The organism is Maribacter aquimaris, assembly GCF_014596745.1.
GTDB lineage: Bacteria > Bacteroidota > Bacteroidia > Flavobacteriales > Flavobacteriaceae > Maribacter_A > Maribacter_A aquimaris.
This window is the reverse complement of record NZ_JABTCF010000007.1, coordinates 57,672-115,342: the sequence shown is the minus strand read 5'-3', so window position 1 is coordinate 115,342 and position 57,671 is coordinate 57,672. Positions and strand designations below refer to the sequence as shown.

Annotated in this window: 54 protein-coding genes and 1 riboswitch (2 of these 55 cut by a window edge); of the genes, 47 read left to right on the top strand and 7 right to left on the bottom strand. The window is 40.6% G+C overall.

The genetic code is table 11. From position 1 onward, the window contains the following. From HPE56_RS12260 to HPE56_RS12180, 17 genes are all read left to right on the top strand, one after another. On the top strand, window positions 1–157 hold the 3' portion of the coding sequence (locus tag HPE56_RS12260) for a phosphoadenosine phosphosulfate reductase domain-containing protein (RefSeq protein WP_188244050.1). Its footprint begins 467 nt before the window's first position; the window shows 157 of its 624 coding nt (coding positions 468–624); the start codon falls outside the window, past its left edge; its stop codon occupies window positions 155–157. Window positions 158–181: 24 nt separating this feature from the next. After that, window positions 182–1,090: a sulfate adenylyltransferase subunit CysD gene (gene cysD, locus HPE56_RS12255; RefSeq protein WP_188244049.1), complete on the top strand. Its 909-nt coding sequence runs from the start codon at window positions 182–184 to the stop codon at window positions 1,088–1,090. 115 nt (window positions 1,091–1,205) lie between these two features. Beyond that, the gene (locus HPE56_RS12250) at window positions 1,206–2,453 is read left to right on the top strand and encodes a sulfate adenylyltransferase subunit 1 (protein ID WP_188244048.1); all 1,248 of its coding nucleotides are present in this window, start codon (window positions 1,206–1,208) and stop codon (window positions 2,451–2,453) included. Window positions 2,454–2,584: 131 nt separating this feature from the next. Continuing rightward, window positions 2,585–4,678 carry a HEPN domain-containing protein gene (locus HPE56_RS12245; RefSeq protein WP_188244047.1) on the top strand — a complete coding sequence of 698 codons (2,094 nt, stop codon included), beginning with the start codon at window positions 2,585–2,587 and terminating at the stop codon, window positions 4,676–4,678. Next, the gene (gene cobA / locus HPE56_RS12240; RefSeq protein ID WP_188244046.1) at window positions 4,671–5,486 is read left to right on the top strand and encodes a uroporphyrinogen-III C-methyltransferase; all 816 of its coding nucleotides are present in this window, start codon (window positions 4,671–4,673) and stop codon (window positions 5,484–5,486) included. The genes HPE56_RS12245 and cobA overlap by 8 nt, the downstream gene beginning before the upstream one ends. Before the next feature lie 30 nt (window positions 5,487–5,516). Further along, entirely contained in the window at window positions 5,517–6,113 is a 597-nt protein-coding gene (locus HPE56_RS12235; RefSeq protein ID WP_188244132.1) for a precorrin-2 dehydrogenase/sirohydrochlorin ferrochelatase family protein, read from the top strand. A 76-nt stretch (window positions 6,114–6,189) separates the two neighbouring features. Next, a riboswitch (SAM riboswitch) is annotated at window positions 6,190–6,308 on the top strand. A 241-nt stretch (window positions 6,309–6,549) separates the two neighbouring features. Beyond that, the gene (locus HPE56_RS12230; protein ID WP_188244045.1) at window positions 6,550–7,548 is read left to right on the top strand and encodes a homocysteine S-methyltransferase family protein; all 999 of its coding nucleotides are present in this window, start codon (window positions 6,550–6,552) and stop codon (window positions 7,546–7,548) included. 164 nt (window positions 7,549–7,712) lie between these two features. After that, window positions 7,713–10,439, top strand: a complete 2,727-nt coding sequence (metH, locus tag HPE56_RS12225; protein ID WP_188244044.1) for a methionine synthase — start codon at window positions 7,713–7,715, stop codon at window positions 10,437–10,439. A gap of 437 nt (window positions 10,440–10,876) precedes the next feature. Continuing rightward, entirely contained in the window at window positions 10,877–11,830 is a 954-nt protein-coding gene (gene metF / locus HPE56_RS12220) for a methylenetetrahydrofolate reductase [NAD(P)H] (protein ID WP_188244043.1), read from the top strand. Between the two features lie 102 nt (window positions 11,831–11,932). Further along, window positions 11,933–13,033, top strand: coding sequence for an acyloxyacyl hydrolase (locus HPE56_RS12215; protein WP_188244042.1), 1,101 nt, complete (start codon window positions 11,933–11,935; stop codon window positions 13,031–13,033). A 17-nt stretch (window positions 13,034–13,050) separates the two neighbouring features. Continuing rightward, complete coding sequence (locus HPE56_RS12210; protein WP_188244041.1) at window positions 13,051–13,845, top strand: head GIN domain-containing protein; 795 nt, start codon at window positions 13,051–13,053, stop codon at window positions 13,843–13,845. A 119-nt stretch (window positions 13,846–13,964) separates the two neighbouring features. Continuing rightward, window positions 13,965–15,062 carry a serine hydrolase domain-containing protein gene (locus tag HPE56_RS12205; protein WP_188244040.1) on the top strand — a complete coding sequence of 366 codons (1,098 nt, stop codon included), beginning with the start codon at window positions 13,965–13,967 and terminating at the stop codon, window positions 15,060–15,062. Window positions 15,063–15,347: 285 nt separating this feature from the next. Continuing rightward, window positions 15,348–16,175, top strand: a complete 828-nt coding sequence (locus HPE56_RS12200; RefSeq protein ID WP_188244039.1) for a prephenate dehydratase — start codon at window positions 15,348–15,350, stop codon at window positions 16,173–16,175. Continuing rightward, window positions 16,172–17,317, top strand: a complete 1,146-nt coding sequence (locus HPE56_RS12195) for a pyridoxal phosphate-dependent aminotransferase (protein ID WP_188244038.1) — start codon at window positions 16,172–16,174, stop codon at window positions 17,315–17,317. Before HPE56_RS12200 ends, HPE56_RS12195 begins: the two co-directional genes overlap by 4 nt. A gap of 1 nt (window position 17,318) precedes the next feature. Further along, on the top strand, window positions 17,319–18,176 hold the full coding sequence (locus HPE56_RS12190; protein ID WP_188244037.1) for a prephenate dehydrogenase: 858 nt from the start codon (window positions 17,319–17,321) through the stop codon (window positions 18,174–18,176). A 13-nt stretch (window positions 18,177–18,189) separates the two neighbouring features. Beyond that, the gene (locus tag HPE56_RS12185) at window positions 18,190–19,272 is read left to right on the top strand and encodes a bifunctional 3-deoxy-7-phosphoheptulonate synthase/chorismate mutase type II (RefSeq protein ID WP_109652652.1); all 1,083 of its coding nucleotides are present in this window, start codon (window positions 18,190–18,192) and stop codon (window positions 19,270–19,272) included. A 91-nt stretch (window positions 19,273–19,363) separates the two neighbouring features. Beyond that, window positions 19,364–20,038: a head GIN domain-containing protein gene (locus HPE56_RS12180; protein WP_188244036.1), complete on the top strand. Its 675-nt coding sequence runs from the start codon at window positions 19,364–19,366 to the stop codon at window positions 20,036–20,038. Window positions 20,039–20,073: 35 nt separating this feature from the next. Here HPE56_RS12180 and HPE56_RS12175 read toward each other — a convergent pair whose 3' ends face one another. Both HPE56_RS12175 and HPE56_RS12170 read right to left on the bottom strand, forming a co-directional pair. Next, entirely contained in the window at window positions 20,074–20,514 is a 441-nt protein-coding gene (locus HPE56_RS12175) for a hypothetical protein (protein ID WP_188244035.1), read from the bottom strand. A 124-nt stretch (window positions 20,515–20,638) separates the two neighbouring features. Further along, window positions 20,639–21,451 carry a hypothetical protein gene (locus HPE56_RS12170; RefSeq protein ID WP_188244034.1) on the bottom strand — a complete coding sequence of 271 codons (813 nt, stop codon included), beginning with the start codon at window positions 21,449–21,451 and terminating at the stop codon, window positions 20,639–20,641. Window positions 21,452–21,556: 105 nt separating this feature from the next. Between HPE56_RS12170 and rsgA the strand changes: the two genes are divergently transcribed. The 12 genes from rsgA to HPE56_RS12110 all read left to right on the top strand — a co-directional run bounded on the left by rsgA (window position 21,557) and on the right by HPE56_RS12110 (window position 34,688). Then, entirely contained in the window at window positions 21,557–22,507 is a 951-nt protein-coding gene (gene rsgA / locus HPE56_RS12165) for a ribosome small subunit-dependent GTPase A (RefSeq protein ID WP_188244033.1), read from the top strand. A gap of 33 nt (window positions 22,508–22,540) precedes the next feature. Then, entirely contained in the window at window positions 22,541–22,993 is a 453-nt protein-coding gene (dtd, locus tag HPE56_RS12160; RefSeq protein WP_188244032.1) for a D-aminoacyl-tRNA deacylase, read from the top strand. Between the two features lie 79 nt (window positions 22,994–23,072). Next, window positions 23,073–24,989 carry a DUF3857 domain-containing protein gene (locus tag HPE56_RS12155; protein ID WP_188244031.1) on the top strand — a complete coding sequence of 639 codons (1,917 nt, stop codon included), beginning with the start codon at window positions 23,073–23,075 and terminating at the stop codon, window positions 24,987–24,989. 19 nt (window positions 24,990–25,008) lie between these two features. Next, on the top strand, window positions 25,009–27,066 hold the full coding sequence (locus tag HPE56_RS12150) for a DUF3857 domain-containing protein (RefSeq protein WP_188244030.1): 2,058 nt from the start codon (window positions 25,009–25,011) through the stop codon (window positions 27,064–27,066). Further along, on the top strand, window positions 27,032–27,358 hold the full coding sequence (locus HPE56_RS12145; protein ID WP_109652633.1) for a nucleotide pyrophosphohydrolase: 327 nt from the start codon (window positions 27,032–27,034) through the stop codon (window positions 27,356–27,358). Before HPE56_RS12150 ends, HPE56_RS12145 begins: the two co-directional genes overlap by 35 nt. A 37-nt stretch (window positions 27,359–27,395) precedes the next feature. Continuing rightward, window positions 27,396–28,625 carry a 3-phosphoshikimate 1-carboxyvinyltransferase gene (locus HPE56_RS12140; protein WP_188244029.1) on the top strand — a complete coding sequence of 410 codons (1,230 nt, stop codon included), beginning with the start codon at window positions 27,396–27,398 and terminating at the stop codon, window positions 28,623–28,625. A gap of 98 nt (window positions 28,626–28,723) precedes the next feature. Beyond that, window positions 28,724–29,773 (top strand): tRNA preQ1(34) S-adenosylmethionine ribosyltransferase-isomerase QueA, encoded by a 1,050-nt coding sequence (queA, locus tag HPE56_RS12135; protein WP_188244028.1) that lies wholly within the window; start codon window positions 28,724–28,726, stop codon window positions 29,771–29,773. A gap of 109 nt (window positions 29,774–29,882) precedes the next feature. Next, window positions 29,883–30,929: a 23S rRNA (adenine(2503)-C(2))-methyltransferase RlmN gene (gene rlmN, locus HPE56_RS12130; protein WP_188244027.1), complete on the top strand. Its 1,047-nt coding sequence runs from the start codon at window positions 29,883–29,885 to the stop codon at window positions 30,927–30,929. Window positions 30,930–31,118: 189 nt separating this feature from the next. After that, a complete protein-coding gene (locus HPE56_RS12125; protein ID WP_188244026.1) occupies window positions 31,119–32,096 on the top strand; it encodes a polyprenyl synthetase family protein in 978 nt (325 codons plus the stop codon). A 114-nt stretch (window positions 32,097–32,210) separates the two neighbouring features. Further along, window positions 32,211–32,774 carry an RNA polymerase sigma factor gene (locus HPE56_RS12120; protein ID WP_188244025.1) on the top strand — a complete coding sequence of 188 codons (564 nt, stop codon included), beginning with the start codon at window positions 32,211–32,213 and terminating at the stop codon, window positions 32,772–32,774. Further along, window positions 32,761–33,498 carry a hypothetical protein gene (locus HPE56_RS12115; protein WP_188244024.1) on the top strand — a complete coding sequence of 246 codons (738 nt, stop codon included), beginning with the start codon at window positions 32,761–32,763 and terminating at the stop codon, window positions 33,496–33,498. The genes HPE56_RS12120 and HPE56_RS12115 overlap by 14 nt, the downstream gene beginning before the upstream one ends. A gap of 83 nt (window positions 33,499–33,581) precedes the next feature. Then, window positions 33,582–34,688, top strand: a complete 1,107-nt coding sequence (locus HPE56_RS12110) for a hypothetical protein (RefSeq protein ID WP_188244023.1) — start codon at window positions 33,582–33,584, stop codon at window positions 34,686–34,688. A 63-nt stretch (window positions 34,689–34,751) separates the two neighbouring features. Here the strand turns inward: HPE56_RS12110 and HPE56_RS12105 are convergent, their stop codons facing one another. After that, entirely contained in the window at window positions 34,752–35,009 is a 258-nt protein-coding gene (locus tag HPE56_RS12105) for a zinc-ribbon domain-containing protein (protein ID WP_188244022.1), read from the bottom strand. A 67-nt stretch (window positions 35,010–35,076) separates the two neighbouring features. On the opposite strand from HPE56_RS12105, the gene dnaG reads away from it, so the two are divergent. After that, a complete protein-coding gene (gene dnaG, locus HPE56_RS12100; RefSeq protein WP_188244021.1) occupies window positions 35,077–37,056 on the top strand; it encodes a DNA primase in 1,980 nt (659 codons plus the stop codon). 91 nt (window positions 37,057–37,147) lie between these two features. On the opposite strand, the gene HPE56_RS12095 is transcribed toward dnaG, so the two are convergent. Beyond that, window positions 37,148–37,777: a response regulator gene (locus tag HPE56_RS12095; protein ID WP_188244020.1), complete on the bottom strand. Its 630-nt coding sequence runs from the start codon at window positions 37,775–37,777 to the stop codon at window positions 37,148–37,150. Between the two features lie 158 nt (window positions 37,778–37,935). Continuing rightward, complete coding sequence (gene nadE, locus HPE56_RS12090) at window positions 37,936–38,724, bottom strand: NAD(+) synthase (protein WP_188244019.1); 789 nt, start codon at window positions 38,722–38,724, stop codon at window positions 37,936–37,938. 145 nt (window positions 38,725–38,869) lie between these two features. Between nadE and gldB the strand changes: the two genes are divergently transcribed. The 4 genes from gldB to HPE56_RS12070 all read left to right on the top strand — a co-directional run bounded on the left by gldB (window position 38,870) and on the right by HPE56_RS12070 (window position 42,198). Beyond that, entirely contained in the window at window positions 38,870–39,826 is a 957-nt protein-coding gene (gene gldB / locus HPE56_RS12085) for a gliding motility lipoprotein GldB (RefSeq protein WP_188244018.1), read from the top strand. Beyond that, window positions 39,827–40,162, top strand: a complete 336-nt coding sequence (gene gldC / locus HPE56_RS12080; RefSeq protein ID WP_109652596.1) for a gliding motility protein GldC — start codon at window positions 39,827–39,829, stop codon at window positions 40,160–40,162. It abuts the gene before it with no gap. 202 nt (window positions 40,163–40,364) lie between these two features. Continuing rightward, window positions 40,365–41,693 carry an ATP-dependent 6-phosphofructokinase gene (locus HPE56_RS12075; RefSeq protein WP_188244017.1) on the top strand — a complete coding sequence of 443 codons (1,329 nt, stop codon included), beginning with the start codon at window positions 40,365–40,367 and terminating at the stop codon, window positions 41,691–41,693. Between the two features lie 136 nt (window positions 41,694–41,829). Then, window positions 41,830–42,198: a GTPase gene (locus tag HPE56_RS12070; protein ID WP_317173201.1), complete on the top strand. Its 369-nt coding sequence runs from the start codon at window positions 41,830–41,832 to the stop codon at window positions 42,196–42,198. 5 nt (window positions 42,199–42,203) lie between these two features. On the opposite strand, the gene yihA is transcribed toward HPE56_RS12070, so the two are convergent. Beyond that, complete coding sequence (gene yihA, locus HPE56_RS12065) at window positions 42,204–42,818, bottom strand: ribosome biogenesis GTP-binding protein YihA/YsxC (protein ID WP_188244015.1); 615 nt, start codon at window positions 42,816–42,818, stop codon at window positions 42,204–42,206. A gap of 11 nt (window positions 42,819–42,829) precedes the next feature. After that, window positions 42,830–43,594, bottom strand: coding sequence for an alpha/beta fold hydrolase (locus HPE56_RS12060; protein ID WP_188244014.1), 765 nt, complete (start codon window positions 43,592–43,594; stop codon window positions 42,830–42,832). Window positions 43,595–43,852: 258 nt separating this feature from the next. On the opposite strand from HPE56_RS12060, the gene HPE56_RS12055 reads away from it, so the two are divergent. The 13 genes in view from HPE56_RS12055 to ftsZ are tightly spaced (at most 49 nt apart) and all read left to right on the top strand, a layout consistent with a single transcriptional unit that may run on beyond the window. After that, the gene (locus tag HPE56_RS12055) at window positions 43,853–44,326 is read left to right on the top strand and encodes a division/cell wall cluster transcriptional repressor MraZ (protein ID WP_188244013.1); all 474 of its coding nucleotides are present in this window, start codon (window positions 43,853–43,855) and stop codon (window positions 44,324–44,326) included. Beyond that, window positions 44,316–45,209, top strand: a complete 894-nt coding sequence (rsmH, locus tag HPE56_RS12050) for a 16S rRNA (cytosine(1402)-N(4))-methyltransferase RsmH (protein WP_188244012.1) — start codon at window positions 44,316–44,318, stop codon at window positions 45,207–45,209. The genes HPE56_RS12055 and rsmH overlap by 11 nt, the downstream gene beginning before the upstream one ends. 8 nt (window positions 45,210–45,217) lie before the next feature. Further along, a complete protein-coding gene (locus HPE56_RS12045) occupies window positions 45,218–45,538 on the top strand; it encodes an FtsL-like putative cell division protein (protein WP_109652578.1) in 321 nt (106 codons plus the stop codon). Further along, window positions 45,538–47,544 carry a penicillin-binding protein gene (locus tag HPE56_RS12040; RefSeq protein ID WP_188244011.1) on the top strand — a complete coding sequence of 669 codons (2,007 nt, stop codon included), beginning with the start codon at window positions 45,538–45,540 and terminating at the stop codon, window positions 47,542–47,544. Before HPE56_RS12045 ends, HPE56_RS12040 begins: the two co-directional genes overlap by 1 nt. Next, window positions 47,541–49,004: a UDP-N-acetylmuramoyl-L-alanyl-D-glutamate--2,6-diaminopimelate ligase gene (locus tag HPE56_RS12035; RefSeq protein ID WP_188244010.1), complete on the top strand. Its 1,464-nt coding sequence runs from the start codon at window positions 47,541–47,543 to the stop codon at window positions 49,002–49,004. The genes HPE56_RS12040 and HPE56_RS12035 overlap by 4 nt, the downstream gene beginning before the upstream one ends. A 20-nt stretch (window positions 49,005–49,024) precedes the next feature. Then, window positions 49,025–50,245: a phospho-N-acetylmuramoyl-pentapeptide-transferase gene (mraY, locus tag HPE56_RS12030; RefSeq protein WP_188244009.1), complete on the top strand. Its 1,221-nt coding sequence runs from the start codon at window positions 49,025–49,027 to the stop codon at window positions 50,243–50,245. After that, window positions 50,246–51,580 (top strand): UDP-N-acetylmuramoyl-L-alanine--D-glutamate ligase, encoded by a 1,335-nt coding sequence (gene murD / locus HPE56_RS12025; protein WP_188244008.1) that lies wholly within the window; start codon window positions 50,246–50,248, stop codon window positions 51,578–51,580. A 2-nt stretch (window positions 51,581–51,582) separates the two neighbouring features. Next, window positions 51,583–52,776 carry an FtsW/RodA/SpoVE family cell cycle protein gene (locus HPE56_RS12020; protein WP_188244007.1) on the top strand — a complete coding sequence of 398 codons (1,194 nt, stop codon included), beginning with the start codon at window positions 51,583–51,585 and terminating at the stop codon, window positions 52,774–52,776. Window positions 52,777–52,786: 10 nt separating this feature from the next. Continuing rightward, complete coding sequence (gene murG / locus HPE56_RS12015; RefSeq protein ID WP_188244006.1) at window positions 52,787–53,920, top strand: undecaprenyldiphospho-muramoylpentapeptide beta-N-acetylglucosaminyltransferase; 1,134 nt, start codon at window positions 52,787–52,789, stop codon at window positions 53,918–53,920. Beyond that, window positions 53,921–55,273, top strand: coding sequence for a UDP-N-acetylmuramate--L-alanine ligase (gene murC / locus HPE56_RS12010; protein WP_188244005.1), 1,353 nt, complete (start codon window positions 53,921–53,923; stop codon window positions 55,271–55,273). After that, complete coding sequence (locus tag HPE56_RS12005) at window positions 55,263–55,982, top strand: cell division protein FtsQ/DivIB (RefSeq protein WP_188244004.1); 720 nt, start codon at window positions 55,263–55,265, stop codon at window positions 55,980–55,982. The genes murC and HPE56_RS12005 overlap by 11 nt, the downstream gene beginning before the upstream one ends. Window positions 55,983–55,989: 7 nt before the next feature. Further along, window positions 55,990–57,312 (top strand): cell division protein FtsA, encoded by a 1,323-nt coding sequence (gene ftsA, locus HPE56_RS12000; RefSeq protein ID WP_188244003.1) that lies wholly within the window; start codon window positions 55,990–55,992, stop codon window positions 57,310–57,312. A gap of 49 nt (window positions 57,313–57,361) precedes the next feature. Continuing rightward, window positions 57,362–57,671: the 5' end (the start) of a cell division protein FtsZ gene (ftsZ, locus tag HPE56_RS11995; RefSeq protein WP_188244002.1), read on the top strand. Its footprint extends 1,598 nt past the window's final position; the window shows 310 of its 1,908 coding nt (coding positions 1–310); it begins with the start codon at window positions 57,362–57,364; the stop codon falls past the right edge of the window.

The following is a 57,671-nucleotide window of genomic DNA, read 5'->3' as shown; positions in this document are numbered from 1 at the left end:
TCTTAGTAGGGATGGGGTTTTGAAAGTTAGTCCATTCTATTCCTGGACGGATGAACAATTGGATACGTATTTGGAGGAAAGAAACCTGCCGAATGAACATAAATATTTTGATCCCACCAAGGTGCTTGAGAACCGGGAGTGTGGATTGCACATTTAATGAAGCATATAAAAGCGTAATAGCATGGCATTGATTAAAGATACATCACATATTAACCCACTGGAGAACGAAGCTATTTACATTATTCGTGAAGTGGCGGCACAGTTTGAAAAACCTGTTCTATTGTTTTCTGGCGGTAAGGATTCCATAACCTTGGTACGATTGGCGCAAAAAGCATTCTACCCTGCAAAGATTCCATTTCCTTTAATGCATATTGATACAGGGCATAATTTTCCTGAAACCATCGAATTTCGCGATCGATTGGTGAAAGAGCTCGGTTTGGAGTTGATTGTACGTAATGTTCAGGATTCCATAGACCAAGGAAAGGTAAAGGAAGAGACCGGAAGATATTCCAGTAGGAACGCCTTGCAGACAACCACGCTTTTGGATGCCATAGAGGAATTCAAGTTCGATGCTTGTATCGGTGGGGCAAGACGTGATGAGGAAAAGGCTAGGGCCAAAGAACGTATTTTTTCTGTAAGGGACGATTTTGGCCAATGGGATGAGAAAAATCAAAGGCCCGAATTGTTCGATATGTTGAATGGGCAAATCGACCTAGGTCAAAATGTGCGTGTTTTTCCGATCAGTAACTGGACGGAATTGGATGTGTGGTCTTATATCGAAAAAGAGAACATCGAAATTCCATCGATTTATTTCGCCCATAAAAGGAAGGTTTTCTTAAGGGATGGGATGATTTGGTCGCATTCTGACTACGTATACCAAGAGGAAGATGAAGAGGTATTGGAAGAACTGGTGCGTTTTAGAACTGTGGGTGATATGAGTTGTACGGCAGCGGTTTTTTCTGAAGCTTCGGATATAGCGAGTGTTGTTCGGGAGATTCGGGAGTCTACCATCTCTGAAAGAGGTGCGCGAATAGATGATAAGCGGTCAGAGGCAGCTATGGAAAAAAGAAAACAACAAGGATATTTTTGAAGTTTTAAAACGAAAATTTTTCCTTTAGCTCATGGCTTACAGCCTTTAGCAAATCATAAAATGAATTAAAATTAGGCTCGTGGCCAAAAGCTAAGAGCCAACAGTATATAGAGAAATGGAAGTACTAAAAATTGCAACGGCAGGTAGTGTGGATGATGGTAAAAGCACCTTGATAGGAAGAATCTTGTATGATACCAAATCATTGACCACCGATAAGTTGGAAGCCATTGAAAAAACCAGTAAACAAAAAGGGTATGATTATTTGGATTTCTCCTTGGCCACAGACGGACTTGTAGCCGAAAGGGAACAGGGGATAACCATCGATGTGGCCCATATCTATTTTTCAACACCTAAAAAAAGTTATATCATAGCAGATACCCCAGGCCATGTGGAGTATACCAGGAATATGGTTACGGGAGCTTCAACATCCCAAGCTGCGATTATTTTAATCGACGCTAGAAAGGGGGTTATTGAACAGACGAACCGTCATTTTTTCATCAACAACCTATTGCGGATTAAGAATGTTATCGTGGCCATCAATAAAATGGATTTGGTCGACTATTCCGAGGAAATTTATAACGCGATCAAAAAGGATTTCGAATCCTTGATGGGTAAGCGTGATTATCAAGAGCAAAATATCACCTTTATACCTGTAAGTGCCCTTAAGGGAGACAATGTGGTTCATAAGACAGATAAATTGCCTTGGTATAAGGGGCAGACTTTGTTGGATCATTTAGAGCAATTGGATAGGAAGGATGTATTCAATGCGGGTACCCCAAGATTTCCTGTACAATTTGTTATTCGACCAAAAACCGATGAATTTCATGATTTCAGGGGGTTCGCAGGCAAAGTATATGGAGGTGAATTGAGTGTGGGGGATGAGGTTGTGGCATTGCCTTCCCAAACCAAATCCAGAATCAAGGAAATCTATTTTCACGATAAAAAATACCAAACCGCATCGAGACGATCATCGGTAACCATAACCCTAGAAGACGAAATTAATGTAAGTCGGGGAGATATGTTGGTCAAGGTGGGTGATATGCCAAAAATCGATAAGCAGTTTACGGCCACTATTTCTTGGATGGATTCCAAAAACATGAACGCCGGTGGTAAATACATCATACAACATGGTGTAAATAAGGTCTTGGCCAAAGTGGATAACATTCATCATAAAATCAATCCGGATTATTCTGGTATTGATGAAGGGGTCGATTCCCTTAAGATCAATGATATCGCCAAAGTGTCCTTTAAATTGAACAAACCCATTTTCTTCGATGCCTTTAAGGACCATAGAACAAATGGTTCCTTTATTTTAATAGATACACAATCGAATAATACCGTAGGCGCAGGGTTTATCAATTGATTTCCTGAATAGATTGATAAATGACCAGGGTTTTGCCTTGGTTTGCGGCAATAATTACCTATTAAAACGATAGGTATAATAGAATAATAATTTTAGTGATACATTAATCCAAGATTTTTCAAGAAAAGAATATGCGAAGTTTTAGAACAGAAATAGAAAATCCGATAGTAGAAAAGGATATCATCGAATTGGATGCCAAGATCCGCCAATTTAAAGGGGGAAAATTGGATGAGGAAAAATTCCGAAGTCTTCGTTTGGCACGTGGCATATACGGGCAACGCCAGTTTGGTGTACAGATGATTCGCATTAAACTACCCTACGGTAAGGTGACCTCAAACCAGTTAAGACGAATCTGTGATGTTTCTGATGAATACTCTACGGGGAGATTGCATATTACCACAAGACAGGATATCCAAATACATTATGTGGATTTGGATAAGACACCTGAACTTTGGGCCCAATTGGAAAAAGATGACATAACCTTGAGAGAGGCCTGTGGTAACACGGTACGTAATGTAACCGCTAGTGAAACCGCGGGAATCGATGTTGATGAGCCCTTTGATGTTTCACCTTATGCGCATGCTCTTTTTGAGTATTTCTTGCGAAACCCCATTAGTCAGGAGATGGGTAGGAAGTTCAAAGTATCCTTTTCAGCCAGTGATGCGGATACAGGATTGTCCTATATGCACGATTTAGGATTTATTGCCAAATCGCAAAATGGGGTACGTGGATTTAAGGTAATGCTAGCAGGTGGTTTGGGGTCACAACCCCGACATGCCGATTTGTTGTTTCCGTTTTTGCCTGCAGACAAAATCATTCCATTGATGGAAGGTGTTGTTCGTGTATTCGACCGTTATGGTGAACGTAAGAGCAGGTCTAGGGCAAGATTGAAATTCTTATTGAAGGATGTTGGCTTGGACGGGTTTAAGCAATTGGTCGAGGAAGAACAAAAAGCAATACCTATAAAAAGCTATCCTATCGATGCCGAGGCTTATCCAAAAGCGGATATTGCAAACGTTGTCGATATTCCAGACGTTGAAATTGCAGACAAAGAAGCCTTTGAGGCATGGAAATCAACCAGTTTGGTTCCCCAAAAACAGGAAGGATATGTTGCGATTGGTATTAAAGTACTATTGGGTGATTTCTATACGGATAAAGCTCGTTTGTTGGCAACATTGGTTGAGAAATATGCCGCTGGGGAACTGCGTTTGTCCCTGCGCCAGAATATTTTAATTCCCTATGTGAAGGAAGAATTGGTGCCTTTCTTTTATAACGAACTCTTAAAATTAGGTTTTGCCCATATGGGGTATAACAAAGCTGGTGATATTACTTCTTGTCCAGGAACGGATACCTGCAACCTGGGTATTGCAAGTAGTACGGGTATTGCCAGGGAATTGGAACGGGTCATCAAGGCTGAATATCCCCAATATATAAACAACCCCGATGTGCTCATCAAAATAAGTGGTTGTATGAATGCTTGTGGCCAGCATAATATGGCCAATATCGGTTTTCAGGGAATGTCTATAAAAACCAAGGACAAATTGGTTGCCCCGGCCTTACAGATTTTATTGGGTGGAGGTAACTTAGGGGACGGAAATGGTGCGTTTGCCGATAAGGTGCTCAAAGTGCCCAGTAAGCGGGGACCTGAGGCGCTACGGTTGATATTGAACGATTTTGAAGCCAATGGGAAAGGGGCTTCTTATGTTACGTATTATGCTGAAAAAGGAAAATCCTATTTCTATGACCTATTGAAGCCTTTAGGCGATTTAGATACGATAACACCAAGCGATTATATTGACTGGGGATCAGAAGAAAAATACCAAAAAGCCATTGGTGTCGGGGAGTGCGCTGGAGTGGTCATTGATCTTGTGGCTACCTTGTTATACGAAAGTGATGAAAAGATCGTCAATGCGATTTCAGCAATCCATGAAGGAAAATGGGCCGCTAGTATATATCATTCGTATACGGCAATGGTCAATGCGGCTAAGGCTTTGTTGACTTCGGAGAAAACGAAAACGAATACCCATATCAGTATCATCAAGGATTTTGATGAGATTTTTGTCCAATCCAATCGAATACAAGTCGAGGGTGGTTTCTCCGAAATGGTACTTCAGATAAAATCGAGCGAGCCTACCGAAGATTTCGCAAAAAGCTATTTAAAAGAAGCACAGGACTTTATGGAGAGTGTTGAAACGTATAGAAAACTGGATTTATCAAATGTTTAAGCAGCCCAAACTTACGGTAGTCGGTGCTGGTCCCGGTGACGTCGATTTAATAACCATAAAAGGGGTTAAGACCTTGGCAAGCGCCAATGTGATTCTGTACGATGCCTTGGTAGACGATACACTATTGGAATATGCACCCAATGCGGAACATATTTTTGTAGGCAAGCGAAGAGGTTGTTATGCCTATGAGCAAGATCAAATCAATGAACTTATTGTAAGCAGGGCATTCAGCCATGGTCATGTGGTCCGATTAAAAGGGGGGGATCCCTTTGTATTTGGACGAGGTGCCGAGGAAATGGAGTATGCCGCTGCCCAAGGCATTGAAGTGGCTATGGTTCCTGGGGTTTCATCCTCGGTGTCCGTACCTGCTTCCCAACATATCCCTGTAACCAAAAGAGGTTCTTCCGAGAGTTTTTGGGTAATTACAGGAACGACAAAAGAACATAAATTATCTACCGATGTCCATTTGGCAGCTAAGTCCAATGCCACCGTCGTCATCCTTATGGGTATGAGTAAATTAGGGGCTATTGTAGATCTTTTTAAACAAGAAGGCAAAGACGATACGCCCATTGCCATTATTCAAAACGGTACACGGGAGAATGAGAAAGTAGGGGTTGGTACCATAAGGACAATTCAAGAAGAAGTAGCTAAACAGGAATTGAAAAACCCGGCCATAATTATTATCGGTGATGTGGTAAAGCATCGGGAACGTATTTTGGAGTTGCAAAAGAACTATTCACAAAATGATCTTCCTGTATATCCGGGCAAAAAGGTTGAGCATGATAAAATAGACCTCAAAGGACTTTAGGCTTCAGAGGCCATTAGATATTAGGCAATGATGGAAAGAAATAATCTATACCCAGTTTTTCTCAAGACGTCAAATCTGTCCATACTTATTGTAGGTGGCGGTAATGTAGCCGAGGAAAAGCTCACTTTCCTGACCAAATCAAGTCCGGATGCCAATGTTACGATGGTTTCCCCGGAATACGGCAAAGGCACTTTGGAGTTGGCCCAAAAGTACAATGTGCAGTTGATTACCGAGGTATACGATAAAAAGTATCTCAAAGGAAAACATATGGTCATTGCGACCACAGATAAACCTGAGGTCAATGTGCAGGTATATGAAGATTGCCGTGCACTTGATAAATTGGTCAATGTGGCCGATAATCCCCCTTATTGCGATTTTTATATGGGAGGAATCGTAACAAAAGGTAACGTCAAGATCGCTATTTCGACCAATGGTAAATCACCGACGACAGCCAAAAGGTTGCGTCAGTTTTTCGAGGAGGTCATCCCTGAGGATATAAATCAAATGGTCCTTAATTTAAATGCTTTTAGGAATACCCTCAAGGGGAACTTTGAACAGAAGGTTGAAAAAATGAACGAAGTAACCAAAAGCCTTTTGCCCACAAAAGAAAAAATTGACAAGCAATAGCCTAAAACTAAGGTTATTCCTTGTTTTTAAACAAACAGTACCGTTTATTTGCAACGAGTTCTTTACTATGTTGATATAGTTATCAAGAAAGGCGGAGGGACTAGACCCAATGAAACCTTGGCAACCCTTTCCCTACTGTATAACGGGGTAAGAAGGTGCTACATTCTATCACAGCTAAGGCGTGAAAGATAACCCTAATAAAGACATCTGTCTTACACCTTTCCTTGATCGATAAATAAAAGTAGTGCGTTGCCATTTTCATACCTGTAAATGGTCAGGCTTTGCAATGTGTGGTTTTTGTAGTACCAATAAGATTACTAAAATCTTGTAGGATTACAAAAAGATACCACTGCAAACAATAAGTCCAATCGCAGTCGAAAGACCTAACGCAATTAAAGATGAAAATAATACAGTATATTTTTTGCAAATAGAATGCATGAGAGACATAAAAAAAATATTAAAGGAGCGAATTTTGATTTTAGATGGTGCCATGGGTACCATGCTACAACGTTATAAATTCACTGAGGCTGATTTTCGCGGTGAACGATTCAAGGATTGGCCTAGTCCGTTACAGGGTAATAATGATCTTTTATCCCTGACACAACCAGAGGCCATTGCCGCCATTCATGCAAAGTACCTTGAGGCAGGTGCCGATATTATAGAGACCAACACCTTTTCCAGTACAACCATAGCCATGGCCGATTACCATATGGAGGATCTGGTACATGAACTTAACTATGAAGCAGCCCAAATTGCTAGGAAAGTGGCAGACGAATTTACGGATAACGAACCCGATAAACCTAGGTTTGTTGCGGGTAGTATAGGTCCTACCAATAAAACAGCAAGTATGTCCCCCGATGTTAACGACCCAGGGTACAGGGCTGTTTCCTTCAATGATTTGCGATTGGCCTATAAACAGCAAATAGAGGCTTTGGTAGACGGTGGTGTTGATTTGTTACTTGTTGAGACTATTTTCGATACCTTAAATGCCAAGGCTGCGCTTTTTGCCATTGAAGAGGTGAAAGAAGAACGGAATATTGATATTCCTGTGATGGTGAGTGGTACGATTACCGATGCCTCCGGGAGAACCTTGTCCGGACAAACAGCAGAGGCATTCTTGATTTCAATATCACATATTCCAATACTTTCGGTAGGTTTTAATTGTGCCTTGGGAGCAAGTCAATTGGTGCCACATTTAGAGGTCTTGGCGGCAAAAACGGATTTTGCCGTTTCTGCCCACCCAAATGCAGGTCTTCCAAATCCCTTTGGGGAATACGATGAGACTGCAGGGCAGATGGCAGCCCAAATTAAGGAATATATGGAAAAGGGTTTGGTGAATATTGTGGGTGGTTGTTGTGGAACAACCCCAGAACATATTTCAGCCATGGCAGCATTGGTGAAGGATTATAAACCTAGAAAGGTTGGTAGTATATAGTTCCGGTATGGGGTGTGTTTGGAAAGGGACGCTACAAGGGAGTCCCAATATCCATAGAGATAAGGATTCCTTGAAAAAGGAAGGTATTAAACCCTCGTAGGAAAAGTGGTAAAGAGTAATAAATCGCAAAATGAATTTATCAATTAGTGTAAAAACAATATTCGATGATAAATGAAGAGGCCAACATACTATCAAGGGTCGGCAATCATCAAGGGAACAGATGTCTCAAGCTTAGTGGTCTTGAACCCCTGATAGTTACACCTGAAAGCAATTTTATTAATGTAGGGGAACGGACCAATGTGGCCGGATCAAGGAAATTCCTTCGTCTTATCAAAGAAGAGAAATTTGAGGAAGCCCTTGACGTTGCCCGCCATCAGGTTGAGGGAGGTGCCCAGGTCATCGATATCAATATGGATGATGGCCTGATTGAAGGCAAAGAGGCTATGGTAAAGTACCTGAACCTTTTAATGGCAGAACCCGATATTGCACGGGTGCCCATTATGATCGATAGTTCCAAATGGGAGATTATCGAGGCAGGGTTACAGGTCGTTCAGGGAAAATCCGTTGTAAACTCCATAAGTCTTAAAGAAGGTAAGGAGCAATTTGTACAGCACGCCAAACTGATCAGGCGTTATGGTGCTGCCGTCGTGGTGATGGCTTTTGATGAGGTCGGCCAGGCCGATAATCTTGAGCGCAGGATCGAGATTACCAAACGGTCCTACGACATTTTGGTCAATGAAGTGAAATTCGCTCCCGAGGATATTATTTTCGACTTGAACGTATTCCCAGTGGCGACGGGTATGGATGAACATAGACGGAATGCGATCGACTTTATCGAGGCAACGAAATGGGTAAGGGAAAATTTGCCTTACAGTAGTGTCAGTGGGGGAATAAGTAATGTTTCCTTTAGTTTTCGGGGAAACAATCCTGTGAGGGAGGCCATGCATTCGGTTTTCCTGTACCATGCGATAAAAGCAGGGATGAATATGGGAATCGTGAACCCAACGATGTTGGAGGTTTATGATGATATCCCAAAGGATTTATTGGAACATGTCGAGGATGTAATCCTGGATCGTAGGGATGATGCCACAGAGCGATTGCTCGATTTTGCCGAATCGGTTGTCGGAAAAGCCAAGGAAAATAAGATAGATCTATCATGGAGGGAAGAACCATTACAAAATAGGATCACCCGTGCTTTGGTAAAAGGTATTGACCAATATATCGTAGAGGATGTTGAAACAGCCAGGAAAAGTGTCGACAAACCCATAGAGGTTATTGAGGGACATTTAATGACAGGTATGAATGTAGTTGGTGACCTGTTTGGAAGTGGGAAAATGTTCTTGCCACAAGTTGTGAAATCGGCCCGGGTCATGAAAAAAGCAGTGGCCTATCTTTTGCCGTATATAGAAGAGGAGAAAAGAAACAATCCAGATGCGGTTGCTGGGGGTGCGGCAGGAAAAATCCTTATGGCAACTGTTAAGGGCGATGTACATGACATCGGAAAAAATATAGTGAGTGTTGTTTTGGCCTGTAATAATTATGAGATCATTGACCTTGGGGTAATGGTTCCCCCGGAAAAGATTATAGAGGCTGCTAAAAAGGAAAATGTCGACATCATTGGTTTAAGTGGTCTGATTACTCCGTCGTTGGATGAGATGGTGTTTTTGGCCAAGGAAATGCAGCGTCAGAATTTCAATGTACCCTTGCTTATAGGAGGGGCGACCACGAGTAAGGCCCATACCGCAGTGAAAATCGATATCGAATACCAGAATGCGGTGGTGCATGTAAACGATGCGTCCAGGGCAGTGACCGTCGTTGGCGATTTGTTGCAAAAAGAAACTTCCGACACGTATAAACAATCGATAAAGTTGGATTATGAAACGTTTCGTGACAAATTTAAGAACCGTGCGAAACATAAAGAGTATCGGTCATTGGCAGATGCAAGGGCGAACAAATTCCAGATTGATTGGAAGAACACGAATATCGTAAAGCCTACGACCATGGGTATTCAGGTCATAGAAGATTTAGATCTTGGTAAACTATTGCCTTTTATAGATTGGACACCTTTTTTTAGAAGTTGGGAGCTCCACGGAAGGTATCCGGCTATTTTAACCGATGAGGTAGTCGGTGTGCAGGCCAAAGAACTATTTTCTGATGCCCAGGATATGTTAAAAGATGTATTACGGAATAAACTGTTGAAAGCAAAAGCGGTTTTTGGTTTGTTCAAGGCGAATACTGTCCAAGAGGATGATATTGAAATAGAGGGGGAGGATAAGAAATTTGTTTTCCGTACGTTACGGCAACAATTGAAAAAGCGGGAAGGAGTACCTAATTTTGCCTTGTCGGATTTCATTGCGCCCAAGGATGAAGGAATAGAGGATTATATTGGATGTTTTTGTGTAAGTACAGGATTTGGTACGGCCGAATTGGCCGATGAATTTGTAAAGGACCATGATGATTACAACGCCATAATGATCAAGGCCTTGGCCGATCGATTGGCAGAGGCCTTTGCAGAGTATCTGCATAAAGAGGTTCGTATGAGGTATTGGGGCTATGAAAAGGATGAGGAATTGAGTAATGAGGAATTGATAAACGAAAGCTATAAAGGTATACGGCCGGCACCTGGGTATCCTGCCTGTCCCGACCATTTGGAAAAATTGACCCTATGGGAGGTTTTGGGGGTTAAGGAAAAAATAGGTGTTGAACTTACCGAGAGCTTGGCCATGTGGCCTGCTGCAAGTGTAAGCGGGTATTATTTTGCAAATCCCGAGGCCCGCTATTTTGGATTAGGGAAAATAAAGGAGGATCAGGTAAGGGATTTTGCGGAGCGAAAGGGGATGCCAATCGAGGAAGCCCAGAAATGGTTATCCCCAAATATTAGTGAGGATTGAGCATCGTTTTGCCTCAAGGTTCTTGACTGCGATTGGAATGGCAGGGTAGCGGTATTTTTCTGCCCCTGCAAGGTTTGATTCCTGTGAGGTTTGATTCCTGCAAGGTTTGATTCCAGCAAGATTTGATTCCTGTGAGGTTTGATTCCTGCAAGATTTGATTCCTGCAAGGTTTGATTCCAGCAAGATTTGATTCCTGTGAGGTTTGATTCCTGCAAGATTTGATTCCTGCAAGGTTTGATTCCTGCGAGATTTAGGTCCTGCAAGATTGATTCCTGTGAGGTTTGATTTCTGCGAGATTTGATTCCTGCAAGGTTTTTAAAACCTTGTAGGTATATAACAAATCTCGCAGAAATCGCAAAAAAAACGGATAGCCCAACCAAGTAGGGTTATCACTAAAATGAAAATGAATATTACATACTGAAACAAGTTCAGCATATATGAAAATAACGGACCACATAAAAAATGCCAAAGGAGAGACTTTGTTCTCCTTTGAATTGATTCCGCCTGTAAAAGGAAAAAACATACAGGAATTATATAATAATATAGACCCCTTGATGGAGTTTAAGCCGCCGTTTATAGATGTTACGACCTCTCGTGAAGAATATGTCTATATTGATCGTGACGGACTTTTGGATAAGAAATTGACACGTATGCGCCCTGGTACGGTTGGTATTTGCGCTTCCATACAGCATAAATATCAAGTGGAGACAGTTCCACATATCTTATGTGGAGGGTTTACCAAGGAAGAAACCGAATATGTGCTGATTGATTGCCATTATCTAGGTATAGAGAATGTGATGGCATTAAGAGGAGATGCCCGAAGGGAACAGAAATATTTTGAACCTACCAAAGGAGGACATTCCTTTGCCCTCAATTTGGTGGAGCAGATCAATGATTTGAATCATGGGAAATACCTTCACGAAGTCATCGAAAAGGATGAGCATGCGGATTTCTGTATCGGCGTGGCAGGGTATCCTGAAAAACATTTGGAAGCCCCCTCCCTACAATCCGATCTAAAGCGATTAAAGGAGAAGGTTGATGCAGGTGCCGATTATGTGGTAACTCAGATGTTCTTCGACAATCAAAAGTTCTTTCAATTTGTTGAAGCCGCTAGAAATATGGGGATTACCGTTCCGATTATTCCAGGGATAAAACCGATTGCGGTAAAAAGACATCTGCAATTGTTGCCCCAGGTTTTTAGAATAGACCTACCCCAGGATTTAATCGATGCCGTTGATGCCTGTACTGATAATAAGGCGGTTCGCCAAGTGGGCGTGGAATGGGCCATCCAACAGTCAAAAGAATTAAAGGAATATGGGGTTCCGGTTTTGCATTACTATTCTATGGGCAAATCGGATAATATCCATGCCATAGCCAAAGAGGTGTTTTGATTTTTTGAAATTCGTTCAACGGCGGTTGGTATTACAAGGTGTAAAACAAATGTGTTAACTTCGCGCCGTGCCTAAAGCACCATAAAATTTCTTTTGCACTTCATGAACCTAAGGTTACTCCCCGTTTTGCTGTTTGTATGTACTATTGGTTTTTCCCAGAACAATGGAAAAACAAAGAAATATACTATTGGTCTAGATCAGTTTTATGGTTCGGTATTACTTCATAATACCGATATTTCCCACTTAATATCGAATCATCCGGCAGGGTTGATCTTTAGTTATAATCGCAAAACTTACGGGGATGAGGCCTGGCAAGAAGATTTTAATTATCCCGATATCGGGGGGTCGTTCATTTATCAGAATATGAACAATAGTACTTTGGGTGAAAATTACGGACTTTATGCCCATTACAATTTCTATTTTTTTAAGCGTTTAATGCAGTTCCGAATTGGGCAGGGTATTGCGTACAATACCAATCCATATGATAAGTATGATAACTTCCGGAACAATGCCTATGGTTCCCGTTTGTTGAGTTCGACGTATTTAATGTTGAATTACCATAAGGAAAATATATTCAAAGGGCTGGGCTTTAAAGCGGGTATCACATTGATCCATTATTCCAATGCGAACTTTAGGGCTCCCAACACATCGACCAATACCTTTGCCCTGAATGCGGGTTTGACCTATGATTTGGACGGAGGGGAGGAAATAGCCTTTTTACCGACACGGGAAAAAGAAAAAATAACAGAACCTATTAAATATAATTTGGTTTTCCGGGCCGGATTGAATGAGAGCGATGTTATAGATATGGGGCAATACCCCTTTTATATTGTCTCAGCCTATGCCGATAAGCGATTGGGGAGAAAAAGTGCGATCCAATTAGGGGGTGACATCTATTTTTCCCGTTTTTTAAAGGAATTGATTCGTTTTCAGTCTATTGCCTTTCCAGAGAATGGGGTTTCGGCAGATGATGACTATAAGCGTGTAGGGGTCTTTTTAGGTCATGAACTATTCATTAATAGAATGTCGGTCATAACCCAATTGGGCTACTATGTATATTATCCTTTTGATTTTGAAGGTCGAATGTACAATAGGGTCGGTTTGAAACGTTATTTTGGCAATAAGGTATTCGGGGCGGTAACCTTAAAGTCCCATGGGGCAAAGGCTGAAGCTGTTGAATTTGGAATAGGGGTTAGGTTATAAAAGATGTAATGTTGCAAATGGAAAAAACAAAGTTCATAGATAACAAGGTATACTATGGGGCATTCAAGGGGCTCATGGTCGTTTTCGTGTTTTTCCTTTTTTCTTGCAACAGTGAGGATGCCCCGGATTGTTTTAAAGATACCGGGGAGATTGTTCGAACCGAAATAGAGGTATCAAGTTTCTCTAAAATAACGGTATTTGAAAAGGTTAGTCTAGTTTTGAAACAGGGTGATGTTCAAAAGGTTGAGATTGAAACTGGTGAATTTTTACAAAAAAATATTACGGCGGAAGTTGAGGATGGACGATTGTTGCTGCGCAATGATAATGGCTGCAATCTTTTTAGGGATTACGGTGTCACCAAAGTGTATGTGACGGCACCGAACATTACTGAAATCAGAAGTAGTACGGGGTTACCCATTACCAGTGACGGCGTACTAGGTTATGAAAGTCTTAAATTGTATTCAGAGAGTTTCACCGATCCAGAAGCGGAAACCACGGATGGGGAATTTGACTTGGATTTAAATACCAATAGTCTGTCTATTACCGTCAATGGTATTGCCTATTTCAAGTTAAAAGGAACTACAAATAGTTTGTATATCAATATTGCTGCTGGGGATTCAAGGATCGAAGCCGAAAACCTAATCGCCAATGCAGTAAGTTTAAACCATCGTGGAACCAACGATATCCAAATAAATCCACAAGAATCGATTTCCGGGATAATTAGGGGTACGGGTGATGTCATTAGTTACCACCAGCCGGATACCGTCGATATTGAGGAATTGTATACCGGAAAGCTTATTTTTAAGGATTGAATTAAAAAGGACTTGTTTTCTACCTAGGTATATGAACGGCAAAGTATCCCGGTCTTTTTAGGACAGGGGTAATCAGGACGCTCGATTCTTTATCAGCGGGCATAAAAAATTGTACGGTATTGAAATCCTTTATCACATATCTGAAAGACCTTTTCACTTCCAAAAGTGAAAAGCAACTACATCCAACTTTGGAGGGATTAACTGGGGTAGATGACCTGCTCAACGGCCTTATAATTGAAAAAAAGATTCCAGGGCTCGCCATCACGGTACTTGAGAAAGGAGAGGTTTTATTTCAAAAGGGATATGGTTATGCGGATGTAGGGAAACGGGTAAAGGTAGATCCGAAACGAACCATCTTCAGGATTGCCAGTGTTTCCAAAAATATTGCAGCGACCGCCTTGGCCCAAATGGTTAAGGAGGGGGCTATTGACTTGGATGCTTCCCTATATGACTATGTTCCTTATTTCCCGAAGAAGGAATATGATTTCACTATACGACAGTTGGCAAGCCATACGGCGGGGATTCGTGGGTATAAAGGAAAGGAATACGGTTTGAACGAACCGTACTCCATAAAGGATAGCCTACGGATATTCAAGAATGATGACCTACTTTTTAAACCAGGGACCGATTATCATTACAATAGTTATGATTGGGTATTGATTTCTTTGGCCATGCAAGAAGCAAGTGGGGTACCCTTTGGGGACTATGTTGACGAAAAGGTACTTGGGCCTTTTGGGTTGACCCATACTTTTGGTGAGGGTTCCGAATCTAGTGCAATTGAAATGACAGATGGGAAGAACGACCATCTGGCTACCTTCTATTCAAGAAGAAAATCAGGATTTTATAAAGCGATGCCTGTAAACAACACCTATAAACTGGCTGGTGGTGGATATTTGTCAACTTCCGATGATATGGCCAAGTTCGGACAGGCGTATCTGAAGAAGGAGATTTTGCACGATGCTGTATTTTCCGAATTTCTCACTACCGAAAAGATAAATGGAAAGGCTACCTATTATGGCTTGGGTTGGCAGGTTAGTGAGGATAAAAAGGGAAGACCTTATTTTGGTCATGTAGGGAATGGCGTGGGCGGTTACTCCAATCTCTTTATTTACCCTAATGAACAAATGGTTTTTTCCATTCTGACGAATTGTACAAACCCTCGTATTCAGGATGTCTTGGATGCAATGATCGATATTTTCCTTGCTGATTCCCAATAATAAAGGTTGATTTAAAGAAAATTATGCAATTAAATAAGTTTTTGTAAAAAAAATCAAAAAAAGAACGACTTTGAATTTGTTTTTTAAATTTAATAATTACCTTAGTCCCAGATTTACATGACAATGACAAAGCAGTATTTCTTTAACGGTTTTTATTTTTTCTTCTTTTATAAGAGGGAGACGGGACTGTTGTAGTGTATTGCAAACATTATATATAACATTAAGTCCCGTGAAAAACGGGACTTTTTTTGTTGAAAAATATCAGTTTTATTATATCGGATAAAAATGGGTTTAAAGATAGCCATACAAGGAATCAAGGGGTCTAACCATCATCAGGTGGCCCTGGATTATTTTAAGGAGGAGGTTGATTTAGTGGAGTGTATGTCCTTTCATGGCTTGGTGGACTGCCTGCTTGATGCGACAGCGGATAAAGGGATAATGGCCATTGAAAATTCGATTGCGGGGTCAATCATCCCCAATTACGCACTTGTTAATGATAAGAAACTCCATATTATTGGGGAGTATTATTTGAACATCCACCATAATCTTATGACCTTAAAGGGACAGTCGATCGAGGATATTCATGAAGTCCGTTCCCACCCGATGGCCCTGCTGCAATGTCGTGAGTTTTTAAAGACATATCCCCATATAAAAGTGGTCGAGGATGTTGATACCGCAGAGACCGCCAAGCAAATACATGATAATCACTTAAAGGGTGTTGCGGCCATAGCTCCCAAAGTGGCTGCCGATTTATATGATTTGGAAATCATTGCTCCGGATATTCAGACGATAAAGAACAATTCGACCCGATTTATTATTGTAAAGACCACCAATAAGGAGTGGCCTATAACTGAAATAAACAAGGCTTCGGTCCGCTTTGTGACCGATCATAAAAGAGGAAGTCTCGCAACAGTGTTGAATGTGATGAGCGATTGTAACATGAATTTGACCAAAATACAGTCATTGCCCATTATTGAAACTCCATGGAAATATGCCTTTTTTGTTGATGTGACCTTCGATGAATATAATAATTTTGCAAAGGCCAAGGCGCTTTTAGAAATCATGTCAGATGACTTTAGGGTTTTGGGGGAATATAAAAATGCTAGAATATGATTCGTACTGCGGATAGATTACAAACGGTTGAGGAGTACTACTTCTCAAAAAAACTTAGGGAGGTCCGTGGGCTTATTGCCGAAGGTAAACCTATAATAAACATGGGAATCGGCAGTCCGGATCTTGCCCCCTCTGAAGCGGTTTTAACGGCGATAAAGGATTCAATGGACGATGCCGGCGCGCATCAGTATCAGAGTTACCAAGGGCTACCGGCATTGCGTCAGGCGATTGCTGATTTTTACGCATCGAAATTCGAGGTGTCTGCAGATCCAACCACTGAGATATTACCCCTTATGGGATCCAAGGAAGGAATTATGCATATCAGTATGGCTTTTTTGAATGCTGGGGATGAGGTTTTGATACCTAATCCAGGATACCCTACATATACTTCGGTCACCAAATTGGTCGGAGGGGTACCCAAGCAGTATGATCTTAATGCGGAAAATGGTTGGTTTCCCGATTTGGAGACCCTACAGCAACAAGATCTGTCCAAAGTGAAATTAATGTGGGTCAGTTACCCGCACATGCCCACTGGGGCTTTGGCCAATGAGGACCAATTGAAACGATTGATCCAGTTTGCAAAAGACAATGGAATCCTTCTTGTGAATGATAACCCATATAGTTTTGTGCTTAACAAAAAGCCTTCAAGTATCTTGGCCATCGATGGGGCAAAGGAAGTAACCTTGGAACTGAATTCCTTGAGCAAGACTTTTAATATGGCCGGATGGCGCGTAGGTATGGTGTTGGGTAATGCCGAACATATCAATGCCATCCTCAAAGTAAAGAGTAATATGGACTCAGGCATGTTCTATGGTATTCAAAAAGGAGCCATTGCAGCTTTAAAAAGTGGTGATGATTGGTATAGGGCTTTGGATAAGGTATATCAAAAAAGGAAGGCGTTGATGTTGCAATTAGCTGACAAATTGAATTGTACCTATGACAAAAATGCTGTTGGGATGTTCGTCTGGGCAAAATTACCCCTAGGGGCTTCAGATTCTGAGGATTTTATTGATAATGTACTAGATGAAAAAAATATATTCATCGCTCCAGGTACGATTTTCGGAAGCAATGGTGAGGGTTATATTCGATTTTCACTTTGTGTGAAAGAGGAAAAAATTAAAGAAGCACTAGAAAGGTTTTAAGATGAATGTATTTGTAATTGGTGTAGGTTTGATCGGGGGTAGTATGGCCAAGGATATTAAACGGCTGGTCCCCGAAGTCACGATTCATGGTGTAGATACCAATGTATCACATTTAGAAGAGGCGTTGGCACTTGGTTTGATCGATAATAAGGCTAGTTATGATGATTTGCATTTGGCAGATGTAGTCATAGTGGGTATCCCGGTAAATGCAATGCTGACCGAGCTGCCACGGATATTGGATCAAGTGAATGATGATTGTGTGGTCTTCGATGCGGGTTCAACAAAAGCGACGTTGTGCAAAATTTTGGACGATCATCCAAAAAGAAGAAATTTCTTAGCTTGCCACCCTATTGCTGGTACAGAGTTTTCTGGTCCTGCCGCAGCTATCGATCATTTGTTTCAAGGGAAGACCAATATTATCTGTGAGATTGAAAAAACAGCGTTTAAATTACAGGAAAAGGCTTTGGGACTTTTTCAGGAGCTTGGTATGCGAATAAGATATATGAACCCTGAGGCACATGATAAGCATATTGCCTATGTATCACATTTATCACACATCAGTTCTTTTATGTTAGGTAAGACGGTAATCGATAAGGAAAGAAATGAACGCGATATCTTTGACATGGCGGGAAGTGGATTTGAAAGTACCGTGCGATTGGCAAAAAGTTCACCGGCGATGTGGGCACCCATTTTTGAGCAGAATAAGGAGAATGTGGTTGAGAGTTTGGACGAGTATATCGAAAATCTTGAGGCCTTTAAACAATTGCTGCTCAAAGATGATTATGAGGGCATTTACGATGAAATGAACAATACGAATAAAATAAAGGAAATATTAAAAGGAATACCTTTGAACAAATAAGAGGAAAGTAAAAATGGAGAATTCAAAAGAAATGAGAACATGGTTGGATGATTTGGGACTAGATCATCCTTTGGTAATTGCAGGACCATGTAGCGCAGAGACCGAAGAGCAAGTCTTGAAAATAGCCCACGAGCTTAAGGATACCGATGTAAACTATTTTAGGGCCGGTATTTGGAAACCAAGAACACGACCAGGCAACTTTGAGGGTGTTGGGGCGTTGGGTCTTAAGTGGCTACAACGGGTAAAGGCAGAAACAGGATTGAAGACCGCTACCGAGGTTGCCAATAAAGCCCATGTGGAATTGGCCTTGGAACATGATATTGATTTATTATGGATAGGTGCACGTTCAACGGTAAGTCCATTTATAGTACAGGAAATTGCAGATGCCCTAGAGGGTACTGATAAGATTGTATTGGTCAAAAACCCGGTTAACCCAGACTTGTCTTTGTGGTTAGGGGCAGTGGAACGATTATATAGTAAGAACATTAAAAAGTTGGGTGTGATCCATAGGGGCTTTTCTACCTATGAAAAATCCAAATATAGAAATATTCCTGAATGGCAGTTGGCCATTGAACTACAGACGAAATTCCCGGATTTGCCGTTGATTAATGATCCTTCGCATATTACAGGTAATAGGGATATGATCTTTGATGTTTCCCAAACCGCATTGGATCTTAATTTTGACGGACTTATCGTAGAAACCCATTTCGATCCGGATAATGCATGGAGTGATGCTGCGCAGCAAGTAACACCAAAGGCCTTGGTTCAGATCATGAAGGACTTACGTATACGTAAGGAAACCGATGAGGAAGCGGAATTCAATAGCAAGCTGAGTAACCTTAGAACGCAAATTGATATCATCGATAACCAATTGATCGATATGCTTGGGAAACGAATGAAGATTTCTGATGGAATAGGGAGCCTTAAAAAGCAAAAGAATGTTGCCATCCTTCAAAGTAATCGATGGAACTCTATTCTGGGAAGTATGATTCTGGAAGGGGAGTCTAAAGGATTGAGTGAGGAGTTTATACTAAGAATGTTTAAAGCCATTCACCAAGAATCCATCAATCATCAAGAGAAGATAATGCAAGGTTAAAAAAAATCCCGATTTTAAATCGGGATTTTTTTTTGAAAACTGTAACACTGGCAGCGGTATCATATCTTTAGATAAATCTAAAAGAATAACGATGAAAAAAATACTATTCCTTTTGGCGGTAATTAGTTCTATAACCGCATCGGCCCAAAGAATGATCGATAAAGAAGTGGGAGACTTCAATAAGATCAAGGTTTTTGATCTCATAGAGGTGAACCTCATAAAATCCGATGAAAATAGGATTACCATCAAAGGTGAGAATGTTTATGATATTAAGGTTGTGAATATGGATGGTACCCTGAAGTTGAAAATGCAATTGGACAAGAAATTTACGGGTGAGGATACCTTTATAGAGGTCTTTTACAAACATTTGGATGTGATTGATGGTAATGAAGGTGCCAAGATAGTCTGTAACGAATTGGTTCAGCAAGACCATCTTGAAATCCGTTCACAGGAAGGAGCTCAAATTAAGGCAGGATTGGATGTAGTCGATCTGGAGGTCAGGGCTGTAACAGGAGGCATCGTTGAGTTGTCCGGTTTAGCGGAAAACCAATCGATTGTATTGAATACAGGGGGTGTCTTTGAAGGTCGTGAACTTAAAACATCCAATACGCAGGTGAAAATAACCGCAGCAGGTGAGGCTGAGATATATGCATCGGAAAAAGTCGATATCAATGTAAGGGCAGGTGGGGATGTCTATGTGTATGGAAACCCCAAGGACATCAATAAAAAAACCCTGGCCGGTGGCAGGGTTCATATAAAAGACTGAATCATAAAAAAAGCCGGTTATAAACCGGCTTTTTTTTATCGTTTAAAAATGTATCGGGTAATGAAAATACCCTGACCATCCCCTTTGCCGCCATCACTCTCAACCGCACTGGTCACAAATGCCAATTCCCATCCGTCGGCAACCATCGCATTGATTTTAGAGGAAATTACCGCATCATTTGCAGCGATATTCTGAAAACGGATTCCCCCAATATTGAAAAAGTTCAATAATTTCGTCTCCTCGAAATTCTTTACCCTAATCTCACCCCTTTTCGATTTATTGCGACTCTTATCCTCTTCGGATTGCACACTGGTGAATTCTTGATAATCCTTTTTTTCAAGGGTGCTGATCAGCCTCGAACGTCCCAAGCCACTTGGTACTATAGACTCTACACTGGTTATTACCGTGTATTCCTGGGCACTTAACCCAAAGGACATTAAGACTAGAAGACAAAAAAGTAAAACGCTCTTTTTCATGATATAATAGTTTAAGGTTATGTGTGTTTCATGTATATAACGGTACCCAAAGATCATAAAAAGGAATAAAAAAACCCGGCGAAAGGGCCAGGTTTCTTTAACAGTTTACATTCTAAATGCAGTTTTATTGAACGGAAAAGTCAAAAACCGATTGGTTTTCCCTTCCCTGTGGTACCTGTCCTTGGTAAATAAAGCAATACTCTCCAGGCTCTAGGGCATCTGGAGTCACCTTGAATTTATTTCCTTCTATTTCTTCCATTGAAAAGTTAAGTGCGTATTTTGGGTCGATGCCACTGCTACTGGTGATCCAACTATCCTTGCCCGTAATAACTTCCCTTAGATTTTTTCTGTCCTTAACCGTCAGTTTCACCAAGACAAATTCATTGGGGTTGCTTGCCATTCTAAACCACCAGTTGAAAATACCAGTATCACCTCCTTGGTTGTTTTGCATGTTGTCTACTTCCGTAACACTTGGGTCAAATATAAAAGTAAACTCGGGTGCATTGGTGTTGAGAACATTGTTTGAATGTATACCGGGTAATTGCGCTTTCTTTTTTGAATTGATCAATCCAGAGACCAATTTTTGGGCTACTGCATTTGAATTTGAACCGGAGAAAACACTGGGATGGATCAACTTATCCTCACCATTTTCAGCCAAATAGTAAATACCTGTTTTGGATTTGGTGTTCTGTTTGGATTTATCCATGATCAACGAAATGACTTCAGAAGAAACCCCGGCTTTTTTCAAATTGCCCAATGCGGCGATGGAAGCATCGAATTTTACATCTGATGTATTGATCTTGTCAATGATCATATAATCATCGAAACCGAGATCCATCATTTGTACAACAGATTCATTGGTAATCGTTTCCTGTGCTACCAATACGCCTGAAAAGGTAAATAATAGGAGGTAAATAGTTTTCTTTACTAAATTCATTTTTGTTTTTGTTTTTGATTTTGTTTTCATGGAACTGCGCCAAAAATATAGTATTTTATGTTAATAAAAACAGTTACTTTGTAAATTAAGGGAATTTGTTAATTAATGAAAGGCATTGTTTATAAGTCGACTGGCAGCTGGTATACCGTGAAATCGGTAGATGGGGATTTTTACGAATGTCGTATAAAAGGTAAATTCCGTATTAAGGGAATAAAAAGTACCAATCCCGTTGCCGTAGGGGATCATGTTGTTTTTGAGGTGGAAAATGCGGATGAGGAAACCATCGGGATCATCACCGAAATTGAGGATAGGAAAAATTATATCGTCAGAAAATCGGTGAAACTTTCCAAGCAGACCCATATCATCGCGGCTAACCTAGATCAGGCGTTTTTGTTGGTGACCCTTAAAAATCCAAAGACCTATACCATCTTTATAGATCGTTTCTTGGTCACGGCAGAAGCTTATCATATTCCTGCGGTTCTACTCTTTAATAAAATCGATTCCTATGATGAGGATGAGTTGTTGGAGGTCAAATACCTAGCAGCCCTCTATCGGGAAATCGGGTATACCTGTATCGGTATATCGGCTACCACAGGTAAGAATGTCGATAAGGTAAGGGATTTAATGGTCGGCAAGATCAGTATGTTCTCTGGTAATTCCGGCGTGGGCAAATCTACATTGATCAATGCTTTGGAGCCGACGTTACAGATAAAGACTGCCGAAATATCGGAACAACATCTACAGGGGCAGCATACCACAACCTTCGCTGAAATGTTCGATCTAAGTTTTAATGCCAGAATCATTGATACCCCTGGGATTAGGGGGTTCGGTATCTTTGACATGGGAAAGGATGAAATCGGTGACTATTTCCCTGAGTTTTTTAAACTTAAAGGTGGATGCAAATTCAATAATTGCCTTCATTTGGATGAGCCTAAATGTGCAGTGAAGGAAGTCCTTGAAAATAATGAGGTAGCCTGGAGCAGATACAAAAGTTATGTTCAAATGGTAACTGGGGATGATGATACCTACAGAATCGATATTTTTGAGAAACCGTAAATTTATTTCAATCTAAAAGGTAGTGGTGTTGTCATGAAGGCTGTTATACAAAGAGTTTCACGCGCAAGTGTTTCGGTGGATGGGGAAACGATTTCCGAAATAGGTAATGGATTACTTGTTTTATTGGGTGTTGGCTATGGGGATGACGAAAATGACATAGCATGGCTTTCCCGGAAAATTGTAAATCTTCGAATATTCAATGATGAAAATGGAGTCATGAACAAATCATTGGTCGAACAGGGCGGGGATGCCATTGTGGTGAGTCAGTTTACCCTACAGGCTTCAACCAAAAAAGGAAATCGGCCTTCTTACATAAAAGCGGCCAATCCGGATATCGCCATTCCCTTATACGAAAAGTTTGTACAAAGGTTTCAAATAGATCTTGCAAAGGATGTGGGTACAGGTGTCTTTGGGGCCGATATGAAAGTGGACTTATTGAACGATGGACCGGTAACCATCATTATTGATACAAAATCACGGGAGTAGTAAATTTCTTAAATTTTTCTTAAAAAATGTAAGAAAAATATTTAAATTAGAGGTATAGTAATTCAACCATACCTGACTAATGCGCTTACCTTATCTACTATGCGCCCTTTTGGCGTTTACTTCTATTTCTTCCCAAGAAAAAACATACCAAGCTTTAAACCTCAATCCCCTTCTGACCAAAGATGCGAATGCGGTTGTTCGTTTGGATGAGATAAAGATCGAGGTGTTATCCAACCATTCCATGGTTTACGAAGTAAAACAGGTCGTGACCGTTTTGAATAAAATGGGTAATAGCTATTCCAATACCCAATTGAATTATGACAAAGAGAAGAAAATAAAAAGTATTGAAGCTTTCATTTATGATAAAAACGGAAAAGAAATAAAGCGGATTAAAAGAAAGGATTTTCAGGACTTAAGTGCAGCGGATGGATTTTCATTATATAGGGATGATAGATTATTGTATTATAACTATATCCCGATCCAGTATCCATATACATTGGTGTTCAACTACGAGGTGGAAACGAGTGATACAGGCTTTTTTCCCCCATGGTATTTTATTTATGGATATGGGGTTAGTGTTGAGAAAAGCCAATATGGGATTAACTATTCCGACACAAATTTAGCGCCTGATATCAAGGAATATAACCTTGCTGAATTTGATTTCAAAAAAACCAATGCACCCGGCAAGATTGTTTACGAGGCGGTAAACATACCGGCCTTTAAACATGAACAGCTAAGTCCGAATTTCGCCGATATAGCACCAAGATTGAAAGTAAGGTTGAAAAACTTCAGTTTAAAGGGAATTGAGGCCAATGTGACAGATTGGAACGATTTAGGGGCCTGGATCGATGGTCATTTGTTAAAAGGTAGGGATGAACTGTCAATGGAGACCAAAAGAATCGTGCAGGATTTGGTGAAAGGGGTTGATGATACTTTGGAAAGGGCCAAAATCATTTACAACTATGTTCAGGAGAATACGCGGTATATCAGTGTTCAAATTGGAATAGGGGGGTGGCAACCCATTAGTGCTATCGAGGTCGATAAAGTGAAGTATGGTGATTGCAAGGGGTTGTCAAATTACACTAAGGCCCTGCTGAACGAGGTAGGGGTTGAGGCTTATTATACAGTCGTTCATGCAGGTAATGGGAAATTTGATTTTGACAAGGATTTTCCTGTGCTACAAGGTAACCATGTGATTTTGGCCATACCATACCAAGATCATTATTATTGGATCGATTGTACGTCCCAGGTACAACCTTTTGGGTTCATAGGGGATTTTACCGACGACAGGAATGTTTTGGTTGTCAAACCCGGGGGTGGCGAAATTGTCAAAACTATCGCTTATTTAAATGAAGAGAATAAACAAAGTACAACGGCATCCTATTCATTGTCTTCCCAAGGGGCGATCAATGCCAAAGTGAAAATAGAAACAAAAGGCGTGCAATACGATAGAAGGTTTTATTTGGAAGATGAAACCGATGAGGATGTCATAAAACACTATAAAAAATATTGGAGTACCATAAATAACCTGAATATTGATTCATTCGAATTTACGAATGACAAAGAAGGGATTTCCTTCCAAGAAAATGTGGTTTTAAACGCTAAAAGTTATGGTACCCTAAGTCAAGAACGAATGATTTTCGTGTTGAATGCTTTTAATAGATCGGACTATATACCTAAGCGGTATCGTGTGCGTAAAAGACCTTTTGAAATTTCCCGGGGCTATGAGGATACGGATGTGTATGATGTGAAATTACCGAAAGGTTACAAGGTTGAAGCAATGCCTGAGGCTACAACAATATCCTCGGAGTTTGGCTCTTATAGGATGTCTGTAAAAGTAATCGATGGGGAAACTTTGCAATACAGAAGAACATTTTCATTGAAGGCTGGGTTATATGCACCTAATAAATATAATGATTATAGGGAGTTCAGAAAAAATATAGCCAAGGTGGAAAAGGCAAAAGTCGCTTTGGTGAAGAACATTAGGCAAGATTGAATATTAAGCACATTACATTATGCGTACCAATTTTATTTTATTAGTCACAGGTCTTTTTTTTATGAACGTTTTTGCACAGGAACCAAAATTTGGTGATATCACCAAAGAGGAACTGGCGCAAAAAGAATATGTAAAGGATCCAGCGGCATCGGCGGTGGTCACTTATCGGAAAGTGGATATAACCTATGATTACGTTAAGGGTGTTGGTTTTCGTGTAGATAAAAGTGTTTATGAACGTATAAAAATATTCTCTGCGGAAGGCTTTGAATATGGAACAATCTCGGAGAGCCTCTATCAGTCAGGTTCCGATCGTGAGTCACTTGGGGCAATAAAGGCGGTTACCTATAATTTAGAGAAAGGTAAGATTGTTAAATCCAAATTGGATAAAAAGGATGTCTTTAGTGAGGAAGTAAATAAATATAGGCTTCACAAAAAGTTCACTATGCCTAATTTAAAGGAAGGTAGTGTAATCGAATATCAATATAGGATTTCTTCACCCTTTAGCTACAATATTGATGAAATCCTACTGCAATATGATATTCCTATTGTTCAACAAGAGATAGAAGTGACCATACCTGAGTACTTTGTATTTAATGAGCGTACCAAGGGGTATTTGTTTTTCGATATTCAAAAGTCCAGAGGGTCGGGAAGTGTAAGTTTTACATCGACCAATAGGACTTCACGTGGAGGGTTTAATGCCATGGGGACCTCTATTTCAAGTTCTTCGGTTGACTTCTTTGAAAATGTTTCTTTGATTAGAATGAATAATGTTCCGGCGTTGAAGGAAGAGCCCTATGTCAACAATATCAACAATTATAGAAGCTCAATTAAATTTGAACTACAGTATACCAAGTTCCCAAATTCAACCATTCAGAATTACACCAGTGATTGGGAAAAGGTTGTCAAGAAGATTTATGATTTTGAAACCTTTGGTGGACAGTTGAATACGTCTAGATACTTCAAAGATGATCTGAATACTTTGCTTCAGGGCAAGACAACGAATGAGGATAAAATGATAGCCATTTACCAATATGTGAAAAACAGAATGAACTGGAACGGGAATTATGGTTATACTTCTGATGAGGGGGTAAAGAAGGCTTATGATTCAAAGACAGGTAATATAGCGGATATCAACTTGATTTTGGTAGGAATGCTTCGCGCAGCTGGTTTGAAGGTCAATCCTATTTTGATCAGCACTAGAAGCCATGGCATACCCATATTTCCTACGTTGGAAGGTTTTAATTATGTGGCGGCCTCAGTGGAAATTAATGGCAGTACTATTCTTCTCGATGCTACGAATAAATTTGCAAAACCTAATCTGTTACCCACTAGGGCATTAAATTGGTTAGGACGTGCTGTAGATGAAAATGGTTCTTCAAAGGAATTCTCCCTATCGCCTAAAATTGGAGCAAATGAGATGATAATGCTCGATGCCGAATTATCGGACACGGGTGAATTGAATGGGGCATTAAGAAGGGTTTTGGAAGATGATTATGCGGCGTACATATTCAGGAATTCTTATGAGGCCATGGATGAGGAAAGTTATCTAGGGAAGTTGGAGGAAAATTATAATGGCATAGAGATTTCTGAATATTCGATTAAGGATAAACTCAATATAGGCAAACCCGTAATGGAGAATTTTCATTTTTATGGAGATGATCTGGTTGAGTTTATAGGGGATAAGATCTATTTTTCCCCACTATTATGGTTTGCCAGGAAAGAAAATCCCTTTAAGTTGGAGAAACGGGTATATCCTATAGATTTCACGTATCCAGTCAAAAAAAAGTATAGGATTAAAATAGATATCCCTGAAGGTTATCAGGTAACTTATATACCAGAGGGCATTAGATTGGTAATGCCCGAAGAACAGGGAAGTTTCGTCTATAGGTTGGGGGTCAACGGGAATTCCGTGCAATTATACGTTGAAGAACAGATGAATGTGCCTATTGTCCAAGCTAAAAACTATACCATTCTCAAGAATTATTACAAATCTATTATTGAAAAACAGTTAGAAAAAGTAGTTTTGTCCAAAGAAGAAGGCAATGGGAATACAGAAAGCACAACAGGAGGTAGATAATTGGATCAAAGAGCATGGTGTTCGTTATTTTAACGAACTGACCAATATGGCCCAACTCACAGAGGAAGTAGGGGAGGTAGCCCGGATCATCGCCCGGCGATATGGCGAGCAGAGTGAAAAGGAATCGGACAAGGACAAGGATCTTGGGGAAGAGTTGGCCGATGTACTTTTTGTGGTCCTGTGTTTGGCCAACCAAACGGGGATAGATTTAGAAGCTGCTTTTGATAAAAAAATGGATATAAAGACCAAGCGGGACCACGATAGGCATCAAAACAACGAAAAACTCAAATAATAGTATATTTGAGGCTTCTATAAAAAAACCATACAACTTGAAGTTACACCTAATTGGTCCGTCAGGGAATATCGTAAAATCCAGTATCCAGATTACAGGTTCAAAAAGTGAGTCGAACAGGGCTTTGCTGTTACAGGCCTTATATTCGGGTATTTCAATCCGTAATCGTTCCAATTCGGACGATGCGGAGGTTATGCAAAAGGGACTTGCCATAGAGAATGGGGAGGTCGATATTCACCATGCAGGAACCGCAATGCGTTTTTTAACCGGTTATTTTGCTTCCCAGGAGGGTAAAAATATTGTTTTGACCGGTTCCAAGCGAATGAAGGAAAGACCGGTGAAAATCTTGGTCGATGCTTTGATCAGTCTTGGTGCCGATATTGAATACATCGATAAAGAAGGATATCCCCCGATTGTGATTCAGGGTAAAAAATTAACGGAGAGCAAGGTGAGTCTTCCTGCGGATATCAGTAGCCAATATATTTCTTCACTTTTGTTGATTGCCCCCAGCTTGGAAAATGGTTTGCAAATGGAGTTGGTCGGTAAGATAACCTCTGTTCCTTATATAAAAATGACCTTAGGGTTATTAAACCAAATAGGGGTACAAACATCATTTGAGGGGAACACCATAAAAGTCTCCCCAATGAAGGAAGTAGAGCCCATAGCATTGGTTGTGGAATCGGATTGGAGTTCAGCCTCGTATTTTTACAGTATTGTCGCCTTAAGTGGGGTGGGTTCCGAAATACAGTTGGGGTCCTATAAGAACGATAGTTTGCAAGGTGATCGTGTTCTTGCCGGGATTTATACCGATTTCGGGGTTGAAACAACGTTCACGGCAGATTCAATTGTCTTAAAAAAGGCACGGAATCATCAACTTGGATCTTTTACCTGTGATTTGGCCAATGCACCCGATATAGCCCAAACGATTGCGGTTACCTGTTTGGGATTGGGTATGGGCTGTGAGTTGACGGGATTGCATACCTTAAAGATCAAGGAAACCGATAGGTTAGAGGCCATGAAGGCCGAATTATCAAAATTTGGCGCTAAGGTAGCGGTTACCGATAGGGCACTCCTATTGCAGCCTTCCTTTGATTTAATATCGGAGGTGGCTGTAGATACCTATAACGATCATAGAATGGCCATGGCCTTTGCGCCATTGGCACTAAAAACCTCCTTTGTGGTCAATGATGCCGAAGTGGTTTCAAAATCCTATCCCGATTTTTGGAAAGACCTTAAAAAACTGGGTTTTCAGGCTCGGGAACTATAATTGTCATTTAATCATCGTTTTACTTGACAACCCCTATTTCGAGGTCGTATATTTGCAGCCGCTAAAATTGCCAAAAAAAAATACAATACGTACACTATATGAAATTATCACACTTTAATTTTGAACTTCCAAAAGAATTGTTGGCCGAGTATCCTTCTGAAAACAGGGACGAATCCAAACTAATGGTCATACACCGGGAAACGGGGAAAATCGAACATAAAATGTTCAAGGACCTTATTAATTATTTTGATGAAGGGGATGTAATGGTATTGAACAATACCAAGGTTTTCCCTGCAAGATTATATGGTAATAAAGAGAAAACGGGTGCGCGTATTGAAGTGTTCCTTTTAAGGGAATTGAACGAAGAACAACGTCTTTGGGATGTTTTGGTCGATCCGGCACGTAAAATCCGTATTGGAAATAAACTGTATTTCGGGGAAGACGAGAGTTTGGTTGCGGAAGTTATCGATAATACTACCTCTAGGGGAAGAACGTTACGTTTTTTATATGATGGTTCCTACACGGATTTTAGAAGAAAACTTAAGGAATTGGGTGAAACCCCATTGCCAAAGTACATTAAAAGGGATGTTGAGCCAGAAGATGAAGACCGTTACCAAACCATTTATGCAAAACATGAAGGAGCCGTTGCAGCACCTACTGCAGGGCTTCATTTTTCCAAACACCTTTTGAAACGATTGGAAATCAAGGGAATCGATTTTGCCGAGGTTACCTTACATGTTGGTCTGGGTACTTTCAATCCGGTAGAGGTTGAGGATCTTTCCAAACATAAAATGGATAGCGAAGAGCTGATCATTGACGAAAAAGCAACTGAGATAGTGAATTCCGCAAAAACCAATAAAAGAAAGGTATGTGCCGTAGGTACTACCGCCATGCGTGGTTTGGAAAGTGCTGTTTCCTCGGTGCATACACTGAATACCTTTAATGGTTGGACGAACAAATTCATATTCCCACCCTATGAATTCAGTATTGCGACTTGTATGATAACCAACTTTCACTTGCCAAAATCCACATTATTGATGATGGTTTCTGCTTTTGTGGGGCACGATTTAATGAAGAAGGCATATAAGGAAGCGATTATGGAAGGCTATAAGTTTTATTCTTATGGTGATGCCATGTTGATTTTATAATCAGGAGAGCACTTCCGCAGTAGCGGAAATTAAATAGATACCGAATAGTAAAATCCCACTTTGCGATGAATATTGAATGTGGGATTTTCTATTTTTCTACCTTAATCAAATGGAAGAGAAAACCCAAAAGAAGGATATAAGGGCATTGACCTTAGACCAATTGCGCGAGTTTTTCGTCAATAATGGCGATAAGGCGTTTCGTGGCAATCAAGTCTACGAATGGCTATGGCAAAAGTCTGCCCATACCTTTGATGTTATGACCAATATTTCGAAGGAAACCCGTGATCTTTTGACTTCCAATTTTGTAATCAACCACATTAAGGTAGACCAAATACAACGGAGTTCGGACGGTACCATAAAAAATGCGGTCCGTTTACATGATGATCTAGTGGTAGAGTCCGTACTTATTCCCACAAAATCCAGGACAACGGCCTGTGTCTCCAGTCAAGTTGGATGTAGTTTGGATTGTAAGTTTTGTGCCACATCCAGGTTAAAACGTATGCGGAATTTAAATCCTGATGAGATTTATGATCAAGTGGTTGCCATAGATAATGAAAGTCGTTTATATTTTGACCGACCGTTAAGCAATATTGTGTTTATGGGAATGGGTGAACCATTGATGAATTACAACAACGTGCTTAAGGCCATTGATAAGATAACTTCCCCGGAAGGTTTGGGGATGTCCCCCAAAAGAATCACTGTTTCTACTTCCGGTGTGCCCAAAATGATCAAAAGAATGGCTGACGAGGAGGTGAAATTCAATCTGGCCGTTTCCTTGCATTCTGCCATAGATGAAATCCGCACCTCGATAATGCCATTCAATGCTACCATGAATTTGGCCGATCTACGGGAAGCTTTACAATATTGGTATAGTAAGACCAAAAACAGGATTACCTATGAATATGTAGTCTGGAAAGGGATAAATGATAGTCAAAAAGATGCGGACGCCTTGGTTCAATTCTGTCGTTTCGCCCCTTCAAAAGTAAATTTGATAGAGTACAATCCTATTGATGATGGTCAATTTCAACAAGCAAACGACAAAGCCATTGAGATGTATGTAGCAACCCTCGAGCGTAAAGGGATTACCGTTACCGTACGTCGTTCCCGTGGAAAGGATATTGATGCGGCCTGTGGCCAACTGGCGAATAAGATTTAGAAGAGGGCATCATCATCGGTGGGTCCACCCCGTAGGCCAAAAAAAGATCTAAAATTTTGTGGTCAGTAACAGATTGATTGTGATGTACTTATTGTTAAAAGTGCCCCTGTCACAAAAACGTGCGCTATATCCTTTTAATTTTCCCTAAATTTAACCACCTAACCAAGTGGGACAATAAAGCAAATTTACTTGAAAGTAGTATCTCAAATAAAAGACCCTGTTATCCTGGAAATGGAACTTTTCGAAAAAAAGTTCCGTGAATCCATGTCCTCAAAGGTTGCCTTGTTGAACCGTATAACTTATTATATCGTCAACCGTAAGGGGAAACAGATGCGTCCCATGTTCGTTTTCTTGACGGCCAAATTATTGAATAATGGGGAGGTCAATGAACGAACGTATCGTGGGGCTTCGATTATTGAGCTTATACATACGGCAAGTCTGGTGCACGATGATGTTGTGGATGAAAGTAATAAACGGCGTGGATTTTTCTCTATAAATGCGTTGTGGAAAAACAAAATAGCCGTCTTGGTAGGGGATTACCTTTTCTCAAAAGGGTTGTTGTTATCCCTGGACCATGGCGATTTCGACCTACTCCGTATTATTTCGGTAGCGGTGCGTGAAATGAGCGAGGGGGAATTATTACAGATCGAAAAAGCCCGGAGACTGGATATTGTTGAGGATGTGTATTACGATATCATACGCCAAAAAACGGCAACCTTGATCGCCGCCTGTTGCAGTATGGGTGCCTGTTCGGTAAAGCCTGATTCCGAGGAGGTGGAAACCTTCCGGAAATTTGGGGAGTACTGTGGAATGGCCTTTCAGATCAAGGATGACCTTTTTGATTATGGCAATCAGCAAATTGGGAAACCCACAGGTATAGATATTAAGGAACAGAAAATGACCCTGCCCTTGATCCATGTACTCAATACCTGTTCCAAAACAGAAAAAAAGTGGCTGATCAATTCGGTCAAAAACCACAATCGCGACAAAAAGCGGGTAAAGGAAGTAATCCAATTCGTAAAAGACCAAGGTGGACTGGATTATGCCGAAAACAAAATGCACGAATTTAAACGACTCGCATTGGATATACTGTTAACCTATCCCCAAACGAATTATCGGGACTCCTTGGAACTTATGGTCAACTACGTTGTTGATAGAAAAAAATAAACTGCAATTAGCTTATACATAGTTAATTATGTTTTAATAATTTTATTTTTCATTCTCCAGGCAACTATCTTCCCTCTTTATGCGTCTATCTTTATAGAAGCCAATTAAACCATTTTGAAGATCATTACAATATATAACAACGAGAAACAACTCATAAAAAAAGCAGCTGCTGGTCATCAGGAAGCGCAGAAGCGACTTTATGAAAAGTTCGCCCCGAAAATGTTAGGGGTCTGTAGGCAATATGTCAAAGATCTGCACTTTGCCGAAGACGTGATGATCGGTGGTTTTCTTAAGGTTTTTAAAAACTTGGGATCCTTTGGGTTCAAAGGGAGTTTCGAGGGGTGGATTCGCAAGATCATGATACGGGAAAGTATTTCGTACATCCGAAAACAACAGTTTGTGGTGTATGATGATGATTTGTATGAACGAAATGAAATTGAAACCAATACCATTTCCACGGATATGGATGTTGAGCATATCCAAAGGCTGATCGATGCCTTGCCAGAAGGATATAAGATGGTTTTTGTGCTTTATGTGGTCGAAGGATACAAACATCAGGAAATAGCGGAACTTTTGCAGATCTCGGAAAACACCTCAAAATCGCAGTTGTTCAAAGCGCGTAAATTGTTGCAAGAGCAGTTGCAATACCAAAATATAATAGGTTATGGAAGTCGATAAATTCGAAAAACACATAAAGAAGAAACTGAATGAAAGGGAAATTACCCCTTCGGAAGGAGCGTGGAATACCTTGTCGGAACAACTACCAGTAGTTGCTCCCAAGAAAAAGAATACATTTATCTGGTATAGTGTAGCCGCCGTTTTTATTGGGGTATTGATTATGTCAACACTTTATTTCAAAGGAGGTCAGACCCCTTCGGAAACACAAATTCAAGTTGTAGAAACGCCCCAGGAAATCAACGTCCCTAAAAAGGAAGAGGATTTGATGGTGCCGATAAAAGAGGAGGATAAGTTGGTGGGGGTCAAAAAGGAAGTAATCCAGAAAGGGGATAGCCCAGGGGTTAGACCACCAGAAGCAATGATAAAAGACGAAACCCAAGTTGCTGTCTTGGAACCTAAAGAGGTGAAAAAAAATATGGAGACTGATCTTAAAGTAAAAACAGATCAACTTATTAATGCTAAAATCGCAGAAATGGCTGTGCAAGTAGAACTTTTGGAGGCTTCGGATTTTCAGGTGACCGATGCCGAAGTTGATTCTCTTTTACGAATGGCCATGGCCGATATTCTACGAAACAATCTAATTCAAGATAACAAAGTAGATGCAATGGCCTTACTTACCGATGTAGAGGATGAGTTGGATCAGTCATTTCGTGAACATATTTTCAATTCTTTAAAAGAAAAATTCCTTAAGACCAGAACGGCCTTTGCTGACCGGAACAATTAATATTCATCAATCAATAATTATCTTTCTTATTCCTCCTCTCCCTATGGAGGGGAGGATAGGGAAGACCTTAAAATCAAATTAATATGAGAGTTGTTATTATCTATTTAATGGTGTTGTTTATGTCATTTGGTGTTCAAAAAATTTTCGCTCAGGAAGAGAATGAAAATTTACAGTATAAAATCGGACAATTGGAAAAGGCCAAATCAGAAATTATCCTCCTTGAAAAAGAGGCATTAAAAACCGAATTGGAATTTATCAATCAGCAATTAGACAAGAATGATATATCTAAAGAGGAAGCACAAAAACAAAAAAAAGTATATGCTGAAAAACATGCAAAGAACATTGAAAATAAATTAACTATTATAGATAGTCAAATTGCCCTTTTAGAGCGTAATGGAGTTGTTGATTTGAATACGGATAGTAATCAACTAATGATTGGCATAAATGCAGAGGATGATCATGGAAATAGATTATTCGGTGTAAAATATAATTCCGGGAATCAGAATAAAATAGTGTATGATAAACGTACATATTCAGATTTGGTCGTAGCCTTTGGATTGAACAATGAATCAAATGGGAATGTATTATCGGGGTCACCGTTTAAAATAACAGGAAGTAAATTTTTTGAAATCGGATATGCTTGGAATACTAGGGTTTTTAAGAATACTAACTGGCTTAGGCTCAAGTATGGCGTCTCTTTCCAATTCAATGGTTTCAAACCGAATAATAAGTATGTCTATATGACAAATACAGATTTAGGGAATCCATATGCGATTATTTTACAAGACTTTAATGAAGCCACAGGAAGTGATGTTACAATAAAAAAATCAAAGCTAAGAATGGATAGTTTTATTTTTCCAATTCATTTTGAGTTTGGGCCTTCGAACAAAAAGGTAAATGGAAAATATGTTAGATATAGTACCGATAAAAATTTCAAATTTGGTATTGGAGGTTATTGGGGTATAAATTATAATACAATTCAAAAGGTTAAGTTTTCAGACAGAACTCAAATAGCAGTTCAAAATCTATCCAATATTTTCTATAAAGATGAACAAACTACGGTTAGAGGGCTTAGTGCTTATGCAGGATATGGGGAGTATTCTTTATATCTTAAATTTGAAACATCATCTTCTATTCGAAAGTTGATGAATCAAAATGTTATCTCCCTGGGTCTTCGTTTTGATCTTTAATTATAAAGAACCCCTGCGGCATAAGCTCCAAGGGTTCTTCTTTTTTATCCAGTTAAGTGGGGATTAGTGTATAAGGTCTTTCCGTTGTAGGGCCTCCTTCATTTCTTCGGTAAATTCCTCCTTGTAATATACGCGTTTGCAATGGGAGCATTCGATGACTTCGTTTGTGGCTATTTTAAAAAGCTTGATCCAAAACAAATGAAAGTAGGTCGATTGGATGTATGCGGTAAGTGTATTGACCTGTCCACAAAAACTACATTTTAAGTTGTGTAGTTTTCGTATTTTCTCCTTTCCGGGACGTGTACCAAGGAATAGTATCATCTGCGTAGAATAGATGGACTAAGATAAGCTAAAATTGACTATTTTTATTGGCTATTTTATAAAACCAATGATTTCAAAATCGTCCATAGACAAAGTATATGAATCCGCCCGTTTGGAGGAGGTTATCGGTGATTTTGTACAACTGAAGAAGTCCGGCTCCAATTTTAAGGGACTAAGTCCGTTTTCCGATGAGCGGACACCGAGTTTCATGGTGTCTCCCGTAAAACAGATTTGGAAGGATTTCAGTAGTGGTAAAGGGGGTAATGTCGTGGCCTTTTTGATGGAGCATGAACATTTCACCTATCCTGAGGCCATAAAGTATTTGGCTAAGAAATACAATATTGAGATAGAGGAGACCGAGCGTACCGACGAACAAAAGCAGGAAGCTAACGAGCGAGAGAGCATGTATCTGGTTTCTGAATTTGCCCAGACCCATTTTGCCCAAATGTTATGGGAGTCAGAGCTGGGAAAGGCTATAGGGCTTACCTATTTTAAGGAAAGGGGTTTTACTGATGAGACCATAAGGAAATTTGGTTTGGGGTATTGTTTGGATCAATGGGATGGGTTTACCAATGCCGCCCTAGACAAAGGATATAAGCTCAAATATCTTGAAAAAACCGGACTTACCATTGTAAAGGAGGATGCCAATAATCCTAACAATCCCAGGAAATTCGATCGTTTCAAAGGACGGGTCATGTTCCCGATCCATTCCATGAGTGGAAGGGTGTTGGGTTTTGGGGGGAGGATCCTGACCAATGATAAAAAGGCCGCCAAATACCTGAATTCCCCGGAAAGTGATATTTACCACAAGAGTAAGGTGCTCTATGGAATCTATTATGCCAAACAGTCCATAGCTAAAGAGGACAACTGTTATTTGGTTGAGGGATATACCGATGTGGTCCAGTTTCATCAAAGGGGAATACACAATGTCGTGGCCTCCAGTGGAACAGCGCTGACCCCTGAACAGATTCGACTTATTAACCGGTTGACCAAGAATATAACAGTACTGTTCGATGGGGATGCAGCAGGTTTAAGGGCATCGCTCCGAGGTATTGATTTGATTTTGGAGCAGGGTATGAACGTAAAGGTTTGCACGTTTCCAGAAGGGGAAGACCCTGATAGTTTTGCGAAGAACAACGAATTGGAGGAAATTACCCAATACCTTGAGGAAAACTCAAAGGACTTTATCCAATTCAAGGCTTCCTTGTTGGTCAAGGAAACGGCCAATGACCCTATAAAAAGGGCTGATACCGTTAGGGACATTGTACATAGTATATCCAAGATTCCCGATCGAATACAAAAAGAGATCTATATACAGGAATGTGCCCAGATTATGAACATTTCTGAGGCCGTCTTGTTCAATACCCTGGCGCAGATCAGTAAAAAGGATATTGCCGATGCCTCAAAAAAAGTAAAGCAGGAACATAAGGCATTCGATGTCGTCAAAAACGAGCCTTTGCCCCAAAAGGTCGATGTACAATACGAACTGGAGCGTAAGATTATTGAGTTGTTATTGCTTTATGGAAATCGACAAGAAAAATTTGAGGATTTGATCTTGAAGGAGAATGAGGAAGGTGATTTGGTTTTGGAACCGGAATCGCTTGAATCCAAAGTCTTTGAAAAAATATTTTTAGACCTTCAGGATGACGAAATTGAGTTGACAAATCCACAATTCAAAAATATTTATTACAAATTGATCGAAGCTTTGAACCAGACGGAGGATTTCGCAATCAATACGTTTATTGCCGATTTGGATCAAGAAATGGTCGCCGAGATTTCATCCATTTTAATGGAAGAGGAAAAGTACACCCTGCATAATTGGGAAAGTAAGGATATTTATCCCAAGGATAAGAAAATAGGGGTGGCCCAATTGGTCAGCGAGACCATTTTGACACTGCGTTGTTATTTGATCAAAAAAAGAATGGAGGCTTTGCAAAATAGTACTGAGGATAGTACGATAGATAATAGGGAGACCCTAGAGGAAATCATGAACTATTTGCAACTGAACAAGTTATTGAATAAAAAATTGAATAGGGTCCTTTCCTGATTTCGGACTATTAAGTCAAATGTAGTCCCAATAAACAAAAAAGCCCCGACCAGTCAGTCAGGGGTTTCTTACATATTTTAACCGTTATTTTTTAATACAACTCCAATGCTTTGGCTTGTTGTAATAAGTCGACCATGTTATCTACATTCAATTTTTTCATTAGTCGGGCCTTATAGGTACTTACCGTTTTTTCATTAAGATTAAGTCCTAGGGCAACATCTTTGTTACGTTTGCCACTCGCTAATAATTTAAGGACCTCAACCTCCCTGGTAGATAATTTCCTAAAGAATCTACGGGGTTTTTGGGTTCCTTCATCAAAAGCCAGTCGTTGTGCAAGTTCATTGGTGATGAACATGTTTCCTTCACTTACCTTCTTAACGGCTGAAAGGATGTAGTCAACGTCAGAAGCCTTGGAAAGGTAACCGAATGCGCCAGCTCTAATGGTGCTGAGGGCATAAACATCCTCAGATTGTCCACTGTACATTAATACTTTTACATCAGGATATTCTTTTTTCATCCTTCTTAAAGTGGCGATACCATTGATTTCAGGAATGTCCATTTCTAAAATTACAACATCAGGAGAGGCTGTTTCAAGCTTATTAAAAAGCTCCGAAGTAGTTGAAACATCATCTAAAACCTCAAATCCACTTGCATTGTTCAATACTTGTTTAACACCCATTCTAATAATAGGATGGTTATCCGCAATTAGCACTTTAATCATTTTGTTAAATTTTTTCTAGAAATTTTACCGAGTTGGTTGTGTTTAAATACTGACACGTAATGTAGTGGTAATTTCTCTAATTTAATAGGCAAATTTCAATTTATTTAATGAAACAATGCATTATACTCGTCTTATGTGCCTGATTTTTAGTTAATCGGTTATTTCAGGTCATTCGGTATCGTGCAAACAGGTATGGGTTGCATTTTATGTTGATTGGCGGCGTTCAATCTTTTGAAGATACTGAAAATTTGCTTTTTTCTGTCGGAAAATTCAGATACAGTCCTTCCCTCGTCATTCATTTTCATGGCCCATTCCAATTCAGGGTATGAGGCCCCGATTTGATCTTCGTCGGTACGGTCATCCCCCCAAAGTCCATCAGTTGGCGGTGCAATTACAATATCTTGGTTAACACCCAAAAACCGGGCGATTTCATATACTTCGGTTTTCATAAGATCCGCAATAGGGGATAGGTCTACCCCACCATCACCATATTTGGTATAGAAACCAACGCCAAAATCCTCGACCTTATTTCCCGTGCCGGCGACCAAATAACCGTTTAAAGCGGCAAAATAATATAAAGTGGTCATGCGTAACCTGGCCCTTGTATTGGCTAGGGACATAAAACGGTCTTCTTCATTTTTTACGGCTGGTAGTGCGGCAATAAGGCTATCGAAAACCGGGGTAAGGTCAACCGCCTGACGTTTTACGTTGTCAAAATTGCCAATGAGCCAATCTATGTGGTGTGAGGCTCTCGTTTCTTGGCTTTCGGCTTGGTGAATGGGCATTTCCAGGCAAAGCAGGTCTAGCCCCGTTTTGGCACAAAGTGTAGAAGTGACCGCGGAGTCTATTCCTCCTGATATACCGATGATGAATCCTTTGATTCCCGCCTTGTCTGCATAATCCTTAAGCCAGTCAACAATATGGTCGATTACTTTTTCGGTTTTCATGAAATATTTTATTTGGTTAAAACAACTAACTTTGCCCGATAAAAATAAAGCCTTACAGGTTAAGATTAAAATTTAAAAGATCTTTCTTTGAAATGGATACAAACTATTTTTATTCGTTAAAAGAAAAAATCAAAATTTCAATTAAATGAAAAAGTTGTTTTATTTACTGGTATTGTTAACGTTTGTCGCCATAGGTTGTAAAAATGAGGATAAAATCGAGGCAGAAGTAAAAAAAATACCCTTGGTTGTTAAGGTTTCGCGATTCGATAACGAATTTGCAAAAGCTACGCCATCCGATATTCCCAAACTAAGAAGGGTATACCCTTATTTCTTTCCAGCACCGGATAGTGTATGGGTGGCAAAATTGCAGGATTCCCTTCAAATTGAATTGCGGGGCGAGGTCATGGATGAATTCAGTGATTTCGAAAAAGAGGTTGCAGATATTGAATTGCTTTTTAAGTATATAAAATATTACTTTCCAAAGTATGCCGCACCTAAGATAATAACGGTGACCAATGACGTTGATCATGAGAACCGGATAATTTTGACAGACAGTCTTTTGTTGGTAGGGTTGGATAATTATTTGGGTGCGGATCATAGATATTATACCGGAATACAAAAATATATCGCTGCCGGTATGGATCGGAAGTATATCGTCAGTGATATAGCCAATGCTTTTGCGCAGAAGGTTGTTCCTCGATCTCAAGGGCGTACATTTTTGGATCGTATGATCTACTATGGTAAGATTTTGTATCTTAAGGATAAAATAATGCCTTTTCAAACCGATGGGCAGAAAATCAATTATTCCGAAGATGAATTGGCTTGGGCAATAGCCAATGAAGAACCTATGTGGAGGCATTTCATTGAACGGGAATTACTCTACAGTACCGATAATAAATTAACCTTGCGATTCTTGGATCCAGCTCCTTTTTCAAAATTCGGATTGGAGCTCGATAATGAGTCCCCAGGTCGACTGGGCCGTTATGTGGGTTGGCAGATTGTGCGATCCTTTATGGATAAAAACGAGGTATCATTGCAACAACTCATGAATCTACCCGCGGAGGACATATTTAAGAAATCCAATTACAAACCAAATAAATAAATGGCAAAATTACATACATCAGAGATACGTTTAAAAGTGGGGTTGGATGAGAATCGGGTCCCCGAAACGCTTACTTGGTCCGCAGAGGACGGCGGAATAGATAATGAAGAGGCCAAGGCGATGATGCTTTCTGTTTGGGATAGCAAGAATCAGGAATCCCTGAAAATCGATCTTTGGACCAAAGATATGCCGGTAGATGAGATGAAGGTCTTTTTTCATCAAACGCTGGTGTCCATGTCCGATAGCTTTATGAAAGCTACCCAGGATGAAAAAATGACGGCTACCATGAAGGATTTTTGCGAATATTTTGCCGAAAAATTGGAATTGAACAAATAATGCCGTTTTAGTATTGCCGATTTTGGAAGGGGTTATCGGTCTATAGTGCTAATGCGTTTTAGTTATGTGCATTCTACTTATGCCCAAAAACCTCAAAAAAAAGCAAAATTTAGTATAAGATTGACTTGATTCAGTGCGTTAATTTTGAGCAATTGTAGTACTTTTGAAGCTTGTTTTAGTTACAACAATAAACTATCGAAATATGGAAGACGTAGAGAAATTTGATATCGATGTTTTAGGCGAAGCACAATATGAATCGCCTTTGGGATTAAGTAAAAGGAAGGGTGATGATATCTTTAACTTTGTTACCGATAAGGATAGGGTTTTACGATACATCTCTCTAAATGACCACAATAATTGCATCAAGGGCGAACAGGAACCTGTTGCTCTTGAGAAAGCAGGTCCTAGGGAAAAGATATACTTCAATACGAAAAAGACCAAAGCAGCCATAGTTACCTGTGGTGGTTTGTGTCCTGGGATCAATAATGTGATACGTAGTTTGGTCATGGGATTGCATTATTTTTATGAGGTTAAGGAAATACTAGGGGTGCGTTATGGTTATGAAGGTTTGATTCCTTCTTATGGTCATGGTTTTGTGGATTTAACTCCGGAATACGTAAAAGATATACATCAGTTTGGGGGAACCATCTTGGGTTCTTCAAGAGGGGGTCAGGACGTAAGTGCCATGGTAGACACCCTATATGATAATGGAATAGACATGTTGTTCGCCATCGGAGGTGACGGCACGTTGAAAGGTGCCAATGCCATTGGCGAGGAAATTGCCAAGCGGGGATTGAATATTTCGATCATCGGTATTCCCAAGACTATTGACAATGATGTCAGTATCATAGACAAAACATTTGGTTTTGAAACCGCCTATCATGTGGCCAGCCCGATTATCAGGGATGCGCATAATGAAGCGACAGGTGCTTACAACGGTATCGCCATTGTAAAACTTATGGGTCGCGACAGTGGGTTTATCGCTGCATCGGCGACAATTTCAATGCCTGTGGTCAATTTTGTCCTTGTGCCTGAAATGCATTTTGAGCTGGAAGGGGAGAATGGATTTTTGGAAACCCTCAGAAGAAGATTGGACACCAAACAACACGCGGTTATCGTAGTGGCAGAAGGTGCGGGTCAGAATTTATTCAATAAGGACGGGCAAGAAAAAGTTACCGATGCTTCCGGAAATGTACAGCATGATGATATTGGGCTCTTACTGAAAAGTGAAATTTCAGCCTTCTTCAAGAAATTGGATTATGAGGTGACCATTAAATATATCGATCCTAGCTATATTATCAGAAGTGCTCCTGCCAATCCTGGGGATAGCGTATTTTGTAGTGGTTTGGCCTATCATGCCTTGCATGGTGCCATGGCCGGTAAAACAAAATTCGTTGTGGGTAGGGTGAACAATCAGTATGTTTATCTTCCAATTACGGCGGTAACCAGCACTAGGAAAAAAATCAATATGGAAGGTGGTTTTTGGTTTGCAGCTTTGGAAAGTACCGGGCAGCCCTTCGAAATGAGATAATACCATGGTTGTCTTTTTGTAGAAGGATTTTGTTATTGGGTTTGCCTGCTTCCTATTTTTTTACGCTGTAAGTATTTTTTGTTTTTAGAGACCTAAAGGGTACAGCAATAAGCCTATGGAGTCAAAAAACAAGGGAGTGTCAGATCAAGAAAGATTGATCTTTATCTATAATGCCAATTCGGGTATTCGCAATAAGATATTCGATAGTGCACACAAAATTTTCAGCCCGGATACGTATGCATGTAATCTTTGCGATATTACCTATGGGGTATTCTCGGAAAAGAAGGCATGGAAGGAATTCAGGGAGAAATCCCTATTGCAAATGGAGTTTCTGCACAAAGACGAATTTAAGGCATTATATGCGTCGAAGTTTGGGTATAAGTTCAATTTCCCTGTGGTATTGATTGGCTCAAAAGGTGGCTTTGAGGTTCTTGTTGCGAAGGATGAATTGGATAAACTCGAAAGTCCCGAAGGATTAATGCGCTTGATTACAGGCCGGATATAAAACCGCTATTTGTTTTCCTTGAAGTACTGTTGGTTAATTTCGTCGATGTATATGAGTAGCTCATCACGGCCGATGTTTTTGGAGGATGAGGTTACAAAATGGTTAGGGGCTTCTTCCCAAGCCCCAGCCATCAATTCTTTTAAATAGTTGGCTACGTTTTTTTCAATAATCGCAGGTTTCAATTTATCGGCTTTGGTGAATACAATACTGAATGGAACCATATTCTCACCCAAGTATTCCATAAACTCCATGTCGATATTTTGGGGTGAATGACGAATGTCGACCAATACAAACGCACTCACCAATTGTTCTCGCTTTAAGAAATAATCGGTAATGTATTTTTGAAAGGTTTTTTTGTCCCTTTTGGAAACACGGGCATAGCCATATCCGGGTAAATCAACTAAAAACCAATTCCCATTGATTTTAAAATGGTTGATGAGTTGTGTTTTTCCAGGCCTACCGGAAGTTTTGGCCAAACTTTTACGTTCGGTCAACATATTGATCAAGGATGATTTGCCTACGTTGGACCGCCCAATGAACGCATATTCGGGTAGGGGTTCATTCGGACATTTGGCAACATCTGAATTGCTCATAACGAAGTCGGCCGACTTGATTTTCATAAGGTATGGGTTTAGAAATTCCGTTTCTCTAACCAAGCATCGAGAATGTCGTTAAATTGGTCGGGATGCTCCATCATAGGGGCATGGCCGCATTTCTTGATCCAGAAAAGATCGGAGTCGGGCAGCAGTTCATGAAATTCCTTTGCGACATTGGGGGGGGTTACAGAATCGTTCTCTCCCCAAATTATACATGTCGGTGTATTCATCTTGGGTAAATCCTTGGACATGTTGTGTCTAATGGCGCTTTTGGCGATTGCCAATGTCTTTACCAGTTTAACCCGGTCATTGACCGTTGCGAAAACCTCGTCGACAATCTCTTTGGTAGCCACTGCCGGATCGTAAAATACGTCCTGCGCTTTTTTCTTTATGAATTCGTAATCCCCGCGTTTTGGATAACCATCGCCCATAGCACTTTCGTATAGGCCTGAACTACCGGTAATGACCAAGGCCTTTACCATATCAGGATATAGTTTGGTGTGCAGTAAGCCAATATGTCCACCAAGGGAGTTCCCTAAAAGAATGACATCCTTTAATCCCTTGAACTCAATAAATCTTTCTAGGTATTTGGCAAAACTTTTGACGTTGGTCTTCAACAACGGCATGCTGTATATCGGAAGTTCTGGAATCAATACTTTGTATCCTTTTGGGGGGAAATGTTCAGAGACACCCCTGAAATTGCTCAACCCTCCCATAAGACCATGCAAAATAATAATGGGGACTCCCTCTCCCTTCTCTATATATCGATATTTGCCCTCTATAATAATTTGTTCTTCCATTAAGAATTCTTCTGGTCTTAATGAACAAAGATAGGCAATTCCTTAAAATACGCCTCCATTGCTCCGTTAGTATTTAGTGCATATCTGCATACAAAGTCGTGATTGTTTTTTCTATGGGAGCCAACTATTAATCGGGTAAGGTGCGATTATATGTGGGTTCAAAAGGTATGAACTTATCAACAAAGTGGTAAATAGTGGTAAATTGTGGTAATAAATTCTATATATTTGAGTTTTAAATAGAGAAACCAGCACTTTAGCGTGATAAATTTTAACGAAGCATATTATTGTAAAGCAGATGCCAAAGGTAGGTTAATGCTGCCATCTGCCCTAAAAAATAGGCTTTTGCCTGTTTTGAAGGATGGCTTCGTCCTAAAGCGTTCGGTGAGCGGTGCATGTTTGGAGCTTTGGCCTATGTCCCAATGGGATGAGATGATGCTTAAGATCAAAAAACTGAATCGCTTTGTAAAAAAGAACAATGATTTCATCCGGATTTTTATGGCGGGTGTCAAGGAGGTGGAGATTGATAATGCGGGTAGGTTGTTGATTCCCAAAAATTTAATGTCGATAGCGGGTATTGTTAAGGAAATAGCCTTGAGTCCTTCTGTTGATATTATAGAAATATGGGATAAGGATAGTTATGAGCAGGCCATTGAGATTACCGATGAGGAATTTGAGGTCTTGGCTGAGGATGTAATGGGTGGTTTAGGTGAAAATATTCCCGATGTATCATAACCCTGTACTTCTGAAAGAATCTGTTGATGGCCTGGCCATCAAGCAAAACGGGGTTTATGTGGATGTAACCTACGGCGGAGGTGGGCATTCCAAAGAGATCTTGGAAAGGCTTGGCCCTGAAGGGAAATTGTTTGCATTTGATCAGGATGAAGAGGCCTTGGTGAATAAGATTGATGATGAAAGGCTGGTGTTGATCAATGAGAATTTCAGGTATATAAAACAGTTTTTAAAGTTCTATGGCATTCGGAAAGTAGATGGTATTCTAGCTGATTTTGGGGTTTCGTCACATCAGTTCGACAAGGCAGACCGAGGGTTTTCTACCCGGTTCGACGCTGATCTGGATATGCGAATGAGTCAAAAGGGACTTGTTTCGGCCTATGATGTGGTCAATGGTTATCAGTACGATGATTTAAGAAGGGTTTTGTTTCATTATGGTGATTTGCGAAATGCAAATGCCATGGCAAATAAGATCATAGAAAGCAGGGCAGAGGCACCCATAAAGACTTCGGCCCAATTAAAAGGGGTTTTGGGAAGGTTTTTGCCGAAACATAAGGAGCATAAGATACTGGCCCAGATCTATCAGGCGATTCGTATAGAAGTGAATCAGGAGATTGAGGTAATCAAGGAGTTCTTGGTGCAGGTACCCGAATTGTTGGTCCCGGGAGGAAGATTGAGTGTCATTAGTTATCATTCCCTCGAGGATCGCTTGGTGAAACGTTTTATAAGGGCAGGACTTTTCGAGGGTGAGCCGGAAAAGGATTTATATGGGAACATCGATGTTCCCTTGAAAAAAGTTGGAGCATTGATAGTGCCGTCGAAAGAAGAGATAGTAAAGAATAACAGGGCACGAAGTGCAAAATTAAGAATAGCGGAACGTATTTGAATACATAAATGAAAAAAGGGATTTTAGACGTACTCAGAGGTAAGTTTTTGGTAAGCGGTGACGCTCCTAAACATTGGTTGTTTATAATTTTTATTTCGTTTTTGGCTACGGTTATGATAGGAAGCTCCCATAGTGCCGATAGAAAAGTGCATCAAATAGCGGCTTTGAACGAGGAGGTAAAGGAGCTCAGGAGTGAATTCGTGGATCTGCGTTCGGATGTACAGCGTTTAAAGTTGGAATCCACAATCACGAAAATTGTTGAAAGTAAAGGGTTGTTTCCCTCGGAGACACCACCCAAAAAAATAAAGGTAAAATCAGTTAAGGAGTAATGGCAGTTACCGAAAAGAGCATATTGAACAGATTATACATTGTGGCGGGATTTCTTTTCCTGTTCGCATGTGCTGTGCTCTTTAAGTTGGTGAGTATTCAGCTGGTTCATGGCGATAAGTACAGGGACCTGGCGCATAAGCGCACCGAACGAATGTTTACGATTGCCCCGAACCGGGGTAACCTGTATTCCGACGATGGTAGTTTGTTGGCTACTTCAGTTTCGAAATACACCATACGCTTTGACGCGGTGACGGTTAGTGATGCTGATTTTAAGGCAAATGTGAAACCGCTTTCCGAAGCACTTGCAAAACTTACGGGAAAATCATCGTCCCATTACCAACAACTTTTACGTAAGGCCAAGGCCAATAAAAACAGGTATACCCTACTGGTGCGCAATCTGGATTATTCAGAATATATGGATGTGAAGGATTTTCCGTTGTTGCGCAAAGGACCTTATAAGGGAGGCTTGATCGTTGAACAAAAAACGGTTCGGGAACACCCTTTAGGAAAAATTGCTGAACGTAGTGTAGGTTATGAGCGCAAGGATGAAAACGGATATTATACCCGCGTAGGTCTTGAGGGGGCTTTTGGTCAATACCTAAGAGGGGTAGAGGGTAAGCGTTTAAAGCAAAAAATTGCCAAAGGTCAATGGAAGCCCATAGGTATGGACAATATCGTTGAGCCAAAAGATGGCTACGACGTTATTTCAACAATAGATATCAATATACAGGATATTGCCCATCATGCCTTGTTAAGGCAACTGGAACATTATAAGGCCGATCACGGCACCGTAATAGTCATGGAGACCGAAACAGGTGAGGTAAAGGCTATTTCCAATTTAGGTAGAACCCAGGAAGGCAGGTATTACGAGCGCCTGAACTACGCTATTGGTGAATCCCATGAACCAGGGTCTACATTTAAACTAATGAATTTGGTCGCGGCTTTGGACGATAAGGTCATCGATACCAGTTCGGTTGTTGATACTGAAAAGGGATATTGGAAAATTTATAATCATAGGGTTAAGGATTCCAAACATGGGGGTTATGGAAAAATTTCAATTGCCAAGGCTTTTGAGGTTTCTTCGAATACGGCCTTTGCGAAAACCATTCACAATGGATATAAGGAGAATCCTTCAAGATATGTAAATCATCTTCTTAATATGGGAATCGGGACCGAGTTGGGGCTGCCCATAAAAGGAGAGGGTAAGCCGGTATTGCGATCTCCGGGCGATAAGGGATGGTCGGGACTTTCATTGGCGCAAATGGCCTATGGTTATGAGATTTCAATGACACCCTTACAGGTCTTAACGTTTTATAATGCCATTGCCAATGATGGGGAAATGGTGAAGCCACGGTTGATCAAAGAGGTAAAGGAATGGGACAGGACGGTTGTGAAATTTGAGAAGGAAGTCATCAACCCTTCGATATGTTCGAAGGAAACAGTGGCCAAAGTGCAACAGTTGTTGAAGGATGTGGTTGAGAAAAAACACGGTACCGGGCATAGGTTGTATTCCCCGAATTTTTCAATGGCCGGAAAAACTGGTACTGCACAGAAGGATTATGTTTCAAAGGATCCAGACAAACTAAAGTATATTTCAACCTTTGCGGGGTATTTCCCGGCAGAGGAGCCTAAGTACTCCTGTATCGTAGTCATTCATGAGCCCGATAAAAGTGTGGGGTATTACGGGGCTGATGTTTCCGGTCCGGTTTTTAAATCCGTTGCACAAAAAGTATATGCCACCAATCCTTTGATCGATGAGGTGGAAATGATGAAGGGGGAGGATGAACAATTGGAGCAATCGTATCAGAAGTATTATGCCGAAGCCCAAAAAAAATACAAGAAAGTGCCTAACGTAAAAGGGATGAGTGGTATGGATGCCATCTCTATTCTTGAAAATCTTGGGATAACCGTGGAGGTTAAAGGCAATGGCAAGGTAAAGAAACAATCCATCTCCCAAGGGACGGATATTAGTAAAGTTGAAAAAATAATACTGGAACTTTCGTGAATTTATTAAAAGACATATTATTCGGGGTTAGCCTCTCGGCAGTTAGTGGTTCCACTAATACCATGGTCAATGCCATTACTTTCGATTCGCGAAAAGTGGGGTTGGATGATGTTTTTGTTGCGATAAAGGGAACATTGACAGATGGTCATAAATATATAGAAAAGGCTATTGATTCGGGGGCGGTATGCATTGTTTGCGAAACCATGCCCGAACAAATAGTGGATGGGGTGACCTATGTTGAGGTAGACAATGGAAACAAGGCGCTGGCCATAATGGCTTCCAATTATTATGGCAACCCATCGAAGAACTTGAAATTGGTGGGTATTACCGGAACCAATGGTAAAACGACCATTAGTAGTCTTTTGTATAGGTTGTTCAAAAAAACCGGTTTTAAGGTTGGATTGATATCTACCATAAAAATCATGGTCGATGATAAGGAATATGCGACAAGCCATACCACTCCGGATGCACTGGCCATCAATGAGCACTTGGCGCTTATGAGTGTCGAAGGTGTTGAGTTTTGTTTTATGGAGGTGAGTTCCCATGGGATCCATCAGAAAAGAACGGAAGGTTTGGTGTTTGAAGGTGCTATTTTCACCAATCTCACCCATGATCATTTGGATTACCATAAAACCTTTGCCGATTATCGAGATACTAAAAAGTCCTTGTTCGACAATTTGTCCAAGAAGGCGTTTGCATTGACCAATATCGACGATAAGAATGGGTCGGTAATGTTGCAGAATACCAAGGCCAGAAAATTTACCTATGCCTTAAAATCCTATGCGGATTATAGGGCACAGATTTTGGAAAGTCAATTCGATGGCCAACTGTTGAGGATAGATGAAGATCAGTTATGGACCAAACTTATCGGCAGTTTCAATGCCTATAACGTCTTGGCTATTTATGCCACGGCAGACCTATTGGGTCTTGAAAAATTGGAAACACTTCGTTTGTTGAGTGAATTGGATAATGTGGACGGCAGGTTCCAATATTTTATATCAAAGGAAAAAATTACGGCAATAGTGGATTATGCCCATACGCCGGACGCCTTAAAAAATGTGCTCGAGACAATTGACACATTGAGGACTGGAAATGAAAACGTCATCACCGTTGTGGGGTGTGGTGGCGACCGAGACAAGTCTAAGCGTCCGGTAATGGGCAAAATCGCTTCACAATTGAGTAGCAAAACCATTTTCACTTCGGACAACCCGAGATCGGAATCACCCACGTTGATCATAGAGGAAATGGAAGCTGGGGTAGAACCTCAGAATGTCAGGAAGATATTGTCCATAGAAAATCGTAAACAGGCCATTAAAACGGCATGTCAATTGGCGCTTCCCAAGGATATTATCCTAATCGCGGGGAAAGGGCATGAAACCTATCAGGAAACCAATGGGGAACGGATAGATTTTGATGATTTTAAAATAGTACGGGAAGTATTAAAGGCATTGGATAAATAATTGAATTAAGCATACCAGGAATGTTATACTATTTGTTTGACTACTTAGAAAAAGAATACCAGTTGCCAGGGGCAAGCCTATTTGGTTTTATTTCCTTTAGGGCGGTCATGGCCATTCTTTTTTCTTTGGTTATCGCCACTGTATACGGTAAAAAAGTGATTCTCATGTTGCAACGTAAGCAAATTGGGGAAAGTATACGGGATTTAGGATTGCAAGGTCAGGAACAAAAAGCAGGTACCCCGACGATGGGAGGTTTGATTATCATTATGGCGACTTTGATTCCGGTATTGTTGTTTGCCGATATCCTCAATGTTTATGTCATCCTTTTGATCGTGACTACCCTATGGATGGGGGTCATTGGTTTTATAGATGATTACATCAAAATATTTAAAAAAGACAAAAAAGGGCTCAAAGGAAAATTTAAGATTTTAGGTCAAGTGGTTTTGGGTCTGATTGTGGGTGCCACGCTGTATTTCCACCCTCAAGTAACCATGCGTGATCATGACAAAAGTATCATCACCAAGCAATATGAAGTAGAGCATATAAAAGGTATGGATATCAAATCAACAAAGACAACGGTTCCATTTATAAAGAACAATGAGTTCGATTATGGCAACCTTATCGCATGGGCCGGTGAGGGCGCAAAGGATTATGTTTGGTTGATTTTCATTCCTATGATCATTTTGATTGTCACTGCCGTTTCAAATGGGGCCAATCTTACCGATGGTATAGATGGCTTGGCAGCGGGTACATCGGCAATAATCGTTTTTACCCTAGGTATTTTTACTTGGGTGTCGGGTAATATCATTTTTTCGGACTACTTGGATATCATGTATATCACCGGCGTTGGTGAATTGTTGGTTTTTGTAACGGCATTTGTAGGGGCCTTGGTCGGTTTCCTCTGGTACAATGCCTTCCCTGCCACGGTATTTATGGGAGACACGGGAAGTTTGACAATTGGTGGGGTCATCGCTGTTATAGCGATAATCATACGTAAGGAATTGTTGATCCCTGTATTATGTGGAATATTCTTCGCAGAATCTATTTCCGTGATGTTACAGGTAGGATATTTTAAATACACCAAGAAAAAGTTGGGGGAAGGGAAGCGAATATTCTTGATGGCCCCACTACATCATCATTATCAGAAAAGGGGATACCATGAAAGTAAGATCGTTACCCGTTTCTGGATTGTAGGGATCATGCTTGCCATTATAACGGTTGTTACCCTAAAAATACGCTAAATGGCGCGTTTGGTAATCCTTGGTGGAGGGGAAAGTGGGGTAGGTACCGCTATTTTGGGATTAAGGAAAGGATATGAAGTCTTTGTTTCGGATAAAGGTGAAATAAAGCAAGAATATAAGAACGTTCTTGAACATTATGGGATTGATTGGGAAGAGAAAAAACATTCCAAGGAAAAAATATTGAATGCCGATGTGGTTATGAAAAGCCCAGGTATACCCGATACGGTTTCCTTGATTGTTGAACTGGTAGGTAAAGGCATACCTGTTGTTTCCGAGATTGAATTTGCATCACCATATACCGATGCGACGATCATCGGGATTACGGGGAGTAATGGGAAGACCACAACGACAATGCTCACCCACCATATTTTAAAGGGAGACGGTTTAAATGTTGGTATGGCGGGTAATATTGGCGATAGTTTTGCCAAGATGGTGGCTGAAAAGGCATGCGAGTGCTATGTTTTGGAAATAAGTAGTTTTCAGTTGGACGGCATCGTTGATTTTAAGCCACATATAGCCATTTTGACGAACATTACTCCTGATCATTTAGATCGCTACGATTATCAATTTGAGAATTATGTGGCTTCTAAATTCAGGATAGCAAAGAACCAGACGAATGAGGATTTTCTGATTTACGATGCCGATGATGAGGTAATCGTGTCTTGGCTGGCCAAGCACCCGGTCAAATCCATAGTAATGCCATTTTCTATTCAAAAGGAATTGGATCAAGGGGCATTTTTAAAGAACAATGAAATAGTGATTAAGATAAATAACGAGATAATAAAAATGAAAACGAGCACATTGGCACTGGAAGGAAAACACAATTTAAAGAATACCATGGCGGCTTCATTGGCGGCCAAACTTGTAGGGATACGAAAGCAGACCATACGGGATTGTGTAGCCAATTTCCAAGGAGCGGAACATCGATTGGAAAAGGTGCTGAAAATTCAGCATGTGCAGTACATCAATGACTCCAAGGCCACGAATGTAAACGCTACCTATTTTGCGTTGGATAGCATGAGTTCGCCAACGGTTTGGATAGTTGGAGGGGTTGACAAAGGGAACAATTACAAGGAGTTGATGCCCTTGGTAAGGGAAAAGGTGAAAGCCATTATTTGTTTGGGTTCCGATAATTCGAAGATTGTTGATGCATTTGGCAATGTCGTCGATTTATTGGTGGAAACCTACGCTATGGAAGAAGCAGTGAAGGTGGCGTATAAAATAGCAGAACGAGGCGATACTGTTTTATTGTCCCCGGCCTGTGCAAGTTTTGATTTGTTCAAAAATTACGAGGACAGGGGAAACCAGTTTAAGGAAGCGATTAAAAATTTATAAACGTGTTGGATTTTATTAAAAATATAGAAGGGGATAAAACCATTTGGGCCGTAGTGTCGCTTTTGGCCTTATTTTCATTTTTACCTGTCTATAGCGCCAGTAGTAATTTGGTGTATGTCGTTGGTAATGGTACCACTGGCGGACATTTGGTAAAACATGCTTTTCTATTGTTTTTAGGTTTTGGAATTATATATGGGGTACATAAAATTCCAGTCCATTTTTTTAAGGGCTTATCATTGATTGCTATGCCCATAGTTTTGGTATTGTTGATATTCACTTTGGCACAAGGAACCACAATCGATGGGGCCAATGCCAGTAGATGGATTCGTATACCCCTAGTGGGTATCACCTTTCAGACATCCAACTTGGCTGCTGTGGTCTTAATGATCTATGTAGCGCGGTACTTATCCAAGATCAAGGATAAGGTGGTGACCTTCCAAGAAAGTATTTTGCCGCTTTGGATTCCGGTATTCTTGGTTGTAGTACTTGTATTGCCTGCGAATTTTTCCACGGCTGCCATTATCTTTTCCATGGTGCTCCTGTTGTGTTTTTTAGGGGGATATCCCATAAAATATATACTGGGAATTGTGGGTGTGGGAATATTAAGCCTCACCCTGTTCATTTTAACGGCCAAGGCGGTGCCTGATTTGTTTCCCAATCGTGTTGATACCTGGATCAGTCGGATCGAGAGTTTTGCAAATCCGGAAGATACTGAGGCTGATTATCAAATTGAGAGGGCCAAGATTGCAATAGCCTCTGGGGGTGTAATTGGTAAAGGAGCGGGAAAAAGTGTCCAAAAAAACTTTTTACCCCAGAGTTCCTCAGATTTTATCTATGCAATAATCGTTGAGGAATACGGCTTGCTCGGTGGTTTTGTGCTCATGTTCTTCTATTTGCTGTTGTTGTTTCGCATCGTGGTGGTGGCCAACGGTAATCATTCGGTGTTTGGAAAATTACTGGTGCTGGGGGTAGGTTTGCCTATTGTCTTTCAGGCCATGATAAATATGGCCGTAGCGGTAGAGTTGTTTCCGGTTACCGGACAGACCTTGCCATTGATCAGTAGTGGGGGTACATCAAGTTGGATGACTTGTTTGGCCATAGGGATAGTGTTGAGTGCGAGCAGAAAGTATGAGGTTCAGGAAAATAAGAATGTTGATGAAGCGAATCCTTTGGAAATATTAAGCGGACAATTATAGAACTGGTTATATGGGTTCAACAGAACATAATGTGGTAAATGGGGATAACCCGGTTAAAGCGCTCAGGTTTATATTATCGGGCGGGGGAACTGGCGGACATATATATCCTGCAATCGCCATAGCGAATGAGTTGAAAAAAAGACACCCTAAGGCTGAGTTTCTGTTCGTTGGAGCCAAGGATAGGATGGAGATGGAGAAAGTGCCCCAGGCTGGGTACACCATTGAGGGATTATGGATTACTGGGTTGCAAAGGAAACTGACCCTTAAGAATTTAATGTTTCCGATAAAATTGATTAGTAGTTTGTTCAAAGCAGGTAAAATAGTCTCAAGATTCAAACCCGATGCCGTTGTTGGTACGGGAGGGTTTGCCAGTGGTCCCCTATTGAAGGTGGCTTCCGGTAGGGGAATACCTTGTGTTTTACAGGAACAAAACTCTTACGCAGGAATCACCAATAAATTATTGAAGGATAAGGTCGCTAAGATCTGTGTTGCCTATGATGGTATGGAAGCTTTTTTTCCATCGGAGAAAATTGTAAAAACAGGAAACCCCGTACGTGGGGACCTGGTAACGCTGGGTAAAGACAAAAAAGAGGCGTTGGATTTTTTCGGATTGGGGATGGGTAAACCCACCCTGTTGGTTTTGGGAGGAAGTCTTGGAGCTAGGAGAATCAATCAACTGATTGCGCAAAAGTTGGACTATTTCAAAGGACTGGGTGTGCAGGTGATATGGCAATGTGGTAAACTCTATTTTGAAGAATATAAAAAGTTCAACGCGGAAGATGTTAAGGTTGTTGATTTCCTGAATAGAATGGATTATGCCTATACGGTAGGTGATTTTATTATATCAAGGGCAGGGGCAAGTTCGGTATCCGAACTATGTATTGTAGGTAAACCGGTGGTTTTTATTCCTTCGCCCAATGTTGCCGAGGATCATCAAACAAAAAATGCCATGGCCTTGGTTCGTGAAAATGCCGCTATAATGGTCGGGGAGAAAGAGTTGGACGCAAACTTTGATGAGGTTTTTCAGGAAATGTTCCAGTCAAAGGAAAAACAAGTACAATTGGGGGATAACATAAGGAAATTGGCCATGCCCAATGCAACGGCCGCCATAGTTGATGAAATTGAAAAATTGATAAGGGACTAAATGACTATAAAGGATATACATAACGTTTATTTTATTGGGGTGGGAGGCATTGGTATGTCTGCCCTGGCACGTTATTTTATGTTCATTAAGAAGCGTGTTGCGGGGTACGATAAGACCAAGACCCCTCTCACCGAGGCACTTTCCGAAATGGGAATCCATATTCATTATAACGATGATATCGCTTCCGTTAATAAGAGGTATATGGACCCTAGTAACACCTTGATTGTCTATACACCTGCCGTTCCGGATAGTCATACCGAATACCAGTATTTTTTACAGCATGGATTTACCGTGAAGAAGCGGTCCGAAGTACTGGGTATCATTACCAAGGACACCTTCTGTTTTGCTGTTGCGGGTACGCATGGTAAAACGACAACTTCAAGTATCTTGGCGCATTTGCTCAATGAGGTTGGAACTTCGTTTACCGCTTTTTTGGGTGGTATTTCAGAAGATTTTGATAGTAACTTCCTGTTTAAGGGGACTGAATATTCCGTAGTGGAAGCTGATGAATACGATCGTTCGTTTTTGCAGTTGCAGCCCAATGTTGCATGTATTACCTCAATGGATGCCGATCACTTGGATATTTATGGCAGCAATGACGAACTAATAAGGTCTTTCGGGGAATTTGCCGATAAATTGGAATCCGGTGGAAAGCTTTATGTACGTAACGGTTTACCCTTACAGGGCATTACCTATGGTATTGAAGATGACTCGGATTTTTGTATAAGAAACCTTAGGGTTCAGGAGGGAGCCTATATTTTTGATTTGGTTACTCCGGAATTGACATTGACAGGAGTGAAGTTCAATAAACCAGGAAGACATAACCTGCTTAATGGCTTGGTTGCATTTGCAATGGCTACGGAGACAGGTGTTTCGCCAAGGCTTTTGGCAAATGCCTTACAGTCATTTAAGGGGGTGCAACGGAGGTTCTCTTATAAAATCAAGGAAGATGGTTTTGTGTTCATCGATGATTATGCCCATCATCCTACAGAGATAAATGCGGTTTTTCATGCGATTTCAGAGATGCATCCCGATAAAAAGGTTTTGGCTGTTTTTCAACCACACCTGTTTTCAAGGACAAAGGATTTTGCGGATGATTTCGCAAAGAGTTTATCGCAATTCAACAGTATCGTGTTATTGGATATTTATCCGGCACGGGAAGAACCTATAGAAGGGGTCACTTCTTCATGGTTGCTCAATATGATAGATAACCCCATGAAGAAATTAGTGGAGAAATCAAAACTTATCGATGAAATAAAATTACAGAACCCTGAGGTTTTGGTGACTATGGGGGCAGGGGACATTGGATTGGAAGTTTCGAAAATCAAAAAGGAATTGGAATATGCGGGTTAATTGGAACTACATAAAGTTTATAGCTCTTTTGGTGGTAATCACTGGGCTTTACGCATTTTCGAATCACAGAAGTGGTCAGAAAACAGTGAATGATTTTAATATAGAATTCGTCGGTGACCATAATCTATATATCACTCAGGCCATGGTTAATAAATTGTTAATACAAAAATTTGGTCCCCTTGTAAATGAGTCTAAAGAAAAATTAGATTTGAATACTATGGAGAAGGTCGTTGAGGCCAATGAAATGGTTAAAAGTGCCCAAGTTTATCTTGCTGTAAATGGGGGACTTACGACGAAAATCGTACAGCGCAAGCCAATCGGAAGAATTGAAGGGGAATCGAAGTTTTATCTGGATGATGACGGAAATCGTATGCCATTATCCACGAGTCATTCTGCGAGGGTCCCAATTATTACCGGAAAGGTAACGGGAAAAAGCCTCGAGGATGTTTATGAAATTTTGAAATATATAAATAAAGATGATTTTTTAAGAAAAAATGTAATAGGCATTCATATAGCGAGTGAAGCGAAGTATCAATTGAGGTTTAGAATGGAGCAGTTCGTAGTGAACTTGGGTGGCGTAGATAATCTGGAGGAAAAATTCAACAACTTTAAGGCATTTTATACGAAGGCGAACAAGGATGAGACCTTGGAACAATATAACATTGTAAGTCTGGAGTTTAACAATCAAGTAGTGTGCACCAAAATATAATTAAAAAATGGAACAGGGTAAATATTCAGTTGGTTTAGATATCGGAACTACAAAAATTGTTGCCATAATCGGTAAGGAAAACGAATATGGGAAGATTGAAATACTGGGTATCGGTAGGTCAAAGAGTTTGGGCGTGCACCGGGGTGTGGTCAATAATATCACACAAACCATAAAATCCATACAACAGGCCGTTGAACAGGCTGAGATCAATTCGGGATTGAAAATTGGTTCCGTAGTGGTCGGTATTGCTGGTCAGCATATCAGAAGCTTACAGCATAGTGACTATATCACAAGGGCCGATTCTGAGGAGGTGATCAATGAGGATGATTTGGATAGACTTTGTAATCAGGTGTATAAATTGGTAATGCTTCCCGGGGAGGAAATAATTCATGTATTGCCACAGGAATATAAAGTTGACGGTCAGGCCGAGATCAAAGAACCGATTGGGATGTATGGTGGCCGGTTGGAAGCCAATTTCCATGTCGTTGTAGGACAGGTTTCGTCCATAAAGAATGTAGGCAGATGTATTAAGAGTGCGGGCTTGGACCTAGGTATGATTACCTTGGAGCCATTGGCCTCATCGGATGCGGTTTTAAGTCAGGAAGAAAAAGAAGCCGGTGTTGCCTTGATCGATATAGGCGGTGGCACTACTGATTTGGCGATTTTTAAAGATGGTATTATCAGACATACAGCGGTAATTCCGTTTGGTGGGGGTGTGATTACCGAAGATATTAAAGAAGGTTGTTCGATCATAGAAAAGCAGGCCGAGTTATTGAAAATCAAATTTGGATCGGCGTGGCCAGGGGAAAATAAGGACAATGAGATTGTCTCAATTCCTGGATTAAGAGGTCGTGAACCCAAGGAAATAACACTCAAAAACCTTTCGAAGATCATTCACGCCAGGGTTGTGGAGATTATCGAACAGGTGTATGTTGAGATAAAGAATTATGGTCACGAAGAACAAAAGAAAAAATTGATTGCCGGTATTGTCCTCACAGGTGGGGGTAGTCAATTAAACCACCTTAAACAATTGGTGGAATATATCACCGGTATGGATACAAGAATAGGGTATCCCAATGAACACTTGGCCGGGGATACGGATGAAGAGGTGGCTAGCCCATTATATGCGACGGCTGTAGGATTGCTTATGAATGCTGTGAAGAATGATGTGAAGATAATGGTGTCCCACCAAACGGAAGAAGAGGAAGAAATGGTATTGGCCGATCATGATGAGGAAAACGCCAATTCCAAGAGACAATCAAGGGAACGAAAATCCGTATTTGATAAATGGTCTGAAAAATTGAAGGATTTCTTGGACAATGCCGAATAAGGATTAGAAACTATAAACACGTATAAAAAAAACCAGTAATATAAACAGTATGAGCAAGAACACTGAAATGGATAGTATCGCTTTTGATTTACCCAAGAACCAAAGCAATGTAATTAAGGTCATTGGCGTTGGCGGTGGAGGTAGCAATGCCATTAACCACATGTTCCAGGCAGGGATAAACGGAGTGGATTTCGTCATCTGCAATACCGATTCCCAAGCTTTGGACAATAGTCCGGTTCCCAACAAAATACAATTAGGGGTATCCTTGACCGAAGGGTTGGGTGCGGGTGCAAATCCCGAAGTTGGTGAACAGGCTGCCATAGAAAGCATGGAGGATATTAAAGCCATGTTGGATACGA

Coding starts and splice junctions, on each gene's coding strand:
- HPE56_RS12040 (WP_188244011.1), top strand. CDS start 45,538: ATGGCAGTTACCGAAAAGAGCATATTGAACAGATTATACATTGTGGCG.
- HPE56_RS12155 (WP_188244031.1), top strand. CDS start 23,073: ATGCGCTTACCTTATCTACTATGCGCCCTTTTGGCGTTTACTTCTATT.
- HPE56_RS12230 (WP_188244045.1), top strand. CDS start 6,550: ATGAGAGACATAAAAAAAATATTAAAGGAGCGAATTTTGATTTTAGAT.
- HPE56_RS12210 (WP_188244041.1), top strand. CDS start 13,051: ATGGAAAAAACAAAGTTCATAGATAACAAGGTATACTATGGGGCATTC.
- ftsA (WP_188244003.1), top strand. CDS start 55,990: ATGGAACAGGGTAAATATTCAGTTGGTTTAGATATCGGAACTACAAAA.
- HPE56_RS12105 (WP_188244022.1), bottom strand. CDS start 35,009: ATGATACTATTCCTTGGTACACGTCCCGGAAAGGAGAAAATACGAAAA.
- HPE56_RS12175 (WP_188244035.1), bottom strand. CDS start 20,514: ATGAAAAAGAGCGTTTTACTTTTTTGTCTTCTAGTCTTAATGTCCTTT.
- murG (WP_188244006.1), top strand. CDS start 52,787: ATGGGTTCAACAGAACATAATGTGGTAAATGGGGATAACCCGGTTAAA.
- HPE56_RS12195 (WP_188244038.1), top strand. CDS start 16,172: ATGATTCGTACTGCGGATAGATTACAAACGGTTGAGGAGTACTACTTC.
- HPE56_RS12045 (WP_109652578.1), top strand. CDS start 45,218: ATGAAAAAAGGGATTTTAGACGTACTCAGAGGTAAGTTTTTGGTAAGC.
- HPE56_RS12245 (WP_188244047.1), top strand. CDS start 2,585: ATGCGAAGTTTTAGAACAGAAATAGAAAATCCGATAGTAGAAAAGGAT.
- HPE56_RS12145 (WP_109652633.1), top strand. CDS start 27,032: ATGGGAATACAGAAAGCACAACAGGAGGTAGATAATTGGATCAAAGAG.
- cysD (WP_188244049.1), top strand. CDS start 182: ATGGCATTGATTAAAGATACATCACATATTAACCCACTGGAGAACGAA.
- murD (WP_188244008.1), top strand. CDS start 50,246: ATGGCGCGTTTGGTAATCCTTGGTGGAGGGGAAAGTGGGGTAGGTACC.
- HPE56_RS12215 (WP_188244042.1), top strand. CDS start 11,933: ATGAACCTAAGGTTACTCCCCGTTTTGCTGTTTGTATGTACTATTGGT.
- HPE56_RS12235 (WP_188244132.1), top strand. CDS start 5,517: ATGGAAAGAAATAATCTATACCCAGTTTTTCTCAAGACGTCAAATCTG.
- rsgA (WP_188244033.1), top strand. CDS start 21,557: ATGAAAGGCATTGTTTATAAGTCGACTGGCAGCTGGTATACCGTGAAA.
- dnaG (WP_188244021.1), top strand. CDS start 35,077: ATGATTTCAAAATCGTCCATAGACAAAGTATATGAATCCGCCCGTTTG.
- HPE56_RS12005 (WP_188244004.1), top strand. CDS start 55,263: ATGCGGGTTAATTGGAACTACATAAAGTTTATAGCTCTTTTGGTGGTA.
- gldC (WP_109652596.1), top strand. CDS start 39,827: ATGGCAAAATTACATACATCAGAGATACGTTTAAAAGTGGGGTTGGAT.
- mraY (WP_188244009.1), top strand. CDS start 49,025: ATGTTATACTATTTGTTTGACTACTTAGAAAAAGAATACCAGTTGCCA.
- HPE56_RS12115 (WP_188244024.1), top strand. CDS start 32,761: ATGGAAGTCGATAAATTCGAAAAACACATAAAGAAGAAACTGAATGAA.
- metH (WP_188244044.1), top strand. CDS start 7,713: ATGATAAATGAAGAGGCCAACATACTATCAAGGGTCGGCAATCATCAA.
- HPE56_RS12095 (WP_188244020.1), bottom strand. CDS start 37,777: ATGATTAAAGTGCTAATTGCGGATAACCATCCTATTATTAGAATGGGT.
- HPE56_RS12185 (WP_109652652.1), top strand. CDS start 18,190: ATGGAGAATTCAAAAGAAATGAGAACATGGTTGGATGATTTGGGACTA.
- yihA (WP_188244015.1), bottom strand. CDS start 42,818: ATGAAAATCAAGTCGGCCGACTTCGTTATGAGCAATTCAGATGTTGCC.
- HPE56_RS12075 (WP_188244017.1), top strand. CDS start 40,365: ATGGAAGACGTAGAGAAATTTGATATCGATGTTTTAGGCGAAGCACAA.
- HPE56_RS12060 (WP_188244014.1), bottom strand. CDS start 43,594: ATGGAAGAACAAATTATTATAGAGGGCAAATATCGATATATAGAGAAG.
- nadE (WP_188244019.1), bottom strand. CDS start 38,724: ATGAAAACCGAAAAAGTAATCGACCATATTGTTGACTGGCTTAAGGAT.
- rsmH (WP_188244012.1), top strand. CDS start 44,316: ATGTATCATAACCCTGTACTTCTGAAAGAATCTGTTGATGGCCTGGCC.
- HPE56_RS12170 (WP_188244034.1), bottom strand. CDS start 21,451: ATGAATTTAGTAAAGAAAACTATTTACCTCCTATTATTTACCTTTTCA.
- cobA (WP_188244046.1), top strand. CDS start 4,671: ATGTTTAAGCAGCCCAAACTTACGGTAGTCGGTGCTGGTCCCGGTGAC.
- dtd (WP_188244032.1), top strand. CDS start 22,541: ATGAAGGCTGTTATACAAAGAGTTTCACGCGCAAGTGTTTCGGTGGAT.
- HPE56_RS12150 (WP_188244030.1), top strand. CDS start 25,009: ATGCGTACCAATTTTATTTTATTAGTCACAGGTCTTTTTTTTATGAAC.
- gldB (WP_188244018.1), top strand. CDS start 38,870: ATGAAAAAGTTGTTTTATTTACTGGTATTGTTAACGTTTGTCGCCATA.
- HPE56_RS12250 (WP_188244048.1), top strand. CDS start 1,206: ATGGAAGTACTAAAAATTGCAACGGCAGGTAGTGTGGATGATGGTAAA.
- HPE56_RS12190 (WP_188244037.1), top strand. CDS start 17,319: ATGAATGTATTTGTAATTGGTGTAGGTTTGATCGGGGGTAGTATGGCC.
- murC (WP_188244005.1), top strand. CDS start 53,921: ATGACTATAAAGGATATACATAACGTTTATTTTATTGGGGTGGGAGGC.
- queA (WP_188244028.1), top strand. CDS start 28,724: ATGAAATTATCACACTTTAATTTTGAACTTCCAAAAGAATTGTTGGCC.
- metF (WP_188244043.1), top strand. CDS start 10,877: ATGAAAATAACGGACCACATAAAAAATGCCAAAGGAGAGACTTTGTTC.
- rlmN (WP_188244027.1), top strand. CDS start 29,883: ATGGAAGAGAAAACCCAAAAGAAGGATATAAGGGCATTGACCTTAGAC.
- HPE56_RS12200 (WP_188244039.1), top strand. CDS start 15,348: ATGGGTTTAAAGATAGCCATACAAGGAATCAAGGGGTCTAACCATCAT.
- HPE56_RS12110 (WP_188244023.1), top strand. CDS start 33,582: ATGAGAGTTGTTATTATCTATTTAATGGTGTTGTTTATGTCATTTGGT.
- HPE56_RS12180 (WP_188244036.1), top strand. CDS start 19,364: ATGAAAAAAATACTATTCCTTTTGGCGGTAATTAGTTCTATAACCGCA.